The organism is bacterium (assembly GCA_041649255.1).
Taxonomy (GTDB): Bacteria; Hydrothermota; UBA3073; order JACQXS01; family JAQTXJ01; genus JAQTXJ01.
On record JBAZNK010000013.1, the window covers coordinates 1 to 57,671 of the forward strand.

Here is a 57,671-nt window from a genome sequence, read left to right on the forward strand (position 1 = left end):
ACCGCCGAAGCCACCACCGCCGCCGCCGCCATATCCGCCGCCGCCACCATATCCGCCGCCGCCGCCTGATGAATAACCACCACCGCCGCCGCCTTCTCTGCTTTTGAATTCGGGTTTCGGTCTTGCTTCGTTTACTACGATCTGTCTCCCGGAAAGTTCATAGCCATTAAACATTTCCGATGCCTTTGCGACTTCTTCGTCACTTGACATTTCAATAAAACAAAATCCCTTGCTTCTGCCGGAGAAGTTATCCATAATTATGTTTACAGATTCAACTTTTCCTGCCTTGGCAAATAACTCTTGTAACTGAGTATTTGTCACTTCGTAGGGAAGATTCCCTACATACAATTTCTTTCCCATCTCTCTCCTTTTTTACTGCTCTGGAAATGAAAGGCTATGAACAAAAACCATCCCACCCCAACTTCTTACTAAAACGTTATAATCAATACACCTTTATTCAATACCCTATTTTATTATCTTGTCAAGTATAAAAGTATAAAAACTCGTATATTTCCTATATTTTATCATTTGTCCGCAAAATGAATTAATTCCATATTGAAAACTTATTGCACCATTTTTGTGCGACGATTCTATAATAAAGCCTATTTATTTGCTCTCTCATGCATTCCCATTTTTCGTTTTGTATTAAGGTTTCTTACTTATAAGAATTAGTTGTATTTTTGTCTTGCTTAGTAAAATCTCTATCTATTTTTTAATTGCACAAAATATGTGCAATATTTTTAATTGTGTTCTCATCTTAAAATTAGACATAACTATTAAAACCTTATTATCAGCGAATTTCTCCTCCTATTTAAATATTTTGTCATGAATATTGCTAATTAAACTGCAGAGATGAAACCTTGACAAAACATTTTTTTTTAGTCATGTTCATACATAAGATTATATGAAACATTTTTCTATACTTTTTCTTTTAATTTGTTTTTCTCCTAAGGCATTTGGCTCTCATATAAACGGATTTGTAAAAGATTCTTCCAACGGAGAAAAACTCGCTTACGCAAATATCTACTTGGAAGGAACAATAATAGGAAGTTCCTCAAGTGAAAAAGGATATTACGTTATACAGAATGTCCCTTCCGGGAAATATACTATAGTTGCGTTATATATGGGCTACAAAACCATCAAAAAAGATATCGAAATAAAAGAAACGAATATTACTCTCAACTTTGAACTTGCCCCTGATGTCATAAAAATGAAAGAAGTTACCATTACTGCCAAACGAATGGGATTTGAAAAAAATGTAGAAGGCAGTAAAACCGAATTCACAATCCGCGATATCAAGACAATCCCGAAATTCTTTGAAGGCGACCTGATGAAGATAATCCAGACAATGCCAGGCGTTATTGCATTAAATGATTTGTCAAATAAGCTCTACATAAGAGGCGGAAGTCCCGACGAAAATCTCGTATTGCTTGATAAAATAACAATTTATAACGCTTCTACACACTTATTCGGTTTATTTTCTACATTCAATCCGGATGCCGTTGCAGATGTAAAACTTTTTTCCGGAAGTTTCCCTGCAAGGTACGGAGATAGGCTGTCCTCAATCATAGAAGTAGAAACAAAAGAGGGGAATAATAAAAAATATACGGGAAGCGCCAGCATAGGACTTATAAGCTCAAAATTTCTCGTTGAAGGGCCAATACCTAAAGGCTCTTTTCTTGTAAGCGGAAGAAGAAGCTATCTTGATCTTATAGTATGGGGATATTCAAAGCTTTTTAATAACGATATAAGTTTACCTTATTATTTCTGGGATGGAGTAACAAAAATAAATTTCAACCCTTCTCAGTCTGACAGATTCACCCTGACAGGTTTCGGTGGAGCAGATATAGTAGATGTCTCAATAACTCAGAAAAGTCAGGAAAATGGACAACCAAAGGACGAAGAAATTGGAAAAATTAATATGAACTGGGGAAACCAGGGATTATCCGGCAGATGGAGGAAAATATTTACCCCAAAACTATACGGCGAAATTGTCGGAGTTACAAGTAATTTTTTCACAGAGTTTGGCTTTCTTCTAAATGAGACAATGATAGATACCTTTGGTAATACTATAAATGATACTATGAAATTTTCTATGAAACAGGAAATCCTTGATTACAGTCTCAAAGGAGATTTAACCTACTACTTGAATCCTAAAAATACTATAAATATGGGATTCGATGTAATGCAGAACAAATTTACAGACAACCAGGAAATTAGTTTTGATACAACATATAATTCTTCTCCGACACCAACTTATTCTACTAAATCTGCAATTTACATAGAAGACAAGATAGAACTTTCGCCTCTTTTTACATTTCGTGCAGGTTTGAGAGGAATATATTATTCAACGGGAGATAAAACCGCATTAGACCCATCTATGGGAATTAATTATCTTTTAAGACAAAATACATCCCTGAAGTTTGAAATAGGGCGCTATCATCAGTTTATGTATACAACAAATTCTCAGGAATCTTTTTTCTCGCTTTACGATATGTGGAAACCTCTGGATGCAAAACATTCCCCGCCTGAAGCATGGCATTTTACACTTGGATTAGCACAGTGGATAGGCGAAGATGGCGAATTTTCAATAGACGGATATTATAAAAAATATACTTCTTTATTGACACCCCCTTCAAGCGCAGAAGAAATGGGATTTTTTTCTTACCCCCCTGAAAGTTTGAAAGTTACAAATGGGTATGCAACAGGTATTGGACTCCAATACAAAAAGTCTTTTTCTTTTGTCCACGGATGGCTGAATTATACACTTGGACTCACAAGACGAAGCACAGACAGCTCATCTTATTTCCCGAGTTATGATAAAAGACATAATTTTAATATAGTTCTAGGAACTTCTTATAAAAAATATAATTTCAATCTCAAGTGGTATATAAGCACAGGCTCACCTTTTGCAAATGATTTGGCAAGATACAAAAAATATTATGACGATGGTTCATCAAGTTGGGAACTTGTAAAAGGACAAAGAGATGCCTGCAGATTGCCTGCATCTCACAGACTGGATATAGAAGCAGAGCGAAGCATTACCCTCCCACTACTACACTGGAAAGGCTCTATGTATTTTGGAGTAGTAAATGTATATGTGCAGAAAAATGTGCTCTTTTATAACTGGATTACCGAAGAAGGCGAGGGCCCTGATAAAATAATTTATGATCCTCCAAAGAAACAAGAAATCTCTATACTGCCTATATTAATACCTAACTGTGGACTAACAATCAATTTTTAAGACAAATAAAATATGAAAAAATTATTATTAGTATTGATTCTGTTTACGGCAGGCTGTGAACATACGGCAGTTGAGAGTTATACGAATGTGCTTAATGTATTCTCTGTCCTAAAACAAGGAAAATCCATACAAAGTGTAATGGTAAATAGAACTTATAAATTAGACGAACAATCCCAAAAATGTATAGAAAATGCAATAGTAATCTTATCGGGTAAGAATTTTATAGATACTTTATCTTTATCAGATAGTCTATATATTTCCACTGATTCAATCGTATTAAACCCTATGGACACCATTAATATCTGCGTTAAAGCAGACGGATTTGACAGCGTGTGCGGGACAACGGTTATCCCGGACTCCATTATAATATTACACCCAACAAATAATGATACAGTTAACCAATTGGATTCTCTGGTAGTTAAAAATACTCCAAATACTTATTCTCATTTTACTGTCTATCGGGAAGACAGGGACAGCATTATTACAGAACGCGGTTCGACGGAATCAGACAGTTTGTTAATTGGACCATTCTACTGGTTTGACCTCAAAGAAGGTCTCTATAAGGTAGAAGTCAAGCTTTACGACAAGAACTACACACAGTATGAAGGCAATAGAATGGGAATGATGGGTAGTTCCGGCAATACGAAAAGAGTAGGATTAAATAGCGGGTTTGGAGTCTTCGGCTCAGTGGTTACTAAAGAAATATACCTGTATTTTAAAGAATAACTTGAAATAAAAATTACCTACCTCCAAATCAATTTTATTCCAAAGTAAATAAGCATTATCCCGCATAAATACGAAAAGAAGACAAGAACTTTATTCCCTTTCAAAAAAGAAGGAACTGCGCTTGCTATTATGCCAAGAGGTATTAAAGGACTTAAAAGCATTCCCGCGCTAAAACACCCGGCATAAAGAATCGCCTGTGACAAATTTTTCGCTTCAAATACTACATAATTAACAACCCCGAACAAAGGAATACACGGCGCTATTCCCACAGCAATCCCCAATAAAGCTACTCCCCATATATTAGTAATTTTATTCCTGGTATTGCATAAAAATCTTGAACAAAAATTATTACTCTCCTTTTTACCAAGTAACAAAACAATACCAAATATTATAGTAATGAACCCTGTGATATAATACAAAAACTTCCCGTACCCGATTTCATACCAGCTTCTTATTATTTTATGCCCGACTAAAAATGCAATAACTATTATCAAAATATATACAATAGTTCTGGTCAGACAAAATACCAGCACCTCTATAAACACTCTAAACCAATTTTTTTTAATTTCCACACCTGTTCCGACAAGATATGTCAAAACCAACGGAGTGCAGGAACAAAAACATGGTCCCCACGCAAGCGTAATGCCTATTAAAAATAAATCCGTTGTTGTTTTCATATTCTATAAGTTAATAAATTAGGGAATTTACCTGTTTTATTTAACCGGTAAAACTTTTGGAGTATACAACGAAACCTTCATCCTGTATTCCGGCAAATCTCTTTTTAATAATTTCTTTTTTTCTTTATATCCTTTATCTTCCCAAAAATTTGCAACAAATAACTGATTGCAATTAGCATTAAGCCATTTACTAAAAACACTTAACCCTTTTTTCTCATAAGCAAAAGAACCGCTTTCTATGTTTTCTACGAATATTATATTCGTATTCATAGCTTTCTTTATAACCAGATTCGGATGAGATGGTTTAAAAACAACGACTGGACTTGGAACTCTGGGATAATTACGGGAAACTGATTTGTAAAACGCCATTTTTAAAGAGTCAACGCCTGATGTTTTATTCGTGGAACGTCCTGCTTTTTTATAATACCACATAAAAGGTCCCGGTCTATAAACCACTATAGTGAATGGGACATTCCGCTCCGGCGGTGAAGACAAATTTAACGAATCATTTTTTATATATTCGGGATAAGAGTCAACAACATTATTCACAAAATACGCAACTTTGCGCCAGTCATCGGTAAAACTTTGATTTAAATATTCCCTGTCTTTATATAAATTAAAAATCGAGCAACCATTTAAATAAATGAGAATAATCGCACCTAGCGCAAGAGACCGTTTTTTTAAAACAGAAATACCCACGGCAATAAATATATAATAAGCTATGGATGACCCAATACAATATTCCGGCGCCCCACGATTTGAAAAAACAGGTAATAAACCAATAATAAATAAAGGGACAATAAATGATACTATCCTGTATTTTCCTTTTAATGTCCTGATTGCAAACATACTAATAACTGCAAATATAATTATCACCGGAATGACAAGCCTCCAATTCCAGGGATAAATAGTCTGTCCTATGGTAAAACTGTAAATTGCATATGCGAGTCTGCCTATAAATCCACCTTTTAGGGACAGTCGATCAAATGCTGCCCAGCCGGAATAAAGTTCCGAAAAAATTAAAGATAACCAATGAGTATAGACTAAGAAAATACAACTCTGAATAATAAGCCATACTCTTAAAGTCATTCTTGTAAATCGCCACTTCTGGAAAAACCATACCCACTCAAATAACAATATAACCAACCCGGTTGGGCTGGAATACAGCATAAAAATAGTTGAAAATGCATAAAAGATTGAATTTTTAATACTAAATTTATCTTCAAATATTTTTATAAAAAACAAAACGGACAATGAAATGAAAAGCAAAAATATTGAAAAATTCTCCGCAATCCTTGAATGTAAAATATAATAAGGCGAAACCGCTATGAATATACTAAAAATTTGAGCCGTTTTCTTATCCCGCAATCTATACACAAGAGCATATAAAGGAATAATCGTAAAAACATTCAATAAAACAGAAAGTAAGCGAGTTGCAATTTCCGAATCTGAAAAAATTCTAATCCACCAGTGTAATATAAAACAATACATAGGTGAACGAAAATCCGTTTTGAATATCTCTATTACTGGTTTTAAAGCAAAAAGTATTCTCTCTACTTCATCGGCACGGTAGGAATGAACATCTAATTTATAGAATCTGAGTATAAATGCAATAAGTAGTATAATACTAACTATAAAAAAATCTCCCTCCTTTTTTTTCATTGTATGAGGAAGATTAAAAAAGTTTGCCAACATTTAGTTACAATTGTTATAAAAAATTAAATTAACAAGAAAATGTATTAAAAATATTTTACCCTTGTTTTCTAATTTATCCTATAAACCTATTTGAAATATTTGAAATTTTTTCTACTCATCCCTGCATCAAACCACAATAATCTGTTAATATTTCCTGTCTTTAATCATTTCAATAACCTAATTCGGTTCGCTTTAGTGTCAAGAAAAAACTTAATTGTAGTTTTTAAAAAAAATCCTTTACAATCTTATAAATTTCATTATTGTGTCCTTTATTAATACTATAGTTAGTTGCAAGTTAGTTGCAAAAAATAGGATTTTAAAAATTGTTTTTCAAAAAAAGCTTGACAAAGTGACTAAGTTTTTCTATTTATGATAATATTATTTTTAAAACAAATTTTTGGGAGGTGACGGATGTATAAAAAGCTGTTATTAGTTTTCGTTTTACTATTAGGTTCGAGTTTAATAGTTGCTCAAGATGAGTATACCGGCGAAGAGGATTTAGGATATACAGAAGAAGGCGCTACCGATGAAACTCAAGCAGAAGAAGTCCAGTCTCAAGGTGGATACAGCCTTATCCCTTCAGAAGCCGTCTTTAAAGGCACTTTTTATGGAAGAAAAGTAAAAATCGATGGTATCCTTGAAGGCAAAGCCATTTTGGATGATGATATTCAGGTTTCCGAAATAGGTGAAATAAGAGGCAACGTAGAAACCGTAACAGGAATAGTTAAAGGCAGAGTGGATGGAAGCGTTTGGGCATCTGAAGAATTAGTTTTAAAACCGACTGCTGTTGTCACAGGAGAAGCTATGTGCAGGAATCTTGTAGTAGAAAAAGGTGCAATGATGAGCACAAAAACTTCTATGGGCGAAATTAAAACAGTAGAAGGAAAGAAAACGGTAGTTGCAAAGAAAACCAAAGCTGTAAAAAGAGCTAAAACTAGAACCAGACGTAGTTATTAAAGGAATTATTATTAAAATAATCTCTCTTGTCTTCTAAATGGGAGGAAGAAATGAGTAAAAAGCATTTAATTTTGATGGGTTTGTTGGTGTTAGTATTGGGATGTGCTTCTCGTAAACAAGAAGAATATGCTGAAGATACCGGAGACGGTCAGGCAACCGAACAGAATTTCGGTGCAAACTATCCAACCCTTCAGGAAGATTCAGACTTTGAAGGTATTATCGAAACACAGGGAAATCTTACTGTAAAAGGTAGAGTTAAGGGTGCGATATTGGCAAATGGAGTTGTTGTTGTTACAAGAACAGGATATGTAGAATGCGATAGCCTTATGGCTTATGATGTCATAGTCCAGGGTTATGTTAAAGGAAAAGTTCAGGCAATCGGAAAAATTCAGTTAGATACAAATGCTGTTCTAGTTGGTTCCGCTTATTGCAAAAACTTAATCGTAAATGGTGGCGCCATATTCCAGAGTGAAACTGAGATGGCCGGTTATAAGAGAGAAAAAGGACTCAAGTATAAAGGAGAACGTGCTGCAGGACGAAGAAGAGGAATTAAGCACTAGAACTGAATCCTTTTTAGCATTTTTATATTATTATTTTCTTCCCCCAGTTTGTGTTAAGTTTTATATATGCTCCTATTTATATTGCTTTTAACTACTGATACACTAAAATATGAGAATAGTCAAATTGATGCCTTTCATATCGTAGGGAATTACAACGATGATAAAATAGCAGTAAAGTTCTCACTTCCATATGCCCCATCTAGAACCATAGGAATTCTTATTTTTGCTGATCACCCGGGAGGTTTTAACTATGCAAGCTTATGCTACGAAAAAAATGAACTTCCCTATATCACTCAACCCTTAACTGAAACAGATACTGTTTATTCCTCTATGGGAGAATGGAAATTTACCCCCATCAAAACAAACATCAGTGATACTATACCAATATGGTTTGTATTAAATATGACAGAGTATCCCGGAATAGGAGGCGATACAACTTTCCCAACAGGAAACTCTTATTACTATTCAAACAGCCAGGGTTGGAAACAAACAACTAAATATAATTGGACAATACGACTTATTGTTCAGAATTACAATGGTTATTATGAAGACTTTCTATTGGATTCCGGTAACTATCAAGGAAACTGGACATTTGTAAATCCACAGTTCATACCTAATTCATTAAATAATTGCTTCGGGACGCAAATAGACAGCTTGTACCCGAACAACGCAAAGTTAACATTACTATCGTCCTGGCTAAAAATTAAAAATTACAATTTTTCCAATCCAACTCTGGTTATACGACATTTTTATAATACCGAATATCTATGTGATGGAGGAAATATAAAGATCTCTCGCGATTCCATAAATTGGCAATTGCTTTCTCCTCTCTCGGGATACGATACTTCAATAATTATGGATCCTCCCGGGGGAATTGTACAGGAACCTGTATTCACAGGAAATTCAGAACAATGGGAAAATACTTATTTTTACTTGCCTCCATGGGACTCGGTCTTAATAAAATATTATTTTATATCGGACGGCATAGGAAATAACACCGGGTGGTTCATTGATAATGTCGGAATTATAGAAAAACCCTATAGTGATATTTCTCCCATTTCAATAAAATTGCAAACAATTATCCCACCGGATACACAAATTACACCCGTTGCTAATATTAAAAATTATGGGATATATGAAGAAAACAATTTCCTGATTAAATGCATAGCTGAATCCGCAGGAACTATTATCTACCAGGATGAAAAAAATCTTAGCTTAATCAAACCGGACTCAATAATACAGATAAGTTTTAACCCTATGTTTATAGGAGAAAAAGGAAATAACTATAAACTTCGGGTTTATACCGAACTCCTATCCGATGGTAATAAAATAAATGACACCTTAAAACAAAATCTTATATCCTTTCCCATAATTACTTCATTGTCTTCAGGTATTTCTGCTTCTCCCCCAACAGTAGATGGAACAATAGACAGCGCGGAATGGAACAATGCAAATGTAATAGATGGCTCGGACATATCGGGTGTAGACACAAGAGATTCTATAAACACTTGCAAACTTTATTTTATGAATAATGCTGAAGCTTTGTTTATCGGTATAAAATCTTCCCTGATAAGCAAAGTCGGAATATACATTGACGACAACGGCAACAATAAGTGGGACCCCAACGAGGGACATTACCTGTTTACCCAGGGTGCAAATAAATTCTATGATTTTTACTCCAATGTTTACAATGTCCCGGATTCACTTGTAGCTATTGGAAATGAAGGGATGGAGCTCAAACTTCCCAAAGGGAATAAACCCTATGAACTCACAATGACAAGTGATTCCATAGGATGCTTCATTTATACACAAACAAATAATAATTATACCGGTTGGTGGCATCAATTAGTCCCTTATACCGATTATAACAACCCCATTCATTATGCAAAAATAAAAATCAGCGGATTAAGCATAGAAGAGAAAAATTCATCTGCAAATAATCTGAAAATATTTTCTAACTCTCCGGTATGCACAAAATTTATTAACTTGCACATATCCTGCGCTACAATCGGTGGTAGAGGAAAGTTAGAAATATATGACTTAACCGGTAGAATAATGCAATTATCTTCGTTTGACATAACAAGTTCTAATTTTATTTTAACCCGTGATATAAGCAACTTTAAGACAGGTGTTTATTTTATTGCCTGCACGATTCCTGAAAAAGCTAAAGTCGTAGAAAAAATAATTATACTTCACTAAAAAAATAATCTCTCCGGGAACAATATTTTCAATTTATAACATAAATAAAAAATATGCTTGACAACAGGTTATATTTAAAATAAATTATTACCTACAATGACAAATGATGTAAAGAAAAAATTATTATTATCCTGCTTGCTCGTTGTTCTTCTTGTATTTTTATTCGTTAATTTTTTATTTAAACCTAAGTCCACATCTATAACCAAACTCAATAAAAAACATTCGGAGGTGTCAAAGCTATTAGATACTTCAAAAGGCTATGTAAATAGATATAAAAGTGTTCGAATAGCTGTGGATTCTATGACAAACCAATGGAATTCACTCGCAAAATGCCTGCCAAGCGAAGAAGAAATGCCATACCTGCTTAGAGGAATCGCTGAAGCAGGAAGACTTAGCAATGTTCAGTTCTTGTTGTTTAAACCACTTCCAGGAGGACAACAAACAAATTTTTACAAAGAAAATCCGGTTCAAATTAAAATAAACTGCACTTATCACGAATTAGGTTATTTCTTGTCAAAAATAACAGCATTAGAAAGACTTGTAAATGTTAGTAAATTCAAATTAAGCACAAATAAAAAAGCAGACAGGTATACGGAAGTAGATTTCATAGCTACCGCATATACACTCCCATCAAATCCATCTTTCGTTGATTCATCAAAAATAACAAAGAAAAAATGATATTGGCCATGCAATGAAAAAATTATTTTTTACAATAAATCTCTCTATAATTATTGCAACTAATTTACAGGGAGCAACCGTAGATAAGGTAAAATTCCAGGATGACGCTTCAGAAGCAAGAATAACTATTTTTACGGATGCATATAATTATAAAACCATTTCTTTTCATAATCCGGAACGCATAGTAATAGACTTTGAAAACGCAACCTGTAAATTAAGAGCAAAAGAAGAATTTAACTTAGTTAACTTTCCTCTTGTTTCAATTAGAGCCAGTCAATACAAACCTCTACCTACCCCCGTTACAAGAGTGGTAATAGACCTTTCTCGGCCAATAGAATATTTAACAACTTATGAAGAAAACAGACTGGAAATTAAATTTGCAAAAAATCCTTCCGCCTCTACACCAACTGTTTCTACACCAAATACCCCTGGAGAAAAAGCCGTAAATATACCGTCTGAAGTTCCTATAAATACTGTGGAAAATGAATTAAAAGATTCTACTTCCGTTGTCAACGAAACAGACACAATAGTTATGCAAGACACTACCGCCCCCAAAAAAGAAACTTTTTGCTATAATTCCAGAGGCAAAAGAGACCCGTTCAGACCATGGCTTGGAGTAGAAGGTCACAGTGACAGTCTGCTTGATGTAAGTGTCGCTACAATTGTTGGTATAATGTGGAGTCCTAACAGTCGATACGCTTTAGCGCAAGACCCGAATGGGAAAGGCTATATCTTATCCGAAGGAGATAGAGTCTGGAACGGTAAAGTGGAAAAAATAGAAAAAGATAATGTAGCTTTTGCTTTGCACGGATTTGGAGGCATAAAAAGAATAACACTAAAATTACTACCTAAAGAAGAAAGAAGCGATAAGGAGGAAAAGTGAAAATAATAAAAATCTGTATACTGGGATTAACTTTGACATTACTTACTATAGCAGGAAATAAAATTTATGCAGCTGAACGACAAACTTTAGTTTCTTTATCTTTTGAAAATGCAGACATAAGAACGGTTTTAAGAACTTTTTCCAGGCTTGGAAACGTAAACATTGTGGCATCGGAAAAAGTAGCCGGGACAATAACAATACAACTTGCAGGTGTTCCATGGGATAGAGCCTTCCAGACTGTTTTAAGGGTACATGGTCTAACGGCAGTTGAAGACAAAGATATTATCGGCGTTATGACTATGGAAGAAAGTAAAAACCAAAGAGAAATTATGGGGCTTGAGACAAGAATTTTAAGAGTGAAATATGCAAAAGCTTCAAAAATAGAAAGTTCTATATCTTCAATGTTAACCGAGCGTGGTAAAGCGAAGACCGATGAACGCAGCAATTCCCTGATTATCACGGATGTCCCGGAAGCCATATACCGCGCGGAAAAACTTATAAATGAAGTAGATATTCCTACTCCACAAGTAATGATAGAGGCTAAAATAGTTGAAATAGACCATAAAGTCGTAGACCAAATGGGAATCGCATGGAAAACGGGAGGAATAATACCTACGGGTGATATAAATTCTTCCATAACGGGAGAAGTTAAAGCGCTGACTCCTTTGGCAGGACAGGTTACATTTGGAACTCTGCTAAAAGATTTAAGTATTGGAGCTTTAATTACGATGCTTGAAACACAAGATAAAGCGCATATTCTTTCTCAACCTAAAATAGCAGTAATGGACAATGAAGAAGCAATGATACTTTCAGGTAAAAAAATACCTATAATTACACTTGACCGTTCAGGAAATAAACTTATAGAATTTTATGATGTAGCATTAAAATTTACCGTAACCCCACATATAAACCCGGATAATCAGATAGTTTTGGAACTTCATCCTGAAGTATCGGATATATCTTCAGAAGCTACCTCCGACCAGGGAATTATTATTCTCGCCCAAGAAGCAAAAACAACTCTTATGGTAAACAATAATCAAACTGCAGTCATCGGTGGAATAATAAAAGAGAAAACAGGAAAAATAGTTTCAGGTATTCCTTTTTTATGCAGAATCCCATTATTAGGCAGATTGTTTAAATCCGTAGCTGTTTCCAAAAACACAACTGACCTCATAATCTTTGTTACGCCAACCATAATTCCCATAGATAAAAAATAGTCTGGCTAATAAGGGGTAGAGTATATCCAAAATCCTAATAAATCCCTGCTTGTTATAACTATTAGTAAAATCCATTTTAAATTTGAAATATCATAAATAAATCGGTTAATTGTTCTAAAATTACCCCGTCCTTTAGAGGAGACCAAGCCCAAAAAGTCTCCGGGGCTTTAGCCCATAATTTACTACATAACAATTCTGTTGGGCAGAAAATGAAGCAGGGCTGTTTGATAGAAAAACTTTTTTCTATATCCGTGAAAATCCACGGTCACTTAAAGTTTACAATCGACATCAGAGGTGAAACAAAAGAAGCGTTACTTTATTGTAAGCCAGTTTTTACAATTACTACACCTGAAATCAAATTTTGTGAACTGCATCCCACATTTACAACACTTAAAATCTTTATATTGAGGGGAGGAAAGCGAAAATAATTCGGTTCCTTTTTTAAACATATCTTCATATCTATTATTGTTATAATAGAACTTAAATAAAGTTTTCATAATAAGCAAATTTGAAGGACTAACTTCTCCTGCTCTTTCAAGTAAATCAATTGCTTCTTCGTCCTCACCCATTTTTTCATAAATTTCGGCAAGCCTTACCAATACATGAACGTTGTCCGGATGATGTTTCAAAAAAGAAGTATATGACGAGAGAAGATTAGAATAATTGTGTCCTACATAATACGCTTTTTCAAGCCTTTCAAAAGCAACAAAAGCGTAAGTAGGCAAATTTTCAACGACTTGCTGCCAGAGTTCAATTCCTTTTTCCTCTTCCCCACTTTCATAATAAAAATCTCCAAGCAATAACAAAGCAGGCAAACACAATTTATCTAAAACCAATGCTTCTTTAAAATGTTTTATGCCTCTTTCCGTATCTCCTGATTCTATCAAAGAATTACCCCATATTGCATATAAAATGGCGAGACTCTCATTATCCGTTTTACCTTTTAGGGCAAGAATCCTTTTTCTTAATTCTATCGCCTCATCCCAGTATGAAAACTCTTCATAGAATTTATATAAAAATTCAAGAATACTATAATCCTTTGAAACTATCTTTTGAAGTTCTTTTACAAAAGGTACGGCAAGTTTATCTTTTTTTGCTCTTATACAATCTTTTATCATACTAACATAAATCTCTTTTTTAAATTCTGCCACAGGCTCAACAAGCAAACTCTTATGTAATTTCAATGCATCGGTATAATCTCCTCTCTCTCTTAGCAGATTTCCCAATCTTATACAGGCAATAACATTTGTCGGGTCTACCTGTATAATTTCTTTTAATGTCTTTTCTTCCTCTTCAGAAGTTTGAGCAAATAAAATTTTTTCAATATTGGTTATTTTTCTCATCTTTTATTCCCTATTTACTATCGGATAAATCAGCATCATCTTCTCCAACAACACTTGTAATCTTCAATGTTCCAAGTTCTTTTTTTAAGTGTTCCATTTCTTTTTGCTGCTTGCCTATCTTTCCTCTTAATCTTATTTCATCTATAATTGCAAGTATAAAAGCAAGAACGGCACCGGCACAAAAAGATATAATTATAACAGATATAAGCGGTATACTATAACTAGCGCTAAATAATTTAACCGTTACTACTGATGTATTCTGGGCGCCAAAAATAATCCCGAATATCCCAATCATAAATATAACTATAATCGCAAAAAGATACATTTTTTCCCTCCTAAAATTCCACTACATTAATAGTATAATAAAATATAATAATTTTTATAAGTCAAGTTTTTATTTTTCTTATGTCTTTAAAAACAATTTTATTGCATATTTCTTATCTATTTGTAACTAATTTCAAGAAAAACTAATTATGTTTTTCTATTATCCATTTTAATCTTGACAATAAGATAAGATTTAATATCATACATAATTATAAAAAGAAATAAATAAAGCCTTATTTTAAGGGATTAGCGAGGTACTATGCGCAAGAAAGTTTTGATTATGGGTGCTGCGGGTAGGGATTTTCACAATTTTAACACTTATTTCCGCAATAACCCGTTTTATGAAGTAGTATGTTTCACTGCAACACAAATTCCTGATATTGAAGACAGACCTTATCCAAAAGAACTTTGTGGTGATTTATACCCATTAGGCATACCTATTTATAGTGAAAATAAATTGGTAGAACTTATAAAAAAATACGATGTAGATTCCGTAGTGTTTGCATATTCCGATGTTCCTCACGAATACGTTATGCACAAAGCTTCTATTGCATTAGCATGCGGTGCGGATTTCAGGTTACTCGGGCCTAAAGATACAATGATAAAATCTTCCAAGCCTCTTATAGCTACCGGAGCTGTTCGCACAGGATGCGGAAAATCACAGACCACACGTAGGATAGCAGATATTTTGCTTTCTTTAAATAAAAAAATCGTTGTAATACGGCATCCTATGCCTTATGCAGACCTTAAAAACCAAATAGTTCAGAGATTTGCAACTTATGACGACCTTAAAGTTTGCACTATTGAAGAAATGGAAGAATTTGAACCACTTATAGATAGAAACATAATTGTATATGCAGGAGTAGATTACGGTAAAATACTTGAACAGGCAGAAAAAGAAGCCGATGTAATAATATGGGATGGCGGAAATAACGATTTCCCATTTTATAAACCGGACCTTCTGATAACGATAGCAGACCCATTGCGAGCAGGGCACGAAGTTCTTTATCACCCAGGAGAAACCTGTTTACGTATGGCTGATATAAGTGTAATAAATAAAATTGACAGCGCGGATAGAGCATCTGTAGATAAGGTAAGAGCCAATATTAATGAAATGAATCCCGGGGCAGCAATAATTGAAGCAGAATCTCCTGTAACTATGGATAACCCCTCTTTAATAAAAAACAAATCTGTCCTTATAGTTGAAGACGGCCCAACACTTACACATGGAGGAATGGCATACGGGGCAGGATTTGTGGCAGCAAAGAGATTTGGGGCGAAAAAAATAGTAGACCCAAGACCTTATGCAATAGGTTCCATACTGGAAACTTATAAAAAATATACCACTACCGGAGCAGTGTTGCCTGCTATGGGATATAGCGCCAAACAAATAGATGAACTTAAGACTGTTATAAACAATACTCCTTGCGATATTGTTGTAATTGCTACTCCTATAGATTTGTTAAGGTTTATAGATATAAACAAACCCGGAATCAGGGTAAAATACGAGTTAAAAGAAACAACAAAACCTGATTTAGAAGAATTACTAAAAAAACATTTTAGGAATTCTTAAGGGGCATCAATCAAGGATTTGGTACAAAAAATTAAGATATGTTACAAAGTGTTTTAATACTTGGTAGTTTTGGAGCAGTATTTTCAACGATACTTGCTATTGCTTATGCAAAATTAAGCATACTTACCTCAGAAAAGGAGTCTCAAATACTGGACTGTCTGCCTAAAGTAAATTGTGGCACTTGTGGATTCGTAGATTGTAAAGGATACGGCAAAGCATTAGTAAAAAATGAAACAGAAATTGGAAAATGCCCTGTAGGAGGTGATGAGCTTACACAAAAGCTATCAGAAATATTATCTATAGAAGTATCTGAACATAAAGTTGCCGCATTACAATGTGTCGGCGGGAAAAAAGAGACCTTTCAAAGATTTGAATACCGGGGTATTATGAGATGCGATGCTGCTAATATAGTATCGTCCGGGCCTCTATCCTGCACCTATGGTTGTATCGGATTCGGAGATTGTGTCAAGGTTTGTAGTTTTAACGCACTTAGTATGGGAAAAAATGGATTACCTGTCTTAGATGAGAAAAAATGCACAGGATGCGGACTATGCGTAAAAGCTTGCCAAAGAAACATACTTATCCTTATACCCAAAGAACAGAAACTTTATATAGGGTGTAACTCTTCTGAATCCCATCTTACTAAAAAGTTAGTTTGTAAAGTAGGTTGTATTGTCTGTGGTTTATGTGTTCGTAATTGCCCTTATAAGGCAATAGATATTAAAAATGGACGTGCGGAAATAGAATTTGAGTTATGCAAGAACTGCGGAATATGTATATCCAAATGCTCGACTCATGCTATAGTTGATAAATTAAAAGCACGCCCCAAAGCTATAATCGGAAGTAATTGTACAGGATGTGAAAAATGTAAGGAGGTATGCCCAACAAAAGCTATTGATGGATTGCAAGACAACCAACATAAAGTAATACTTGAAAAATGTATAGGTTGTGGGTTATGTTATAAAGTTTGCAAACCAAAAGTAATCACAATGGCTTTCTCACTTGGGTATGTAGAGCCATGATAAACATTTTACTTTTTTTACTAAACTTTAATGGAGCTATAGGCTTCAGTGGTGGTTATTATAATGCTTCCCTGAAAGAACTGAATACATGGCTGGTAAAGAAGGGAGAATCTAGAATACACTCAAATTACATCATTGGAGTAGAAGCCCGCTCAAGTTTTCTGGAAAGATTTTTAGTCTCTGTGGATGGGACATGGTGCCCGGAAAAAAAATCGTATGACGGAAAACAAAGCCTGGAAATAAAATCCGTAGACGGTCTCTTTGGATATAGAATTTATCTTTTACCGGCATTACTTTATTTCTATATCAATGGAGGATATGAACTGGCTCTGGTGGATTATAATCGTCCTGCTTTTGATTCTCTCGGTATTGCGATACCAGCAACTGATAGTAATTGCACTATACCCATATCAGGAATGATGTCTGGACCTGTCGTTAAAGCAAGTCTTAAATTTATCCCAACTCCAAGATTAGCAGTAGAATTCTCTATGGGATATAAATATGTACAATCTGCAGATTTACCAGACTTACCGAAAGATTACGAAACTAAACAGGATAGTACACAAGCCCCCGAATGGTTTGATGTTCCTATGAACTTATCCGGGTTATTCTTTAAAGTTAGTTTTTTAAGAGAATTCGGGAATATATTATCTTATTAGTTAGACTTTGCGATCCGCCTCAGGCGGACTGGGCTAGTTGAAAGTCCTTTCCACTTCACGTGGATTAGGGATTTCAATCTGGAGTGAAACGACACCCCGCCTTGGCGGTGGTGGAGCGAAACGGAAGACTTGTTTTGGAAAAGGTTAGTGGTTAGATTTTTACTGCTGTAGCGTTATTTAGTTCCTTATGTTAATTGTCGAAAAATTATTATATTTTCTAATTCTTTTTTTCTCTGTTATAGTTCATGAAATAGCTCACGGATTTATAGCGCTGAAAAAAGGAGACTCTACTGCAAGAGATGCAGGCAGGCTTACTTTTAATCCTATCCCACATATAGACCTTCTCGGCACAATTATTTTACCGCTTTTTTTGCTTTTAACACACTCAGGTATAATGATCGGATGGGCAAAACCTGTCCCTATAAACCCTTATAACTTTAATAATCTACGGAAAGATATGTTATGGGTAAGTTCTGCAGGAGTACTAAGCAACTTCGGATTGGCAATTATATTATCTATTCTTATACGATTCTTTCACATTTCAAACCCTTTTATAAGCTACGGGATACTAATAAATTTATTACTTGCATTCTTTAATCTCATTCCGGTACCACCGTTAGATGGGTCCAAAATTCTCGCAGAAATATTACCTTATGAAGCAAAAGAAAAATACTTAAAAATAGAACCTTATGGTTTTTTTATACTGATATTCCTCTTAACAATAGGCATTATAAATCTTATACTTATGCCTATTATTACTTTTTGTTTCAGGCTTTTAACGGGAATGTAAAGTCCCTTTTAACAAGAACCCCCTAAACTAAAAATTCATTTCTTCCGCTCCCTGAAACTCTCTTCTTATTTGTTAGTTTCTCAACCAAAAATCGCTTTTCTGCTAATTAAAGTTTGTTCCGTCAGGAAGTTACTTTAACTTATCCGGTAGAAGCCCCTTAAAACTTTAGTTTTTAGGAAATTCTATCCGATTCCCTGGACTCTGTTAGGTTCTCTGTGTTTTCTGCTTTGAACTTTGGGGTTGATTTGGCATTTGTTTTTATCCTGTTCATCTGCGATTACAAGCTCTTGGATTACTTAGAGCTTGTTATCCAGAGGGAAAATCTGCGTCCTAGAATTTTGGACATTCCCCGGAATTCATATGAGAATAAGAAGAATAAAAGAAGAACTACTTTATTACGCCAAGCCAATTATGTAAAAGGAACTCAAACCGTCCGATTATCAAAGACATTCGTGCCATAACGGTATATCCAAATATTGCGCCGAAAGAAATCATTACATACCATATACCCGTTCTGGCCACTCCGCCAACAAAACCTTTGTGCTCTGCCGAAAAATAGAAGTATATAAGCGTTGCCACTACCCCGATAAAAGCTATAATACCGCTAATTGAATAACTGCTTAACATTGTTGATTGTATCTGTTTAAATATTCCCGCCTGTAAAGTAAGCGGTAATCCCATACCAATTCCTGCACCTAAAGCAAAAGCTATAGGCCATCTTGATAACCACGCATACTTCGGGAATAACCTACAAATATATAACGAACCAAGACAAACAGGTATAAACAAATGATATTGGTGTTGATGTTTCAATGGTATCCATATCTTTGGAATAATTATATTGTACCAATCAAGGGCAATAATAAAACCAAGCGATACTCCTATTAACAAATATTCGGCAAATTTATAAAATGGGTTATCCTTATAAAGAAAAGATAAAATACAAAGCGTAAGAATGGCGGCTAACCACACCCATATATCATGCGACATTTTTCTGTCTCCTTACTACAAAATATGCTATATTGCCAAGCATTATAAATATTATCATTACAATGTGAACAACAGACTGCGTATCCATACCAATGCAGGCGGCTTTTCTTGTCTTGAAAGTTAAACCATCTCCCGCTATTTTCTTTTCAACCAATGTTTCGTACTCAGCCGCCCCTTTCATACCACCAAGCATACCTATAAGTTGTTTCGTCTGTAGATAAGGATAACAATCGGGAGCCCCTACTGCAGTAATTCCTGTCGCTACATTACAACCATATTTCTGGTTTGCAAAAGATACCCATACTGCCCATGCGCTTGCTGCTGTAATAGACACAACAAGTGAAATCTGGTCAAAATTTCTTATATCCTTCATCATTGGCAACGAGTCTATCGTCATACCATAATAATCCGTATTAAACGCTTTATGAATATCCTCACCCATTTTCATAACAACTATTGCCGGGAATGGTAAATATGGCATAAGCACATAATCTACACCTGATTTTTTCTCGGGGAAATCTTTTTTTACATCCACAAGTGCCATCTGAATTATTCCTACCCCCTCCATATTCATACCCCACAATATGACTCTCTTGTTACTCACAAAACAATGCCTTATTAATGATACCGCCATTGGATAAAGTTCGGGAAGCGCTGCCGCATCAGCATCAAAAGATACAATGACTGCGGGTCCATCTTTGGGTGTAGATTCTATTTTATCATAAATACTTTGCGTTGGCGGTGTTATATTCGTAGGAAACCCTATAGGCAAAAGGAAGGGCACTATAACACATATAGACGTAACGACAAATATCCACCTTCTATCAAGATTTAACAACTTATTCCACATAATATTTCTAGTCCCCTGCTCCTCCAAGCCATCCTCTTTCTATTCCAAGTAGTATTTTCAATTGCATTGCCGCTGCTCCAAGTCCTATTCCAAGTCCAATACCTCTTTGGGCTGCCATATTAGGATACATCATTATCCATTCAACGACATCCGGAAAATGAGGCCACAAAAAATATCCAAGAGGAACTCTGCCCACCATTACTATTAACGCTATAATAAGCAAAACGGTTGCTTCTTTGGTTTTTGCTCTAAACGCCCTGAATGCAGCTGATGCCATAAAAAATCCAAGTAGAGAAAACATCGTTGCAGACATAGGAACCTGTATATTTCTATAAATTTTCATAAACAAAGAATCCGAACCTACCCCGAATACAATGCCAATAAAAGCCATAGACAATGTGGCAACCATAGTTACTACATTATACCCCCAACCTTTTCTCTTGCGAACAATTCTTGTGATATGAAGATGGAAGTTACTGTGTAACCCTATAACGATAGCAAATATACCCGATACCATTATCCAATCTAATGTATAGTTATAAACAGTTTGTGAATAATTATGCGGGATAAAGAATTGTACTATCATTACAACACCGGCAACCAAACAGATTCTGAGTGGTATAGCTTTTCGCATATTTTATTTAGTTATGAAATAAGTTTAATATAAAAGTATTACCCATTAACCCAAAAATACTGCCAAGTATTAAGAAAAATATTAAAATCAACTTATTATAATCCTGTCCTTTGATACTGCTTACAAGCATAGGTTCCTGTGAAAGGTAAGCAGATGCCGCATATAATTCTTCTCCCATAATCGTATAATCGCAAGATGTTATAAAAAAAGGTAACTGGGTGACTGCATCGGTTCCCGCAATCTGAACCGCACCGCTTATGTTTCCTGTCTCGGCCAAAATAAGCGCTTCTGCCGCAAAATACCCCATAAACAAATTGGTTGCGGGTTTTTCTCTCATCATAATTCCACCCACGCCTGCGGCATAAGGAAACTGACTGCCAACTAAATAAAATATATTATCCGGATTATAACCTTCCGGTCTTCCTTTTTCAAGATATGCTTCTTTTATAACTTCCTGCACAACGCTCATTACTATGGGGTCGCAATTAGGAACAAGGATCGGCGTATTGTACTCTGCCGTCTTTTTTGCAACCTGAGACAAAATGTTTATAGCCGCAATAGTCGCAATATCCCCGACACTACCCAATCCCGGGACATATAATACGGGTTTCCCCATTTCGGTAGCTCTGCCTACGGCTTCATCAAGCGCATCAAGACCGCTAATTTTACGAATGAATAACTTCTTCCCTTTTCTCGCCTGAAAAATAGCAAACAAAACTATAAATGAAAATACTAATAGCCCGACCATCACATTCGTTTTCTCCGTGTTATACCATTGTGAAGAAGAAGTTACTCCCCCGGATGGAGAGGTAAATTCAGAATATTCGTAATTTGAAGTCCTGCACCTTACTTCATAATAATATGTAACCCCTTCCTTGACATCCATTACATCCTGATAATATGAGTTCTTTCGGCCTATATATCCTACTTTGTAATATCCTGAATCTTTTGCCTCTGAACGCCATATTTCATACCCGCTAATTAAAGAATCGTTCGACGATAAAGTCCATTCAATATTTACCCTCTTCCCGTCATCATTAGGATTATCATATGCTTTAACTTCTGACGGAGGAATAATCGTTAATCCGGGAGTAGTGGCTAAAGAAACTGTACTTATTTGCGTTAAGATGTAAAAAAGCAACATTATTTTTCATTTAACATTTTTTTTGTGTTCTGTCAAGAGTTAAATTAAAAATTAACGGATTAAAATTAACCTTGGCAAAACTTTCTTTAAGACTACCCGTTTTCTGTTCCATCTTTTACTAACTAAACTAACGCCACTAACTAAACTAACTCTACTTTCTGTTCTCTGCTTGACGATTATTCTTGACAATATGGCATATTATGGGTATGTTCCTAAAAATTATGTTTATATTATTATGAATAACTTTAACGAAGAAGAAATGAAGACATACTGGCACTCTACTTCTCATATACTTGCCGCCGCAGTAAAAGAATTGTTTCCCGATACCAAACTGGGAATCGGGCCTGCCATAGATAACGGTTTTTACTATGATTTTGACCTGAAACATAAGTTTATCGAAGACGACCTTAAACAAATATCCGCCAAAATGCAGGAAATCATAAAAGCAAACTATAAATTCGAAAGAAAAGAAATAAATAAAGAGGAAGCATTAAAACTTTTCCAATCCCAAAATGAAATCTACAAAGTAGAACTGATTAAAGAGTTAGAAGGGACTATTTCCGTTTACACTCAAGGCAATTTTACGGATCTTTGCAAAGGGCCACACATAGAATCTACCGGTATGGTTAAAGCATTCAAATTACTAAGTGTCGCCGGCGCATACTGGAAAGGTGACGAAAAAAACCCAATGCTCCAGCGTATATACGGAATAAGTTACCCTGAAGTTGCGGATTTGGAAGATGCGCTAAAAAAACTTGAAGAAGCAAAACTCAGGGACCACAGAAAATTAGGCAAAGAACTGGAAATATTTGAAATCTTTGAAGAAGTCGGTCCCGGTCTTGTATGCTGGCTTCCAAATGGCAGAATTATAAGAAAATCAATAGAAACTTTCTGGGAAAAAGAACATACAAAAAGAGGATACCAAATCGTAACGTCTCCGCATATAGCAAAAGCAGGACTATGGGAAACATCCGGCCATTTGAAGTTTTACGAGCATATGACCAAACTGGAATTCGGTGGAGACGATTATGTCCTGAAACCAATGAATTGCGTATTCCATATACTGATTTATAAAAACAAAATTCACAGTTATAAAGAATTGCCCATACGATATGCCGAACTCGGAACCGTTTACAGATGCGAAAAATCCGGCGTCGTCCAGGGATTATTAAGAATGAGAGGTTTCACACAGGACGATGCGCATATTTTCTGCAGGGAAGACCAGGTAAAATCCGAAGTCTCGGATATACTTGAATTAACCGACTTTATGATGAAAACTTTCGGCTTTAACGAATATCATATAGATTTATCCGTCAGGGACCCGAAAAATTTAGACAAATACGCAGGCAGTAACGAATCATGGGAACTTGCGGAACAAAGCCTTGCAGAAGTCTTAAACAAAAGAGGATTAAAATATAAAAGGGCTGAAGGGGAAGCAGTGTTTTATGGTCCTAAAATAGACATTAAACTTGTAGATGCGCTCGGCAGACAATGGCAGGCAACTACAATACAATTTGATTTCAATCTACCATCAAGATTTGACGTAACCTATGTAGGCGAAGACAATAAACCGCACCCGATAATTATGATACACCGTACAATACTTGGTTCTATGGAAAGGTTTATCGGTTGTCTCATTGAACAGTATAACGGAGCGTTTCCCTTCTGGTTAGCCCCGACACAGGTTATGATAGCCACAGTCTCACAGGAATTGGAAGAATACGCCAAAATCATAAACGGAAAATTACTTGCAAATGACATAAGAGTAAAATTAGACCTTGGAGCAGAAAAGATAGGCGCAAAAATAAGAAACGCAAGTATGAAGAAAATACCATACATATTGATAATCGGGAATAAAGAAAAAGATACAAATACTGTATCCGTAAGAGAACACGGCAAAGGAGATACAGGTGTATTCGGCCTTGATAGTTTTATCGATTCAATTAAAGAAAAATCGCAACATACCTGTTTACCACAGGTAAATTTGCCATAACCAATAATGAAAAACGCTTAAAAAGCAAAGGAGGAAAGTGGGAAATTTTAACAAACCGAAGTATTTAAGAATAAATGAAAGGATTATGGTTTCGGAAGTCAGGCTTATAGACTTTGACGGGACCCAGGCAGGAGTTGTATCAAGGAGTGAAGCATTGAGAAGGGCTTATGAAAAAGGATTGGATTTAGTGGAAATTGCTCCTTACGATAAACCTCCCGTTTGTAAAATAATTGATTTCGGAAAATATAAATACGAGCAGCATAAAAGCGACAGGCAGAAACATAAAACCAGCACAACAAAAGAAGTAAACGTAAGTTTGAATATCCAGAGTGCGGATATAGAAGTAAAATTGAAACAGGCGGAAAAGTTTCTGGCTCGCGGAGATAAAGTATTGATAAAACTTATGCTTAAAGGTAGGGAAATAATTTACGCAAACAGGGCAAGAGAAATTCTTGCGACCTGTTCTGCGGCATTAGAAAATATTGCTTCAGTTGAGCAATCCCCTACACTTGACGGCAGAATAATGAATTTATTGCTTATACCAAAAAGGAGTAAATATGCCCAAAATAAAGACAAACCGGTCAGCCCGAAAACGCTTCCTAACAAGAGCGCATGATATAAAGAGGAAAAATGCGAATAAGTCTCACTTGCTGACAAGCAGAGCAAAAAAGAGAAAAAGACACTTAAAGAAGACGGGAAACGTGAGTGAAGCTGATTTACCAAGGGTGCAAAAGTTGATACCCTACAGGAAGATTAAATAAAAAATTCAATTTTCTTGACAAATATAAGAAATATTGTTACCTTAGAATCTATTATTTTTTAAAGGGAGAGTATTATGCCAAGAGCAAAAGGTGGTCCAAAAACAAGGCACAGAAGAAAAAAATGGTTAAAACTTGCTAAGGGATACAGAGGAAAGAGAAGTTCCTGCTATAGAATAGCCAGAATGCAGGTAATGAAGTCCTTAATGTATGCTTATCAGGATAGACGGAAGAAGAAAAGAACTCATCGCCAGCTATCCATACTACAGATAAACGCAGCAGTGAGGCAGCAAGGTATTCCCTATAGTAAATTTATTGCGGCACTCAAAGTTTTAAACTTCCAGGTCAACAGGAAAGAATTAGCATGGCTTGCGCAAGAAAGGCCTGAGGTATTTGCCCAGCTTGTGGACCAGGTAAAAAGTACGGTTAAAACCAACCAAGTAGCAGAAGTTTAACTTTACTCAAAACGGTGACAAGAAGCAATAATTTACTACGCTGTGGTTTTTACGTACTTACCCTTTTACTCCTGGAAGGCTGTAATACTAATGTTAAGTATAAACCTGTTAAATGGGAAACAGGACAATGGGTATGTTATAGTATAAACGGTGAGCCATTTAAAATATCTATCGTGAGCAAAGATTCGGAAATGTTCTGGGTAGAGACTGAAGAACCGGGAATAATAATGAAAATGCTTATAAAGGAAAATGAATTTAACACACCTCAAAAGATTATTGCCAGAAAATTAGGCGGAAAAGCAATAAGTTTTGAAACTGATAAAATTTCTATAAGATCCGGGTTACCTCTTATAAGTATAGACGATTCGTTAAAAGCCATCAGGAAAGTTATAACATTATCCGCAGGAAAATTTAAAACAGCATATTTAAAAAAGGAGGATAGCGAAGTCTGGTTATCTAATTTGGTGCCTATTTTAGGCATAGTTAAGTATACAAGTAAAGATAAAAATATAGAAATTCAGAGTTATGGATTAAAAGGTGCAAAAAGTCAAATTGATAGTACAAAAGAAGCATCAGAGCTCTTTGAGATGAATTAAAATGAACATCCCGCTTGGGGCGGGAATGTGAGGTATGGAAACCTTAACACTGGAAGATAAGTTAGAAATACTGGCAAATAAAGCTCTTAAGGAAATAACTTCCTTGAGGAATGAGAATGAACTTTTGCAAAAAGAAAAGAGTAAGTTCCAACAAAAAAAGGAACTTGCTTGCGGCAAGTTGAAAGTTTTACTTGATAACGTAAAACAGTTAAAAAATGACAACTAAACTCAAAATGCTTGGTAAAGAGTATACTATAGAAAGTGACACATCGGAAGAATATATGCAGAATGTAGCAAAGTATGTAACTTCCAAATGTGAAACACTTAAAGACGCTACTAACAACATGGTTGATACGGTTGTCCTTGCTGCGTTAGATATTGCAGATGAACTTTTTCAGGAACGGGAATTAAGAGCTACGGGAAAAAACAAGATAAAAGCAACAATCGCTCTTTTAGAACATAAATTAGGTTCCCTGTGATGTTCGTGATAAAGACATAATATCTTGAGCCAGTAACCTTCCAGCAGGGGGCTGCCTTTAGTTTCGGTGGTACCCACCTTATTTGAGGGTTTCAAGATACCTCTTTACACGGCATATATGGGGAACCTTTATTTTTGGATAAAATGGAACATCCCGCCACGGCGGAGAAGGGAGGATGATTTAAAATGCAAGCTATTCAGACAATCGCTTTAATTATAGTAGGTATAGCAATCGGGGGAGTCGCTGTTTTCTTACTCCAGATGCGCTTAAAAACTACCGCTACAAAAAAAGCCGAAGAAGAAAGCAAGAAGCTTATTGAAGATGCAAAAAAAGAAGCAGAACATCTTAAGCTAAGCGCTCAGTTCGATATTAAAAATTTAAAAGATAAACAAAAACTTGAATTCGACGACAGGGCAAGAGCAAAAGAATCAATTCTTGAGAAAAAAGAAAAATATCTGGACGACAGGGAGTCAAACCTTGAGCGAAGAGCAAACCTGCTTACGGCGAAACAAGCAGAATTGAGCTCTAAAGAAACAAAGTTACTGGACGAGGAAAAAAGCATCACCACGAAAACCGACCGTCTCAATTCATTGATTATGGAGGAAAACAGGAAACTTGAAAAAATCGCAGGTATGACAGAAGAAGAAGCAAAACAACAACTTTTCCATAATCTTGAAGAGAAAGTCAAAGACGAATCGAAATTCTTTATCAGGACCGAAATAGAAAAAGCAAAACTTGAAGCTGACAGGGAAGCAAGAAAAATAGTCTCCACAGCAATAGAAAGATGCGCAACCGAACATATCGTAGAATCAGCAGTAGCTCAGGTAGCGCTTCCTTCGGATGAAATGAAAGGCAGAATTATCGGCAGGGAAGGCCGTAACATTAAATGTTTTGAAACACTTACGGGCACCGACCTCCTTATTGACGATACACCGGGAGTAGCTTTTATCTCTTCTATGGACCCAATACGCAGAGAAATAGCTAAAATGTCCCTTGAAAGACTTCTCGTGGACGGAAGAATTCATCCCGCCAGAATAGAAGAACTCGTCAAAATGGTAGAAGAAGAATTTCCCGGGATTGTGCAGAAAATAGGTGAAGAGACTATAATGGAAATGAAAGTTTCTACGGTGCATCCCGAATTGGTTAAACTTTTAGGATATCTTAAATTCAGAACTTCATACGGACAAAACGTCCTTATACATTCAAAAGAAGTAGCCAATCTTGCATACCTTATGGCAACGGAGTTGGAATTGCCCGAAGCTAAAATAGCAAGAAGAGCCGGTTTACTCCACGACATAGGAAAAGCCCTGTCGCAGGAATACGAGGGCACTCACCAGAAAATAGGTGCAGACATAGCGAAGAGATACGGTGAAACCGATCTTGTCGTAAATGCGATAGAAGCCCACCACAGAGATATTCCCGCAACTTCAATAATAGCGGTTCTCGTGGAAGCTGCCGACTCAATATCGGGAGCAAGACCGGGCGCAAGAAGAGAAACTTTTGAAGCTTACGTAGAAAGACTGGAAAAACTGGAATCCATCGTAACGTCTTTTGACGGCGTTGGAAGAGCTTATGCCATACAGGCAGGACGTGAAGTAAGAGTTATGGTAGAACCTGAAAAGATTAGCGATGAATCGGCATTTGAACTTGCAAATTCGCTTGCCAGAAAGATTGAACAGGAAATGAAATACCCGGGCGAAATTAAAGTTACCGTTATCAGGGAAACAAGAGCAGTCACACGTGCTAAATGAGAATACTTTTTGTCGGTGATATTTTTGGGAAACCGGGAAGAAGAGTCGTATCAATACTTGTGCCTGAATTGAAAAAGTCGGATAATGTTGATTTTGTTATCGTAAACGGAGAGAACTCCGCAGGCGGATTCGGCATTACGCCCAGAATACTGAAAAAGTTCAGGAACTACGGCGTTGACTGCGTTACCTCGGGAAACCATATCTGGGATAAAAAGGAAATAATTCCCGAATTCACAAACGCATTAAATCTTTTAAGACCTGCGAATTATCCCGAATCTGCACCGGGCAAAGGCTCGCAAACTTTTATGGACGGAAAAATCGGCGTGATAAATTTGTCGGGAAAAACTCTTATGCCAAGTATTGACTGTCCATTCAAAACGGCAGACAGGGAAATAAACAAATTAAACACCCCGACTATTATTGTAGATTTTCACGCGGAAACCTGCGAAGAAAAAAGAGCTCTCGCGGAATATCTTGACGGGAGGGTAACCGCGATTATCGGAACACATACTCACGTGCAAACCGCGGATGCGCAAATACTGCCGAAAGGAACTGCTTTTATCACGGATGCAGGTATGACGGGAGCTTTTGATTCCGTAATAGGAGTTGTGGCGCAAAAATCCATAAACTACTTTACTCTCGGAGTCCCGCAAAGGTTTGATACGGGAAAAGGAAACGAACAACTTAACGGCGTAATGTTGGATATAGACGAAAATACGGGCAAAGCAAGGGAAATAAAAGCACTGAGAATAGATAAACCCTTACCGCCTGATAATAAACCAAACGAAGATTAAACTATGATTAGTTGGACTTTGCGACGTAGGAGCTTAGACCAACTTATCCAGTACGAAGCCCTTTTCGCCTCTGGCGGATTAGGGATTCGTATCCAGCCCTCTGGGCTCAGCTGGAAAAGGTTATCTTAATAAGTTAAAACATATGAAATCAGGATTCGTAACAATCGTAGGCAGGCCGAACGTCGGCAAGTCTACCATATTAAATAAAATCATAGGCAAACAAATCACTGCCATATCCCATAAACCGCAGACTACGAGGCACAAAATTCTGGGCATCCTTAACGGAACGGATTACCAGGTAATATTTATGGATACGCCGGGAATCTTTAAGCCTATGTATACTATGCAAAGACTGATGGTAAAATCCGCTCTCGCTACATTAAAAGAAACCGATGTAGTTTTGCTGGTCGTGGAGCCGTTTTATCTGGAACTTGATTTGCTCACCCAGATAGAGAAACCAACCGTCCTTGCAATCAATAAAATAGATTTATTAAGGGACAAAACCGAAGTCCTGCCGTTAGTTGATAAATACAAAGATTACCCTATGATAAAGGAAATCGTTCCTTTGTCTGCTTTTTACAATGACGGGCTGGCGAAACTAAGGGATTCGGTTATAAGTTATTTGCCTGAAGGCGAGCCGTATTACCCGGAAGATTTTATCTCGGACAGGCCCAACAGATTTTTTGTTACCGAAATAATAAAAGAACATATATTTTTACTTTACGGCGAAGAAATACCCTATGCGGCTACCGCCGTAGTCGAGGAATTCAAAGAAAGGGAAAAAGGCAAATTTTATATAAGCGTTACGATTTATGTCGAAAGAGACTCCGAAAAAATGATTATACTCGGCGCGGACGGGAGAGCCATAAAGAAACTCGGGACTGCATCAAGAAGGTCTATAGAGAAATTTCTTGACCACGAAGTGTATCTTGAGTTATGGGTTAAAGTAAAGAAACAATGGCGGAAAGACCCTATCGCGTTAAGAGAATTCGGATATGAATAAAGTAACGGTTGGTTTGGAAGTCCATGCCCAGCTTCTTACGCAGACGAAATTATTCTGCGGGTGCAAGATTGACTGGCAGGCTTCGCAGAACTCTTTAGTCTGTCCCGTATGTATGGGAATGCCGGGAACTCTTCCCGTACTAAACAAAAGAGCCGTCGAGTTCGCGATAAAATCCGCGCTTGCGCTCAATTGCTCCGTTAATACGACTTCAATATTTTCAAGGAAAAACTATTTCTACCCGGATTTACCAAAAGGATACCAGATTACTCAATACGACAAACCGATTGCCCAAAACGGGTTTATAATGGTAAATAACAGGAAGATAAGAATAAGAAGAGTTCATCTGGAAGAAGACGCGGGCAAATCAATACACACGGACAAAGAAACGCTTGTTGATTTTAACAGGTGTGGAGTTCCGTTAATAGAAATCGTTACCGAACCCGACATTGAATCTTCTGCCGAAGCCGTTGAATACCTGATGAAGTTGAGACAGATTTTAAGGTACATCGGCGTATGTACGGGAGATATGGAAAAAGGGAATATGCGGTGCGAACCGAACATCTCCGTGAATAGAGGTAACAGAACGGAAATTAAAAACCTTAACTCTTTTAAAGCAGTTTCAAAGGGTATAGATTATGAGTTCCAGAGACAGACAAAAGCGCTTGAAAACAATGAGCAGGTAACTCACGTTACGCTGTTATGGGATGAAAAAGAGGAAGTAACGAAACCGATGCGGACAAAAGAAACTTCGGAAGACTATCGGTATTTTCCCGAGCCGGATTTACCGCCGCTTGTGTTAAAGGAAAGCTGGATAGAGGAGATAAAGGCGACTCTTCCCGAACTTCCGGAAACTAAAATAAGCAGGTTTGTAAATCAGTATGGGGTACCGGAACAGGACGCAAAAATACTCTGTGAAGAGCAGGTAATGGCGGATTATTATGAGAGCGCGGTAAAGGTGTGTAATTTGCCGAAACAAACTGCAAATTTCATTATTTCGGATTTACTCGCGGTAATGAATACGCTTCAAACGTCTTTGGAGAAGTTGACGTTTTCTCCGGCGTATACGGCTGAACTGCTTTCGCTGATAGAGAATGGGATTATAACGAGGAAAACAGCAAAAGACATATTGCCGGAACTTATAGAGAAGCAGGAATCCCCGGCGAAGTTTGTGGAGGCGAAAGGGTTAAAGCAAATAAGCGGAGGGGACGAAATTGAGAACGCGGTGAAAAAGGTTTTGTCTCAATACCCTGAGGAAGTGGAAAGGTACAAGCAGGGAAAAGTGCAGTTATTTGCATTCTTCACGGGAAAGGTAATGCAGGAAACGAAAGGCAAAGCCAACCCTCAAGCCATAAAAGATCTTCTGTTAAAAAACCTCTCTTAATCCCTGTTGGGCTTTTTTCTCCTTAACGATTATACTATTATACTAATATCCTATTAACTAATACCCGATTAACGATTTCCCTTTCCTGATATGCTTCCTACTACCTACTTCCTACTCACCTAACTCAACCACTTAACTAATCTATTTCTCTCCCCTGGGGAAAAGAGATATTACCCTATTTATTACCCCATTAGGGAAATTCATTACCCTATTCGTTTACAAACTCTTGGACGATAGTCCTTAGAGTTTGTTATCCAGCTCTGCTGGGTTCTCTGCTTTCTGTCATTCTGAACGTAGTGAAGAATCTCTCCGTTACTTCCCTAATAACTAATATCCTATTAACGATTTTCTGTAACCTGATACTCTGCTCTTCTGATATGCCCTTTATTTTTCTCCTCTTTGCGTGCGGAGTTTATCCCGCTTTGGCGGGACGCTTCTTTTTGGTTATCTCTTTTTTGTAGTTAACTCTAAAACTTTCTTTGTTGCTTTTTTCTCTGCGACCTCAGCGATTACTTAGAGTTTTCGCCTCAGGTGAATTATAGCAGACTCTTGTCCCGATTTATCGGGACTTAGAGGTCGCTATCCCGCTAGCGGGGCTCTAAGTTATCCTGCTCGGCTGGACTTTTTGTTCTGTGAATCTAGTGTTTTTATTTGTTTGTATTTTTGAATTTTGGATTTGATTTGGAAGTATTTGAGCTTTGTAATTTGGACTTTGGGAGAACTTACTCAACTACTCACCTAACTCAACCACTTAACTAATCTATTCCTCTCTTCTGAGAAAAAGAGATATTACCCTATTTATTACCCCATTAGGGAAATTCATTGCCCTATTCGTTTCCACTTAAAAAATTTCTTATTGCAAAATAATGGCATTTTTTGCAACAAAGATTCTTCACGGGAAAGGTAATGCAGGAAACGAAAGGCAAAGCCAACCCTCAAGCCATAAAAGATCTTCTTCTTAAAAACCTCGGGTAAACTTTTGTAAATCCTCTGAGAGGTTATTTTCTAAGCAGAAAAAGGGTTGATTGTTGTAATAGAACCATTAGGCAGTTCAAAATAAATTTTGCCGTTTTTGGTATAGACAATTGGCAACCCCTTACGATGATTTTCCTGTTGCGCTTTCTTTACTGCCCGGACAGCAATCCTTTCTATCTTACATAAAAGCTCTTTTTTCATTTAAAGTAACGGCTCTATATTTTATTTATACACTTCTTTCCTGTGTTCTATTTTTTCAATATACACAATTAACAGATGTTTTTCAATCTCAAAAATAATTCTATAATTTCTTACTCGATAAGAGTAGTAGCCTTTTAGATTGCCTGTCAATGCTTTTGCACAATACGGATTTTCTTCTATTTTATCAAGAGCATCAATAAACTGATTAAATAATTGTGAATTAGTTTTCTGAAAATCTGCCAAAATTTTTTCTACTTTTTTTGATAAAACTAATTTATACATTTCATATTTTATACTTCTTTTTAAAGTTTTCGTAAGAAATACAATCTTTTTTGTTCATCTTTTTACGTTCTTCTTTAAGTTCTCGAATTAAATTTGGATTTTCAGCAAGAAGCCCTATGGTTTCTTTTAACCCTTCATATTCCTCTAAAGGAATAATTGCCATCGGTTTTTCGCTTTTTATAGTAATAGTATGCATTTTTCTCCTTTTTTTATGCTATTTTGAGTATATTAGCATAACCAATTTCACTGTCAAGGAAAATAACTCTTCTACTAACCATCAAATTAGGCATAACAAACATTTATTTTAATAGGGATCGTACAAAGCAAAGCTTAAAGCCTCTGGCGGAATATGCCCTTTATTTTTCTCTTCTTTGCGTGCGGAGTTTATCCCGCTTTGGCGGGACGCTTCTTTTTGGTTATCTCTTTTTTGTAGTTAACTCTAAATCTTTATTTGTTTCTTTTTTCTCTGCGTGCTCTGCGGTTACTTAGAGTTTGCGATGTATGAGCATTATTCTAAGTTATCCCGCTCAGCTGGGCTCTGCGGTGAAAATTTCTTTGTTTCATTTGGATTTGGAAAGAACCTACTCAACTTCAGGTTATTCAGCTCCGCTGGACTACAAGTTGCCTATTTTATTTACTTCTTTCTCGAAAGTTGGTAAATACTCGCCTGTAAAACCTGCCAGCATATTTTTGCCGTATGTTCATTCGGGTTAAATCCCGAAGACATTTGCAGGTGAGGATGAATATAATTCCTGAAATCCCGCAAAACATAACTGAATTTTTTTACGTCTTCATCGATTAAATCCAGGGAGTGTGCAACATCTATAAGGTTACTTAAACTCCATTCATAAACCGGTCTTGGTTTGCCTGTCGGGTTTTTAGGACTTGAAAGCGATTCGGTAAACTCTTCCCTGTTCTTTATAGCAATGGAGAGTAATATTCCTTCGAGCGTACTTCCGCATAGGAATATTGTTGCCAGATGGGAGTTTGTGCGAAGGCAGTTTACTATTTCCTGTATTCTTTGTTTCAGGATATCGGTGATTGCGTTGTCTAATCCCAATTTCTCTAAAGAGACATCTTTGAATTTTCTGTTTATAAATTCACTTTCGGCAATGCTGTCGACAGGGATAATGACTTCTTCTTCGGTGCTTATTATTTTAACTGTTTTCCCGTCAAGGACGATTTTATACCCATCAACTGCCAGATACTGGTTAAAGTCAACAATATGTTTGTTTAAGTCCTTATTTTTAACGATAACCGGGACAGGAGAAAACAATTGTTTTATGCATTCTTCCATTTTCGGGGTTTTGTTGATTTGATTTAACTTGCGTTCGGTATAAGCATCCCGGGTCGGGAAGCGGTATCCGTAATGGTCGTCAAACCCAAGTGAATTAAAGAATTCGACTAAATCCTTACCGGAACGATTTTCGGTCCCATCATTTATCAAATATCGTAATTGTTTAATAGTTTTGTCTTGTAAATTCATATATGCCCCTCCACTATTGGTTATTCGGTAATATGAAGTTAACTATAATTTCAAGTTATTTATTTGCTTTTTGCTACCTGTTATTAATTTTCTTTTGATAAATCTCTTTCTTTATCCAGTGGTTGTCCTTTATTGTTTTTCCAATGTATCCAGCCATTTACTCTACAACCTAACACAACAGCACCGGCTGTACTAGGACTTCCAAAAATATAATCTTTCGTAAAGATATAAGAAAACTCGTTTTCTTTCCGTAAAACATCGCTAGTAAGTAGTCTTTCTCTTAATTCATGAAGCCATTTTCCGGCAGAGTTAGCTTCTTTAGTTATTGCTTGAGACCCCTTATAGATGACAAATCCTTCATCTAATAGCGTACCTTTTGCTTCAATCCCTTTTTTCTTACAAAAGTAAATATTTTTGTCGTCGATTTGTTTTGCAGAAATATCTTTGAAAATTTGATACCCTAAAGCAGAAGTAAGTAATTGTAAATTTTCTCCAAATTCTAACATTTCAGCAATATCTGCTTCGGGTAATGTCGGTTTAGACGTATCGCTTGAATTGTCTAATTTTACCCTGTTTACTTTTTTTAACAAATCAATACAATAATTTTCAAGAAATTTCACATGGGCTTTAGTCAGATTTTGATCTTTAGATGTAAAAGCTAAAGCTGTATTCCAGAAATCTTTTTTGTTGTCATGATTGCTAAGTCTATTATATAGATTTTCAGCTTCTCCTACATATACTATTGGTTCTCCGGTTTCTTCAGATTCCCCAAATAAAAAATAAACTGCCGGTTGAGAGATATCTGTTCTGTTTTTAATATTTTTTAGTCTATTTCTAGGTATTACTGTTCCTTTTCCTGTCCAGTTTGATAATTCGGCAATTCTAATTCCTGTAGGTTCTCCCTCTACTAAAAATATCTTAATTGTTTTTGGATTTTTCATAATATATTATTTCGTGATAACTTATTCAATGATGTTATTTTGTTAAAATAAACTGTCAAGACTTTTTGTTTGTTAAAAGAATTTTGGAATTGGGCTCAAAATTCACAAAACCTTGCCAGTTTCGGATAACGCCGGGCGTACCAAGTTTCCACTTCACGAATATCGTCGGCGTTTAAGCCATACATTTCATAAACCAATTTATCAATCTCTTTCTGCTCATTACTCATATAATCATAACGAGGGTTTTGTTTTTGTTTTTCATATATTTTTAGCAATAAAGGTTGAATAGATAAATTTATTGCTATATTAATAGGGATTTCCTTAACATCATCTATACCAAAATTAATACTGTGATTAATGAATACTCTTGAAAATATTTTTGTAATTTTCGAACATATCAATCCTAATATTTGATTAATATCCGCTATATTAATAAAAATATCTGAAGATCCATGATCAAATAGTATCGAACTTTTTCTAAAAGTAGGACAATAAACACCGGCCCAAGAAAAAGTAATACCATACTTAAAATAATATTCTTTATTCTGAAATCGTGCGCTCCCTGATTGCCTCATTTTTTTTACTGCAGTTTGACTCCAGTCAATAAAATAATTTGTCGGCACATAATAATTCGGCAACCATCCGGTTTCGGTATCGCTTTCTCCACCCTTGTCATAAGGCACAATAAATCTACCGTCAAACCATAAATCTTCATCAAAATTTTTATCATTTCGTGATTTATGAAATCCCTTTTCTATAACCTTTGCCCTTAATTTTTCATCACTGATAATTTTTTCAAGATCTTTTTCAATAAGTAAAAAATCTTTAAAGTTATTAATATTTTTATATGAACCGCGCGCTTCCGGATTTTGGAAAAGATAAAACTTATTATCTCCTGTTTGTAACCCAACTCTTACATCAGCAACATCCCCAAAACGAACCAGCTCAAAATTTTTATTATTAAATTTTAATTGTCTAACTTTTATCTTTTTCCCACCAATTTCTTTTTCAATTGTTTGGCAAGTCGTATCATCCATTAGCGCAAACAGTTTAGGGCTGCCGACAAAAATTGGCAGGTTAGAATTAGTTTTAATTAAATCCTGATTATACTCATATACCGCAAATTTAGATGTAGATTGACCGATAAAATCTTCCAGATGATAAAGTTTTAAGCGCATATCTTCTACTTCTTTTCTTGTCGAAATATTAGTTAAGTCAGCGACGATTAGTTTGCTATTGTTATCGGGGCTGTTCGTTACGCTCATTATGCAAGCATTGACCGTGGCATCAAAACAATCCTGATGGACTCGGATAATTTTATGTAATTGTTTCCCCAAAACCTGCTGACGCAGTTCTTTGTGGGTTTTAATCGTAAGCCAAGTATCGGAAACAATAAAAGATAAAACACCATCCGGTTTTAAAAATCTTCTTAACGCCGTGGAAACAAAAACACCATAGCTGTCTTTGCTCCCAAGCTTATGCCAATCTTTAATATCCTCTTCTACTTTTACCCCATATGGTGGATTGCCGATAACAATATCAAACCCGCCAATTTTTTGACCGTTTTCATTTTTACGGTCAAATACCTCAGAAAAGTGAAAATCGGGTTTAAAAAGCTTATAAGTACCGTCTTTAATTTTTTGCTTTAATTTATTAATTTTTTTTAGTATGGGATTAATGTTTTTTGCGAATCTATCAGAATGCTGGTTTTTTAATTGAGATTCAAGCTCCGCTTCATATTTTTTGACAACTGAGCTAATTAATTTGTGTTCACGGTCATCAAACTCTTTTTTGAGCGTTCTTTTTTCTTTTTCATATTCGGAAATATAAAACTTATCTTTACGGTCAAGCATTTCCGATTTAATCTTGTCAAATTCCGATTCCTGGGACAATAGTGATTGCTGACTAATGACAGTTTGATTAAAAATATCTATATCATCAATTTTTTCTTGTAAAGAATTTCCGACACGAAATTGAAAATCAAGATTTGGAAGTGGTTCGGCTTCAACTTCAGCTTTTTCATAATCCACAACCAACGCCAACCATAATCGAAGCTTGGCGATTTCTATTGCACCCGGATCAATATCTACACCATAAAGATTTTCTTTTATGAATTGTTTTTTAAGCAACACTTCATTGATATTTTTACCGACATTCACATTCAATCGTTTTCGCAAATCAACCCAAATATGCATCATTTCTACAGGGAAAGCAGCAGAACCGACTGCAGGATCAAGTACTTTGATATATTTTAATTTATCATCCAGTAATCGTATTTCATCTTTCTTAAGGTCGAGATTCTCTATTTCTTCTTTGCGATAAATCAATTTATAGAGTTTTTTCTTATCTATATTCGTTTCATTCTGTAGAAATTGCCATAAAGAATCTTTCACCATAAAGTGGACAACTTCTCTCGGAGTATAGAAAGTACCTTTTTTACCTCGTTCTTCTTCAGCTAAAGTGTTTTCAAAAACTTTTCCCAGCATTTCCGGGTCAATGGAAACTTCCTGGTCGTCCAGTGAATTCTCGTCAACAGTAAAATTATAACTTTCAAAAAAATTTAAAATTATGTCTTTAATAAACTCGTCATCAAATAAAATAAATTTATTTTCGCTTTGTAGATTATTTTCCAGTTCACTTTTTTCAAATAGCCCGCCATTTAAATAGGGAGTGTCTTTATATTGTTTTTTTATTTCCTCCGGGCGTTCGTTTTTCTTTTTAGCAAAAACATCAAAAAACAATGGCTGGAAAAATTCCAAATAGATATTTGTATTGTTATTTTCAACTGTTTTTCTTATATAATTTTTTTGATTTTCAATCCAGCCTTTACGCTGTATAAAATAAATAAAAACAATTCTACCCAACAAAGTATAAACAAATCTGTTAATCTGTTCTTTGTATTCTTCAGGGGAATATCTATCTTTCAGCCATAGGCAAACCGTGTTCTTGTTTTGTTGTTCGAATTGTTGCTTTGTACGTTCAAAAATTAACCTAAAGTCATCAAAGAATTTGGTAGTGACTTTTTCAACGCTAAAAGCATCTTTAATCTTTTCTAAGCTGGAAAAGTCTCCCTCGTCGATTCTTTGTAGAAAAGTCTTATTTGTTAATTCATCACTGACAAAATAGGTAAAACGGCGAAAAGCGCTCCAATCTATTTTTTTACCAAGATAATTGGCATATATCAGAGAAAAGCGAAAACTGCCCGCTTGATTGTAATAAATAAAAATACCGGCATCAGTTTGCGTCTCCTTGAGAATTTTCTTTCCCAGTTCGTATTGTAGTTTCTTGCCGGAGCGCTCAGACAATTCTTGTTTGGCTTTAAAAGCGCAGACGAGTAGTGCGCCGTCATCCAAATATAACTCGCCAAGTTTCAAACCATTAGAAAAGTTATCCGTATTATAATCAAAGTTTTGTTCGCTTGGACGAAACTTGCTGTTTTTTTCAGAAAAAAAGCGCTTCAATCTTTGAAGATCAAAATCAGTTATGATGTTTTGTAAAATATCCCTGCTCATAGTTTTTGATTCTCAATTGCGATAATAATTTCTTTGGACAAATCCCTCTGACGGTCTTTCTCTTTTTGTAAGTAATCCACTCCCCCTAATTCTTTTTTAATCGCATCAATTTCTTTGACAGTTCCTTTAATACCTTTATCGTCAGTAAACTCTAAATTGGAAATACGACGCAAGGTATAGTCCGAAAGTGTACCGTAGTCAATAATATCTTCGAGTAAAGTCCGCAAAAAGTCCTTATGAGGCATTATTTCTTCGTGCTTAACAGTATATATTAATGATTTAAGGTTAATAATCGATTTTTGCTCCAAACTCTGAGCACTAATTGGATTTGTGCGGTATTCTTTGAATTTTTTTACATTTTCGTATGCATCCCAAGCACGGTCGGAAAATTCCAATGGTTTTTCTTCTTTATCACAAAGGATGTTAGCAAAAACATCTTCAAAAATAGTTGGAGAAACTTTGTCTTTTCCATCCTCACTGTATTTAACGCTATAGACATATAGACGACCCTTTTTCAGGAAAACCAAAAGTTCGTTTTCACTATACTTTTTTGCAACTTTAATCCGTGGGGGATATTTTTTTAGCGCCTCAATAAGTTCAGGATTCTCTTTTTTAATCTTTTCATAAATAGTCAACGCCTTAGTATAAAAACTTTCTTCTCCCAGTTTGTCCGGATTTTGCCGAATCTTCTCATAAAGTCGGGAAGGCGTTGGTTCTTCAGAAGGGTCAAAAATCTTAGAGTCTTCGCCTAAAGTATTGTGAATGAGGAACATTTTATTTGAAGCAATTTCTCTTGATTTGACTAACTCCGCACCTTTTTCAGTGGGGAAGAAATTTACAATATAAAGCTCGTCAAAAACTTTTTTGCTGATACGATTAATACGACCGACACGTTGAATTACTCGTACCGGATTCCACGGAATATCATAATTTACAACCATACCGGCACGATTCAAGTTAAATCCTTCGGAAATTCTATCTGTAGATAGGATGGCATCAAATTCGTCTTCCTGACTTTCGTAAGATGCATCAAAGTTTTTATTGATAGAGAACACCTTTTGTGTAGATAAATCACCGGATATAACAAGCAACCTGTCGCCAAAATGCTTTTTTAGAATTGGCTCTAGATATTTGACAGTGTCAAAATATTCAGAAAAAATAATTATTTTTCTTTTGGGTTCACCTTTGTTTGGATTTTCTTTTAAAACCGCCTTTATATTATTAAGCAAACAATCTGTTTTAGGGTCATTTTTGACAAGGTCTAATGCTTCTAAATCTTGCAGGATTTTATTAAAAAGTTCTAAATCTTCTTTAATATGAGCAATAAAATCATCTTTATAGTCAAAATTATTTATTATATAAACTTTGTGATTTTTGGGATATTCGCCATTTTTAACCTTATCTGAATATTCATTGAGATATTCTTCAATTTCTTCAGGTTCTTTGGTGTAAATATCTTTCATCAAATCTCTATCCAGAATATATTTACCCGTTTTATCTATAAACTCCTGCGCAGTTTCAGTAATTTTTATAAAGTTTTTAATGCTTTGCCTAAATGAGCCAAACGAGCTTTCAAATCGCTTAACCATTAAGCGACGCATAAAATCATACAAGTTACGTTGTTGAAGTAATTGAAAGTTTTCTTTTTCTGTCAGCTTATCTCTTTTGGTTTTTCCTTTTTCATATTCAAAGGGATGATAAATTGCACCCTTAAATTGGCCTCCTTCCTCCGGATCGCCAAAATATACACTGATGATTTTGTCGTAAAAGTCAGATTGCGCTTTGGTCAATTCATAAAACCATTCTTTTGGGTCGGCAACTTTTGATAGATTTTTTACTTCATCTTTATAATAAGGATTATTCTGTAAGTCTAAGCGGTTGCGTCGTATTGTTACTGGTTCAATAACATCTCTTATTTGTTTAGCCAGATATTTTGATCTCTGCTTTACTTTATCAAGATTTATGTTTTTCTCTTCAAATAGTCCTTCATAGTACGCTAAAGCTTTTTCCCTTTTATCGTCTTTTTTAGAATTCCAATACTTTTTTATATAGCCCAGTTTATCAAATATACCTTTAAATGCCTGAAACTTTATAACTAAATTGTTTTCCAGAGTAATTGAGGATTTTTTCGGCGTAATAAAGAGCGAGAGCAAAGAAAGAATGTCCCTCGGTCTATTATTGAAAGGGGTAGCTGTCAGTAATATTACAATTTTATCGCGACAGAGATTCCTTAGATATTCATAATCTTTCGTATCTTGATTTCTAAATCTGTGCGCTTCATCAATAATAATAACTTCAATATCTTTTGTCTTTTGAACAAACGCAGCAGTATCTTCCAAATCTCCCAAAGAACGAATTTCCCAATCTGTCATACCAAACTGTTCTGCATATTTTTTCCAACCGGAATTTTTGTTCTTATCGCCAATCAATCCCGGCGGACAAATTACGACACCTCGTTTTTTTAGTTCTTTGGCAACTGCGCAGGCAATAATTGTTTTCCCTAATCCCACAACATCGGCAATAATCACGCCATTGTTCTTTTCTATAATCGAAAGAGCTTGTCCAACAGCATCTAATTGATAAAGATAAGGCGTGTATCCATTATCCTTGAATGTTTTAATAAGGGATTCTCCGATATCTTTTTGCTCAAAAGAACCAAGGTATGCCTGAAGTACCAATATAAATGCATCAAAAGGAAGTATCTCTTTTACGAGAGTTTCATTTTCAACAACTTCTAATAACCTCTTTTTTGTAACATCGTTTTCTGTAATTTTAATTGCATCTCCCCATAGTGAATCAAAATATTTTTCAGTATCTTCAAACCCATAATCACTAATCTCTACATTGAATTCTTCTTGTGTGGAAAGTCCGGAATTAGTTAAGTTGCTACTGCCGGTGATAAATAAATTTTTTCTACCAACTTGGTCCTCTTGAAGCTTGAAAATATAAACCTTAGCATGGTTTGGATTAAGTGTTTTTCTGATGATTAGTTTGTTTTCACGGATAAGTTTAAGAAAATACTTCACCTGTTCATAAAAATCTTTTTTATCAAAATTTTCAGTATTTAGAGATTTTTTTATGGATTCAAAAAATTTATAACAACGCTCCTCGTCGGAAAGTTGTTTTTCCGGATCGCCATACTCCAAGAGACCATAATTTGATTTGTCCACATTGAGTCCGACAAGAACGTTAATTTTTACGTTTGGATTGTCTTTTAACCCTTGATATAGCTCTCTAATCCCGGAGAAATAGAAGAAACCAACCAAAAATTTTAATTCGTCACTTTTGTTTATAAGCTCTATCAGACGATTTTTTAAATTATCCGCACCACTGTTTGTAATGAAATTACTCATAGTTTTTTCTTAGCTGACAAGTTGTATTATTAAAACGGGAATGGGAAAAGTCAAGTTTTTTGGGAAATAGAAAATCGTATATTAGTGTAATAGTATATTAGTTAATAGGAAACGAACAGAAAATCAGGGACAGAAAATCGTATATTAGGGTATTAGTTAGAAGGAAATTAACAGAGAGATCCTTCGCTATACTCAGGATGACAGACGCAGGGGATTTGTTATTAGGAGCATATCAGAAGACCAGGATATCAGTTGGCAGGAGACCAGAATATCAGAGTATCAGATTACCAGAAAATAGTTAATAGTATATTAGGGGATTAGTTATTAGTGTATTTGGAAATCGTTATTCGCTTAAAAGATTAGTAATAATTTTAGTTAAAATGTCTTTTTCTTTCGGGATACTTTCCGCAATAAGCAAAGCCAGAGCAGTTAATGCATTATCATTGATTTTCTTCTCCCCGTTTTTTTTAAGCAGGTAATTATTTTTGTCTAAAAAATAAATAAACAGAAAAGAACCAATACGTTTGTTGCCATCTATAAAAGGATGGTCTTTGATAATAAAATACAAAAGGTGTGCCGCTTTTTCTTCTAACGATGGATATAATTCTTTTCCATCAAAAGTTTGATAGACAGCGCCTAAAACCGCCATTAACTTTTCTTCTGATTCCCGCCCAAATAAATCGCTTGCTTCTTTTTTAAGCAGCAACCTGGTTTTTATTCCCTGAATCATTTGTTTGGCATCTTTATAAGTCAAAATAAATTTTCCCTTTGCTTTTTTAACAAGCGGGACTTCTTTTTTATCATATCGCCCAAGCAGAGTAAGGGTTTTAGAATAATCAGCAAGTAAGTTAAGAATTTCCTGTTCTTGTCCGGATAGGATTTTATGTTTGGTTTTTTCCTGCAGGAAATCAATTGTTTTTTGTAATTCTTTTAATTTATCTTGCGTTTGTATTAATCTTTTCTCATTAATAGTATATCCCTGAATTAAATGTTCTTTTAGGGTTTTAGTTGCCCAGATACGGAATTGGGTGCCACGAATTGATTTAACTCTATATCCAACAGAGATAATAGTATCTAAATTATAAAACTCTACGGCTCTTTCTACTTGCCTACAGCCCTCGGTTTGAACTATTCGGAAATTCCGAATAGTTGAATTTTTATCCAACTCCTTTTCTTTATAGATATTTTTTATATGTTCGTTAATAGTAGGAATTTCCTTGTCGAAAAGCAAAGCCATTTGTTTTTGCGTCAACCAAACAGTTTCTTTTTCAAATCGTACCCTTAACTCAACCTCTTTTTTGGGTGTTTGATAAATTGCTATTTCGCCTTTTGAGGGATTATTTTTTTTCATAATTTTCTCCTGTTAGTTAACGTTAAGTTCTATTATTAAAACGGGAACGGGAAAAGTCAAGGAGAAAAAATAGTGGACAGTGGTTCCGCCTGAGGCGGACAGGCAGTTGGCAGGATATCAGGTTACCAGGGAATCAGATTACAGAAAATCGTTATTAGGATATTAGGGTATTCGTTAATAGGAGACAGATTTATTTCTTTTTTAATTTCTTAGCTTGTGGTCTCAAATAGTTTTCTTTTGAAACAATAGACCTTTTTAACCTTTTTTCTAATTTTTTTCTGGCATCTCCGGCAATTTTTCCTCCTGCTTTGGCATCGGATTTTAATTTTGGTACACCTTGAGAATCTTCAGTCCGATGAATTTCTGTAGTTGCTCTTTCTCCTAACATCGTAAAAATCAATTCAAAATCATCCATATGGTCACGCAGGTTTTCTCTTTTTAATCCTTTGATTTTTTTATACCGACTGGGCGTTATACCAAAAGTTGCTTTTGAAATCTCTGCCGTCAAAATCTCATAATCCTTTTTTTCTTCTGCACCACGTTTTTCCCATTCATCGGTTAATTCTTCTCTGATTGCTATTCCCCGCATTCTTTTTTCTATCCAATCATCAGGGTACCCTTTGAGTTTATAAAGGAGTCTTGTTCTTTTGGTTGCAAGTTCCGGATTTTCTATTTCCTGTACCCGTTCATATCCTACCTTAGCCAACCAGCGTTTAAATGGTTCGGCTTTGGGAGATGGTATGGATTGGACAATACGGAAAATGCCTTCAGTATTGGCACAATCAGTTTCATACTTTTTCCCGTCGGAAGCTTCCAATTTCAGTCGGTGACAAAATGTCACCAACTCACTCCCTTCTTCTCTTAATCTTTGAGCAAGTTTATTCCAATACTTTCTTGCCATATAATCATCAGGCTGGTCGGTTAATACTTGCACTACATCCACAACTGAAAACCACCACTCGTTATTATAAATAGTTTTCCTAATTTGTTTGCCTTTGAATAATGCAATTTTAGTTGTTTCCATGATTTTCTCCTATTAGCTAATAGTATGTTTCTATTATTAAAACGGGAATGGGAAAAGTCAAGTTTTTTGGGAAATAGAAAATCGTATATTAGTGTAATAGTATATTAGTTAATAGGAAACGAACAGAAAATCAGGGACAGAAAATCGTATATTAGGGGAATAGGATATTAGTTATTGGGGTATTAGTTATTAGGGTATTAGCGTAATAGTTAATCGGAAGACATCAATGGCGGTGAATATCTTTCTTTTTGTTTCAGAATCAAGCATTATGTAATCTCCCAGTGTCCGCCTTTATCAGGACCGACTCGTTTTATTTTCCCGAATTTTACTAATCGTGTCAAATGATATTTTACTCCGTCTTCGGTAATGTTTCCTATTTTTTCAGCAAGTTCCTTTCTCGTAATCTGTGAGTTTTCATTTATTAAGTCAAGGATTTTCTGGGCAGTTTTCTGGGTAGTTTTCTGGGCAGTTTTCTGGGACTTTTCTGGGAACTTTTCAGATAAGTTTCTGCTAATTATAACGCTGAACCAATCTGAATCTATATCAAATTGAATTTTATCTTTCATCAATTTTTGAACGCTGTTAATACCGGAGCCAATTCTTTCTACAACTCTCAGCCTGTGGACTAAATCTACAAATAATGGATTCCTTGCAAGACTGCGTTTCCCTAATTCGCTTCTTTTAAATAATAATCCTCCCGGATTTGAAATTTCAAAACGGTCGGAATAGATTTCAATTATTACTCTTCCTTCGGAAAAATAATCTCTGTGTGTCATAGCATAGTTATTAGGAAACGAACAGAGAGATTCTTCTCCGCCTGAGGCGGATCAGAATGTCCAGCGGAGATGGATAACCCTGTACAATAAATATACAGGGTAAGTTGGACTAAATTTCCGCCTTCGTCACAAATAAACTCCAACTAAAAGATTTTTCTTGCCAAGTTTTTGGAACGGACTTATTGTCGTGACAGATGGTTGAGTTAGTATAGATAGCGTAGATGGGAACAGAAAGTGCACAGAGGACAACGTCAGGAAAACTGATAAGTTAGGCTAATCCCGCTAGAGCGGAAAAGTCCAACTAGATCAGGAACACTGATAAGAAACTCTAAAGGCTAACGCCTAAGAGTTTCTAAGGGGAGAAAATGAAAAAATATAATAAAACATTACAAAAGATTACATACATCGCAGTTCTTTTATCCTGCATCACTATCGCATCCTACGCCCGCGATACCGATATCACAAAATTCATAACTAACGGAGATAATACCTATAGACCTGATGTATGGGCGGATAACGTATTCAAAGAAATTACTACTATCGTCGATAAAAGTAAAATCCCCCGAAAAGTCGTTGCTGTATCTGATTATAAAGGAACTAATAACCAATACTATACCTTCGTCGCTTATGTTAAAGATAATAAAATCCAAAATATAGTCCCCCTTGACGGAACCGAGTTTTTCTCGGGCGTCGGTGAAAATAATAATGATTATGTCTTTAAAGATATTGATATTGACGGAGACAGCATAAACGAAATATTGGCTATAACTTACACAGTAGGCGGACAGGGAACTAATTTTGCATACATAAATATACTTAAAGATGCTTCAAAAATTTTTGACCTTTGCCTCAGCGAGATTCGTTACCAAATACTCAAAAACTCCTCCGGAGAATCCATCTCCGTCCCGATGAGTGAAGCCGATTTGTTTACTATCCGCTATCACCAGGGAACTAAAGAACTCGAAATAAAAACAGATATCTGGACAAAAATATTCGTCTGGGATGGGAAGAAAATTGTCTTCAAAAAATTGGAACAGAAGTGAAGATGGTGGTCGGTGGTGAGTGGTCAGTGGTGAGTAACGGAAAGAAGAGACAAAGAAGTAAAAATGCCCAGCCACAGCAGAGCTGGATAACAGTCTCTAATCCCGCCATGGCGGGAAAGAGACTGTAACCAAAATCCCCCAAAAAACAAACAAAAAATATTGCCACGGATACGAAATACAAAAGAGAAGAGAATTCTGGACGCACCTGCCTGCCGGCAGGCAGGGATTACTGCAGATAACCCTCCTACGGCGGGCAGGCAGGATAAAAAATTAGAAGACTAAAAAACAAACAGATACTGCAAAAACTTTGGAAAAAAGGATTCTCGTGTAGATCTACGCAGATTTGAAAGAGAGCATACTAGTATATCAGAGAATCAGAGGACAGAATTAACAGAGAGATTCTTCGTTGCACTCAGAATGACAAAGACATAGGGGATTAATAATTACCGGGTTATTTCGCCGGAATTACTTTCAAAAACTGCCGTTTGCCTACCTTTAAAACTACCGGGGATTTTACTTCTAACTCGAACTTGATATCCGTCACTACCTGCCCGTCCACCTCTATCGCCTTCTGCTCTATCAACCTTCTCGCCTCATTCTTCGTCGGCACCGCCCCCGAATCCAACAACAACTGCGGTAACCATATCTTCGGTTCTTTTACCTCGTAAACCCTCATATCCTCCGGAACTTCCTTTTTGCTGAACATCTTCACAAACCCCTGCTCAGCTTCCTTCGCTTCCGTTTCGGAATAATATACTTTTACTATCTCATAACCTAACCTTGACTTTATGTCCCTCGGGTTTGAAGTCTTTAATAACTGCTCTATTTCCTTGACCTCAACTTCGCTCAAGTTCGTCGCCAGCTGAAAATAATTCATAATACAGGAATCCGGTATGGACATAACTTTTCCGAACATATTCACCGGTGTTTCCGTAATGCCTATATAATTGCCATAACTCTTGCTCATCTTCTTTACGCCGTCAGTTCCCACAAGTATCGGCATCGTCATCGTTACTTGCGGAGCCTGAAAATATTCTCTTTGTAATTCCCTGCCCACAAGCAAATTAAACTTCTGTTCCGTTGCCCCGAGCTCAATATCGGTCATCGTCGCAACCGAGTCATACCCCTGGAAAATCGCATAAAACAATTCGTGCAAGGAAATCGGTTCGTTGTTCTTGTACCTGTTGGAGATTTCTTCCCTTTCCAATAACTGCGCTAAAGTAAACTTTGACGCAAGTTTGATTATCTCTTCTGAACTTAGTTTGCCAAGCCACTCCGAATTATACCTGAATTCAGTCTTTTCGGGGATAAGAATTTTGAATATCTGTTCTTTGTACGTAGCCATATTTTTCTCTATTTCTTCGTTTGTGATTTGGGGCCTTGTTTTTGACCTTCCTGAAGGGTCGCCGATTTTTGCCGTAAAATCCCCGACAATCAAAAGAGCAATATGCCCGAGTTCCTGGAATTCACGTAACTTCCGCAACACTACTGCATTCCCGAGATGCATATCGGGAGCTGTCGGGTCTATTCCCAACTTTACACGTAACGGTTTTTGGAATTTTTCGCTGAAGTTCAGTTTGTCTAAAAGTTCGTTCTCAGGTATGATTTCTACGGTATTTCTTTTGATGAACTCAAGTTGTTGGGATGTATTCATTACTTCAATTCGACAAGGAATCAGGCGACTGGTCTACGTTTTCGTCTTTAATAATAGTCTCTTCTATGTATTCGTTTACGCCGGACTTTACATAACTCGCCGCAGTATGAACCGCGCTTTTTATTGCTTCTGCGCTTGACCTGCCGTGAGAAATTATAGTCACGCCTTTTACTCCAAGTAAAAATGCCCCGCCATATTGTTCGTAATTGAATTTTCCGAATTCTCTTCGCAAGGCGCCTGCAATCAAAGCTCCGCCCATTTTTGCCCAGACTGAACTGTCTATTGTTTTCTTTATTACATCCTTAAAAGTAGAGAGAACACTTTCCGCCAACTTCAATAATATGTTTCCTACCATCCCGTCACATACGACGACGTCGCTTATTCCTTCAATAATCTGATGTCCCTCTATGTTGCCGATAAAATTCAATTTCGATTTTTTCAGAATGTCAAAAGCTTCTTTCGTGAGAGGACTTCCCTTAACTGACTCCTCCCCTACTGACAGTATAGCTACTTTCGGGTTGTTATTGCCGGTAAGTTTTTCTATGCATTTTGCTCCCATAATTCCAAATTGATAAAGGTCATAAGGTTTAACAAAAGTCACCGCGCCGACATCAAGGATAAAAGTAAAATTTCCCGATTTCGTCGGGAAAAATATACCAAGCGCAGGTCTGCGAACGCCTTTCAACCTGCCAAGAGTCAAAAGACTGAACATCACACACGCGCCTGTGCTACCGGCGCTTACGAATGCGTCTATCTTGCCCTCTTTTTGAAGCATCGTCCCTATGGCGATGGACGAATCTTTTTTCTTTCTGAAAGCCTCTTCAGGAAGTTCACTGCAACTTATTACGGATGGCGCATGGACAATCTTGTCTTCGGGTAAATAACCGGCAAGTTTCTCCCTGTCCCCTATGAAAAGGATATCAATATCTTTTTCAAGGAGCAAGCTTTTTGCGGCTTCTATGACCATCTGCGGAGCATTATCCCCGCCCATCGCATCAAGCCCGATAATTATCTTCTTCATAATAAGTATGTTAGCAATATACTATATTTTCGTGGAAGTCAAGTGGAAAATTAGTTAAATGTACCAAAGAATTTTTCACCGCAGAGACGCAAAGTTCGCAGAGAAGAAAAAAATGGGAAGAGTTTAACCTCGGATTACCGAGCTCTACTAAGCTGAATCTTCTTTATCTGTGTTTATCCCTGCCTGCCGGCAGGCAGGTGCGTCCAAAAATTCTAAACCACTAAACCTACTTACCTTACTTAACCACTCACCTAACTCAACTTCAGATTACCATGCTAAGCTGGGCTTTCTAGAACTTTATCCAGAGCGGAACAATGGCAAGAATTAAAAATGCCAGAGTAAGCAGAACGGAAATCGTTGTCCCCGTGATGAAAAACAACGGCCCGATTTTCTTGATTCCCGTATCTTTAAGATTTTTCCTCACTAATATCTCTATTACCCATCCCCCCGAATAAAGAACATTCGCGGAAACACCATAGAAAATTATAAACATCATCGCGGAATACATATTTTTATGACTTAAATCCGTCTTAGTTGCAAGAAGAAGAATTATAACGCACAACATCCCCGTAACAAACATAATCAAGTTGTAATGCCATCTTTTCGTTTCCCACCACCTGATTATTTGTTTGGAGTTCTCGGGCTCCGCATCCTGTTGTAGAACCCTTTTTATCCAGTTCATAGTTCTCCTTTTTTCTTTAACATCTTTTCCAAAATTTCACTCGCATCTTTAATAAACTTATCACAATTTGAAAATGCGTTCTTTTCGTTTGCCTCTTCCAAACCCCTTTTCGTAGTAACATCATATCCAAGTAGTTTCCTGCAACTGATTGATTTATGAAGCTTTTTGAATTCTTTTGCGAAATTTCTTGCAAGTTTATAAGTTAATTCTTTTGCGTCTTTATCTTCAAGCGTATATCTTCCGTATTTCAAACCTATAACCATAAAAGCGGCAGTAACCGCGCCACAGGTTTTCTGCATTCTTCCCATCCCCCCGCCAAATGCGCAGGAAATTTTTAAAGACGTTTTTTTATCCAGCCCGAACTCATCGCTGAATGCCAATAATACGGACTGCGCACAGTTGAATCCTTTTTGAAAAGATAAAACCGCTTTGTCGGAGTTTTTCATTTATTTAATTAATCTTATGCGCTTCCCAGTTTTTATCAACCCATAACCCTATGATTTCAACTTCAAACCCCCATAATTTCATCACTTTTATCGCCTCAAGTATCTGGGCTTTTTGAATTTCTTCTTCCACGGGATTCCCCGCGCAATCATAATGTCCCGTTATAACAATAAGTTTGGAATGATGTTTGTGGACCGAGATTCCAACTCTCTTTTTTATGGACTCAATCATATGGGTGTCTGTGTTTTCAGCCAATATCTTGTTGGGGCCCGGCTCCGTTATCATATCCACAAAATCTATCGGGAACTCGCTCTTTATCCACTTGACCACGGGAACCTGCATTCTCCCGTCCATACAGTTAATCGCAGTAGCAAAAGTTTTGTTTTCCATAAGCTCCTTTTACAAAAATATATTACCTGAACAATCAACCAAACATAGTTTTAAAAAATTTTAAGTCAATGTTTTTTTGTAACCACTCCAAGAAAACGGGCAAACTGCCCCCGCCTAAGCAGGATCATCGACGTTCGCCCCTACGAAGAAACTCGGGTAGACACATAGGTCTACCCCTACAAATGATAACGCGCCGTTCGCCCCTACGATAGATAAAGGAAAACAAATATTAGTTATTCGTGAAACGAAGAAACTTTCCGGTTGATATTGACAAAACCAAATACTCTGGTAGAAATAAACTTATGAGTATTTCATTATCGGACATAATTAAAATAAGGCAAAGCGTTCGGGCTTATCTTGATAAACCCATAAAAGATAACCTTATTGAAGAGATAATCGAAGCGGCAAGACTCTGTCCTTCTGCCTGCAATTCACAACCCTGGCGGTTTATCGTAGTTACGGATAAAAACATAAAAGACCAAATTACAAGCAAAGTGCTTAACGGTGTCTTTCTCCCGAATAGCTGGGCAAAAACTGCTCCCGTAATAATTGCAGTTTGCGCAGAATTGAGCTTCGTTCCGCATACCGCAGCTTCCACACTAAAACGAACAAAATTACACCTTTTGGATATGGGCATTGCCATCGAACAACTGGTTTTGAAAGCAACGGAACTCGGTTTAGGAACATGTATAATAGGTTGGTTTAACGGAAAAACGCTGCACAAAATACTAAACATACCACACCATATACAAACGGTCGCGTTAATAACATTGGGATATCCCGAAGAGCCTCTCGCTGTAAACCAAGTAGAAAAAATCCCGTTAGAGAAAATACTTTTTTGGAATAAATATAAATAGATATACTAAGTCGGTTACGAAAACACAAAAGAAGAAGAGTTTCACAGAACAAAAAGTCGCCCCGCCCAAGCGGGGTAAACTCCGAACGCAGAGAGGTCTTAGTGTTAAAAAATTACAAACAGAGAATAGAAATTAGACAGGATTAACAAGATAACAGAAAAACAAATTAAGGTCCCAGAGAAAAAGAATAGAGTGCACAGAGAAAAGAAAACAAAAGTATAGCCACGCCTGCCTGCCGGTAGGCAGGGATTTGCACGGATAAGAAATTGCACTGAAGAATAAAAAAAGGGCGGGTAAAACCCGCCCTTTTTTTAATATTTTATATTATTCTATTATAATGGCTTTCTTAGTGTTCGTGCAGGATGAGCACCCTTCAAAGTTCATCCTATAGAAATAAGTTCCCGCGGAAACCTGTTTACCGTTAATATCCCTGCCATCCCACTTAATATTATGTTTGCCCGCTTTAAGTTCTTTATCTGCAAGAGTGTAAACAAACCCGCCGGATTTATCGTAGATGTTTATTGTTATTTTTGCAGTCTTTGGCAAACTAAAACTAACGGATACCCTAGATTGAGATGGGTTAGGCGCAATGACAAGAGTTTGTATGTCCTTTGACATATTGCCTTCTTCCGCTCCTACCATAGGCCCATAAAAACATCCCTTTACTTTGTAGACGGTCGTAGGAGTTTCACTATTTACAAAGTATTCATCGGTATAAGGATTAAGTTCTATTGCCCTGCCGTTTTGTGGGGGAACGGTAATCCGATGATTCATAACTATCCCGCCTGTTTTTGTCAATTCCCATACCACGACTGAGTCAGGCGCAACTCCCGTCTGCGCAAAGTAAGTCATAAGCAAAAGCAAGTTCCCACCGCCGGCAGCGCGAGGCTCGTAAGCCAGACAACGAGCCGCATATTGGTTCAAAGTCGGTGGGGTTAAAGGAATGGCAAAATTAGACAACACCGTCCCGGTTGTGCTTACCTTATATATCCTATATCCCGACATATCGACTGCCCATAAATAGGTGCCGTCAAAAGCTAAACCCGTAGGATATGTTGCGGGAGAAGCAAAAGAAGTAATAATTGCTCCGTTTGAAGGATTCACTTTGTAAATCTTTTTGCCGCTCTTACTGTGAACCCATAAAGTGTTATCCGTTTTGGACCAACATATATCCGTACAGGTATCACCGTTCGGCGTGTTTATATAACTAATCTGCGCGCCGGTCGTAGGATTAAGTTTGGCTATACGATTTGTATATACAAGGGATGCCCATAAATTGGTCCCATCAAATGCAAGCCCGTAAACGGTTCCCGATGGCGGAGAAAATGATGTTACCTGAGTCCCGGTTTTACAACCCAACGGCACTACAAAAGAAGTATCTTTAACGTACCCGCCACTTGCAGTAATATGCAAACTAAAAGATATATCCTGCGGAGTTGAAGCCCCGGCGCTTGCCGTTGCTCTGTAAGGAGAAGATGTATTACTCGCAGACCCACCATTAGCTATTGAACCAAAACTTGCAGAATTCGTATTTATAGAGATGTTACCATTTGCAGTAGCTATAGTCGCCACAACACCCGTAGCGCTAACGCCTAAATTTCCAAGATTTAAAACTACGCTAACCTGTTCTCCCGGGTCCCATATATTATCAGTAGCCTCCGTTGCCGTTTTATTGCTTAAGTATACATTAGGAGCAGTATTGTTTGCCATAATAAGATAGGTAGGATATCCTGGTCCCACGCTTTCTTCCGAGCCATAAGAAATCCAACCATATCCGGCACTTCCCCAACCTGTTCCCCAAGAATTTTTTATAAGCCATGCGCCTTGAGAATCATCGTATCCACACAACGTTACCCCGTGATTATAAAGCGTCGTTTTTTCTCCACTATCCGTAAGGACAGGGCTGTAAACTCCACCCAGATAATAGAAGAAGTCTTTACTTGCAGTTACCGCGCAAGCCATAGGACCTTCTGCTAATTTCTGTTTGTATACGGAAGTATAATTTCCCGTCATATCTATCAAATCCCAATCATAAGCTTTAACTACTCGTGACGTCCAATTTGAACACCTCTGGCTGCATGGAGCTTCAGTCGAACTGCTGGATTGCTGGTACGTGAAACAAGCTTCATCCGGAAGCCCGGTTACTCTTACAAAATTCGCAGCATAATCCGTTCTGCCGCCGCTGCATCCGTTATTATTGTTGTCGCAAGAAACCAGCGTTTGTTCGGATAAATCTATGGTAGTATCAGGTTTATTATAAGAGATTTTCCAGCGTGCTTCACAACCCGCAACAGTGCAAAAAGCCCAGCAAGAACCACAATTCCCCTGGTTTTTTACGGGAGTCATCCAGTTCTTCCCGTTATAACTACGCCAGTCTATAGAGGCTTTTAGATTCCCCTTTACAACCCCTTTATATATATGTTCCGTGGGAACCTCAGAACGAATAACCGGAATATTACTACATAGTTTTGCTTTTTCTTCATCCGTAAAGTCAGACACAGAAGTATGCCCGGCAGTCCATTTTGCACCTTTAGCCTTAATCGCCTGCTGCACTTCCGATAAAGTAACACTTTTAGCATTTAAAATAGACCCCATCGGCACTAAACACAACAATAATATATACAAGAACTTTTTCATATTCAATCACCCTCCTTCAGATGATAAACCTATATTTTACAACACAAATCCACATATCCTTTACTTTTTATATTATATATATGATATTTTATTGCTTTTTTGTCAAGGGGTATTTTATTTTATGACAAAAAGATCAATAGCCCCAATACTACTCCCAAATTCGACTGATTTAGCACAACCAAAGCAACATTCCCGCAAGAATAACGAGACAAGAAAATACTTGACAAATAAATACTAAGTTATAAGAGTGTGACATAATAATTATTTCGCTTGAAGCGAAAAGGCCTATTAAAACTATGTTTTCGGGAAACATTGTCCGAAAACAAACGTAAGTAAGAGGGGGGGGAAAATGAAAAAGGCAGACCTTGTGGAAAAAATCGCCGGTGGGTGCGAAATCACAAAAAGAAAGGCGGAAATGGCAGTTACTACCTTTACAAATGAAATCGTTAATGCACTCATAAGGGGAGAAAAAGTTACACTCGTAGGATTCGGAACATTCTCAATTAAAAAGAGAGCCGCCAGAAAAGCCAGAAATCCAAGAACAGGCGCTACAATTAGTGTCCCTGCAAAAAAAGTTCCAAGATTCCAACCCGGTACAAAATTAAGAAGCAGAGTAAAATAAACTTGAAAATCTAAGGGAGGGTTCTTTAAAAAGAGTCCTCCCTTATCTTTTTATACTAGCATCGTTACCAAAAAGTTAAGTAAGTTAGAGACTCCACGAATCACGAACTCTAACTAATAAATAATAAAGTTAAACAATCTTAGTATTAATTTTTTTCGAAACGTATGGGTTTTTTACACAATTTACTGAATTTCATTTTTCCTCCTCATTGCAGTATATGTAAAAAGTATCTTGAACCGGATGAGAAAGTAGTATGCAACGAATGTTTTAATGGTATTCCCGTTATTGTCCCTCCTTTTTGCGCGAGGTGTGGAAAACCGACAAAGAGCGAGAACGTATGTAATGACTGTATAAAAAATCCGCACCAGTTCACAAGATTAATCGCATTGAGTGAATACAGCGATATTACAAGAGATTTCGTATTGTTATTCAAAAACAGGCAAAAATTTTCTCTCGGGAAAAGACTTGCATCTCTTATGGCAGTTCTTATCAAACAGGATGAGTTTATTTTTTCTGCGGATGTTATTATCCCCGTTCCTATACATATGGTAGTAAGACGACACAGGGGATTCAATCAAAGTGAAATTTTGGCAACCGAAATCTCAAAAATAACGGATATTCCAATGATAAGTGATGTTTTGATTCAGGTGAAACGAACCCAACCGCAAAAATATTACTCCATTAAAGATATGGATAAAGAGGCAAGAGAAGAAAAAAGAATATTAAATGTTAAAGGAGCTTTTAAAGTAATAAATTCGGATACGGTAAAAAATAAAAGAATATTAATTGTTGATGATGTGTGTACAACGGGAGCGACTCTGGATGAATGTTCTCGCGAGTTATATAAAGCAGGCGCAGAAGATGTATATGCCGTAGTAATAGCAAAAGCTTAGATTCTTTTGGTTTTCTTTATCCATCCGCTTCCTATGACGGTATCTTCTTTATAAAACACTGCGAGTTGTCCGGGAGTAACTGCTCGTTGAGGAGAATCAAATTTTACAATAACATCCGTTTCTTTTTCTGACGCTAATAATTCTGCCTCTACGGGTATTTGATTGTATCTTATTTTAACGCTCACGGACATCGGTAAAACCGGATTTTCAACGCTTATCCAATTTAAGTTATCTATAAGCATATCTTTTATGTATAAATCGTCATTTTCGCCGACAATAATTCTATTTTTATCTGCATTGATTTCTATAACATATAATGGGTTTTTCGCCGACAGTTTTATCCCTTTTCGTTGACCTATAGTGTATTTAGAAATGCCGGGATGGAGTCCAAGAACTTTTCCTGTTTTATCAGTTATTTCGCCGGGGATAATTTGTTTATATTTACCAATAAAGCTTATATGGTCATTGTCGGGGATAAAACATATTTCCTGTGATTCTTTTTTGTTCTCCAGATTTAAGTTGAGTTCAATTGCTTTTTGTTTTACTTCCATTTTTTTTAACCCGGCGAGCGGAAAAATTACTTTAGCCAACGAATCCTGTGACAATTGTGCAAGGAAATACGACTGGTCTTTCAATAGAGCTTTGCTTTTTTTAAGGATATATCTATTATTTGTATGGCAAACCTGCGCATAGTGTCCGGTAGCGATAAAGTCTATACCTGACTGTCCGTCAGGAAGGGCCGAATTGCATATTCTTTCCATAAATTTCCCAAGCTTGATTTTTTGATTGCAAATTACACAAGGATTGGGAGTTCTGCCTTTTGTGTATTCCGAAACAAAATAATCTATTACGTTTTCTTTGAATTCTTTTTCCATATTTATAAGATAGTGAGGAATATTCAAACGGTCTGCGATTCTTCTTGCATCATAAATATCTTTTGTATCGCAGCATTTTGAACCATCATTCCAAAGTTTTAATGTAAATCCGATTACATCAAATCCCTGTTCTTTCAGTATTGCGCAGGCTACGGATGAATCCACTCCACCACTCATAAGACAGGCAACTTTTTTCATTTTATAAGAAAAAATCTTTTTTAGGACGCAGATCTTCGCAGATTATCAAGATTTTAAAAATCTTACCTGCCGGCAGGCAGGTCTGCAGTAAAAGTTAACGAGTACTAGTTTTTTTACTGCTGACTAATATAATAATTATAATGCTTACCAAAAACATACCTATAGACACAACTTGTCCGTGAGTAAATCCGGCAAATACATACGCATTCGATTCATAATATCTTATATAATCTATGAAAAATCTCCAGATAGAATATAAAATCAATAATATCCAGAATAGATATCCTTTGCTTTTCTTTGTTATTGAGGGAACTATTTTTTCAAGTAATAAAAGGAACCCAAAGATACAAAACCCGATTAAGCTTTCGTATATTTGAGCCGGATGAATGTGTGTCCCTGATTCGAATGCGCAACCGGCCGGCGAATCCGAAGGGAAAACGACTCCCCATGGCAGGTTTGTAGGTCTACCGAAACAACAGCCGTTAAAGAAACAACCTAACCTGCCGATTCCAATTCCCATAGCGACTATCGGGGCGAATATATCCATTATATTTAAAACGTTTACGTGCTTGCGTTTAAGGAAAATAACCCCGCACAGAATGGCAACTAAAACACCGCCGTAAAGAATCATTCCACCTTCCCATATTTTGAATATTTCTATAGGATCTTTGGCATAGTATTTGAAATTTTCGATTATATATGCGCCCCTTGCCCCGACAACACTGGCAATTATTATCAGGAAACAAAGGTCTGCAATTACAGGACGGGAGATATTGTATTTCTGTGCCCTTTTATCTACAAGCCAGATACCTATAAAAAAAGCAAGGGCAAGTGAAAGTCCCCAGGAAGTTATTGAAATAGGTCCCAGATTAAGGATTACGCGATGCATATAAAGTTTAACTTACATACTTAATACTAAAGCGTCAAGAAATATAAATTTCTGCTTTTTCGGACAGATTATATTAATTTAATATTCTCTTATTAGCGGAGAGAACCAATCTTGTAATGGAACCTGTCTGCTTTTCAATTCCTGCTGCCATTTTTCATCCGTATAACGGCCATCCATAGGAGCTTTAAAT

General features: G+C 36.4%; 55 protein-coding genes and 1 other RNA gene (1 of these 56 running past the window's edge). 28 read left to right on the plus strand and 28 right to left on the minus strand.

Annotated features, from left to right (window positions below; translation table 11 throughout):
* On the minus strand, window positions 1-360 hold a 360-nt coding region (locus WC614_09370), incomplete at its 3' end, for an RNA-binding protein (protein ID MFA5033218.1).
* Window positions 361-904: 544 nt separating this feature from the next.
* Here WC614_09370 and WC614_09375 point away from each other — a divergent pair.
* Both WC614_09375 and WC614_09380 read left to right on the plus strand, forming a co-directional pair.
* On the plus strand, window positions 905-3,244 hold the full coding sequence (locus WC614_09375; protein ID MFA5033219.1) for a TonB-dependent receptor: 2,340 nt from the start codon (window positions 905-907) through the stop codon (window positions 3,242-3,244).
* 12 nt (window positions 3,245-3,256) lie between these two features.
* Window positions 3,257-3,970: a hypothetical protein gene (locus WC614_09380; protein MFA5033220.1), complete on the plus strand. Its 714-nt coding sequence runs from the start codon at window positions 3,257-3,259 to the stop codon at window positions 3,968-3,970.
* 17 nt (window positions 3,971-3,987) lie between these two features.
* Here the strand turns inward: WC614_09380 and WC614_09385 are convergent, their stop codons facing one another.
* Together WC614_09385 and WC614_09390 are read right to left on the minus strand one after the other, a co-directional pair.
* Window positions 3,988-4,647 carry a sulfite exporter TauE/SafE family protein gene (locus WC614_09385; GenBank protein ID MFA5033221.1) on the minus strand — a complete coding sequence of 220 codons (660 nt, stop codon included), beginning with the start codon at window positions 4,645-4,647 and terminating at the stop codon, window positions 3,988-3,990.
* A 36-nt stretch (window positions 4,648-4,683) separates the two neighbouring features.
* Window positions 4,684-6,309: a glycosyltransferase family 39 protein gene (locus tag WC614_09390; protein MFA5033222.1), complete on the minus strand. Its 1,626-nt coding sequence runs from the start codon at window positions 6,307-6,309 to the stop codon at window positions 4,684-4,686.
* 444 nt (window positions 6,310-6,753) lie between these two features.
* On the opposite strand from WC614_09390, the gene WC614_09395 reads away from it, so the two are divergent.
* The 6 genes from WC614_09395 (at window position 6,754) to WC614_09420 (ending at window position 12,836) form a co-directional block, all read left to right on the plus strand.
* On the plus strand, window positions 6,754-7,299 hold the full coding sequence (locus WC614_09395) for a polymer-forming cytoskeletal protein (protein ID MFA5033223.1): 546 nt from the start codon (window positions 6,754-6,756) through the stop codon (window positions 7,297-7,299).
* 50 nt (window positions 7,300-7,349) lie between these two features.
* Entirely contained in the window at window positions 7,350-7,859 is a 510-nt protein-coding gene (locus WC614_09400) for a polymer-forming cytoskeletal protein (protein ID MFA5033224.1), read from the plus strand.
* Between the two features lie 66 nt (window positions 7,860-7,925).
* A complete protein-coding gene (locus WC614_09405) occupies window positions 7,926-10,058 on the plus strand; it encodes a T9SS type A sorting domain-containing protein (GenBank protein ID MFA5033225.1) in 2,133 nt (710 codons plus the stop codon).
* Between the two features lie 96 nt (window positions 10,059-10,154).
* The gene (pilO, locus tag WC614_09410; GenBank protein MFA5033226.1) at window positions 10,155-10,736 is read left to right on the plus strand and encodes a type 4a pilus biogenesis protein PilO; all 582 of its coding nucleotides are present in this window, start codon (window positions 10,155-10,157) and stop codon (window positions 10,734-10,736) included.
* Between the two features lie 13 nt (window positions 10,737-10,749).
* Window positions 10,750-11,619 (plus strand): AMIN domain-containing protein, encoded by an 870-nt coding sequence (locus tag WC614_09415; protein ID MFA5033227.1) that lies wholly within the window; start codon window positions 10,750-10,752, stop codon window positions 11,617-11,619.
* The gene (locus tag WC614_09420) at window positions 11,616-12,836 is read left to right on the plus strand and encodes a secretin N-terminal domain-containing protein (GenBank protein ID MFA5033228.1); all 1,221 of its coding nucleotides are present in this window, start codon (window positions 11,616-11,618) and stop codon (window positions 12,834-12,836) included. Before WC614_09415 ends, WC614_09420 begins: the two co-directional genes overlap by 4 nt.
* A gap of 311 nt (window positions 12,837-13,147) precedes the next feature.
* On the opposite strand, the gene WC614_09425 is transcribed toward WC614_09420, so the two are convergent.
* Window positions 13,148-14,179: a tetratricopeptide repeat protein gene (locus tag WC614_09425; protein MFA5033229.1), complete on the minus strand. Its 1,032-nt coding sequence runs from the start codon at window positions 14,177-14,179 to the stop codon at window positions 13,148-13,150.
* A gap of 10 nt (window positions 14,180-14,189) precedes the next feature.
* Window positions 14,190-14,504 (minus strand): LapA family protein, encoded by a 315-nt coding sequence (locus WC614_09430; GenBank protein MFA5033230.1) that lies wholly within the window; start codon window positions 14,502-14,504, stop codon window positions 14,190-14,192.
* Between the two features lie 258 nt (window positions 14,505-14,762).
* Between WC614_09430 and WC614_09435 the strand changes: the two genes are divergently transcribed.
* The 4 genes from WC614_09435 (at window position 14,763) to WC614_09450 (ending at window position 18,547) form a co-directional block, all read left to right on the plus strand.
* Entirely contained in the window at window positions 14,763-16,076 is a 1,314-nt protein-coding gene (locus WC614_09435; GenBank protein MFA5033231.1) for a cyclic 2,3-diphosphoglycerate synthase, read from the plus strand.
* Between the two features lie 38 nt (window positions 16,077-16,114).
* The gene (locus WC614_09440; GenBank protein ID MFA5033232.1) at window positions 16,115-17,098 is read left to right on the plus strand and encodes a 4Fe-4S binding protein; all 984 of its coding nucleotides are present in this window, start codon (window positions 16,115-16,117) and stop codon (window positions 17,096-17,098) included.
* On the plus strand, window positions 17,095-17,757 hold the full coding sequence (locus WC614_09445; GenBank protein MFA5033233.1) for a hypothetical protein: 663 nt from the start codon (window positions 17,095-17,097) through the stop codon (window positions 17,755-17,757). The genes WC614_09440 and WC614_09445 overlap by 4 nt, the downstream gene beginning before the upstream one ends.
* Window positions 17,758-17,944: 187 nt before the next feature.
* The gene (locus WC614_09450; protein ID MFA5033234.1) at window positions 17,945-18,547 is read left to right on the plus strand and encodes a site-2 protease family protein; all 603 of its coding nucleotides are present in this window, start codon (window positions 17,945-17,947) and stop codon (window positions 18,545-18,547) included.
* 387 nt (window positions 18,548-18,934) lie between these two features.
* Here the strand turns inward: WC614_09450 and WC614_09455 are convergent, their stop codons facing one another.
* The 4 genes from WC614_09455 to WC614_09470 are packed head-to-tail and all read right to left on the minus strand — an operon-like array spanning window position 18,935 to window position 22,165.
* Complete coding sequence (locus tag WC614_09455; GenBank protein ID MFA5033235.1) at window positions 18,935-19,537, minus strand: hypothetical protein; 603 nt, start codon at window positions 19,535-19,537, stop codon at window positions 18,935-18,937.
* Window positions 19,527-20,387 (minus strand): hypothetical protein, encoded by an 861-nt coding sequence (locus tag WC614_09460; GenBank protein MFA5033236.1) that lies wholly within the window; start codon window positions 20,385-20,387, stop codon window positions 19,527-19,529. Before WC614_09460 ends, WC614_09455 begins: the two co-directional genes overlap by 11 nt.
* 7 nt (window positions 20,388-20,394) lie before the next feature.
* Window positions 20,395-21,021, minus strand: coding sequence for a hypothetical protein (locus WC614_09465; protein ID MFA5033237.1), 627 nt, complete (start codon window positions 21,019-21,021; stop codon window positions 20,395-20,397).
* A gap of 7 nt (window positions 21,022-21,028) precedes the next feature.
* Window positions 21,029-22,165, minus strand: coding sequence for a fibronectin type III domain-containing protein (locus WC614_09470; GenBank protein ID MFA5033238.1), 1,137 nt, complete (start codon window positions 22,163-22,165; stop codon window positions 21,029-21,031).
* A gap of 235 nt (window positions 22,166-22,400) precedes the next feature.
* On the opposite strand from WC614_09470, the gene thrS reads away from it, so the two are divergent.
* The 12 genes from thrS (at window position 22,401) to gatB (ending at window position 31,375) form a co-directional block, all read left to right on the plus strand.
* Window positions 22,401-24,158: a threonine--tRNA ligase gene (gene thrS / locus WC614_09475; GenBank protein ID MFA5033239.1), complete on the plus strand. Its 1,758-nt coding sequence runs from the start codon at window positions 22,401-22,403 to the stop codon at window positions 24,156-24,158.
* 37 nt (window positions 24,159-24,195) lie between these two features.
* Complete coding sequence (gene infC, locus WC614_09480) at window positions 24,196-24,774, plus strand: translation initiation factor IF-3 (protein MFA5033240.1); 579 nt, start codon at window positions 24,196-24,198, stop codon at window positions 24,772-24,774.
* Complete coding sequence (gene rpmI / locus WC614_09485) at window positions 24,716-24,919, plus strand: 50S ribosomal protein L35 (protein MFA5033241.1); 204 nt, start codon at window positions 24,716-24,718, stop codon at window positions 24,917-24,919. Before infC ends, rpmI begins: the two co-directional genes overlap by 59 nt.
* Before the next feature lie 74 nt (window positions 24,920-24,993).
* A complete protein-coding gene (gene rplT / locus WC614_09490; GenBank protein MFA5033242.1) occupies window positions 24,994-25,371 on the plus strand; it encodes a 50S ribosomal protein L20 in 378 nt (125 codons plus the stop codon).
* A gap of 14 nt (window positions 25,372-25,385) precedes the next feature.
* Window positions 25,386-25,967 (plus strand): hypothetical protein, encoded by a 582-nt coding sequence (locus WC614_09495; GenBank protein MFA5033243.1) that lies wholly within the window; start codon window positions 25,386-25,388, stop codon window positions 25,965-25,967.
* Between the two features lie 34 nt (window positions 25,968-26,001).
* On the plus strand, window positions 26,002-26,193 hold the full coding sequence (locus WC614_09500) for a hypothetical protein (protein MFA5033244.1): 192 nt from the start codon (window positions 26,002-26,004) through the stop codon (window positions 26,191-26,193).
* On the plus strand, window positions 26,183-26,446 hold the full coding sequence (locus WC614_09505) for a cell division protein ZapA (protein ID MFA5033245.1): 264 nt from the start codon (window positions 26,183-26,185) through the stop codon (window positions 26,444-26,446). The genes WC614_09500 and WC614_09505 overlap by 11 nt, the downstream gene beginning before the upstream one ends.
* Window positions 26,435-26,574, plus strand: a non-coding RNA gene (ssrS, locus tag WC614_09510) — 6S RNA. Before WC614_09505 ends, ssrS begins: the two co-directional genes overlap by 12 nt.
* Window positions 26,575-26,631: 57 nt before the next feature.
* Complete coding sequence (rny, locus tag WC614_09515) at window positions 26,632-28,197, plus strand: ribonuclease Y (protein ID MFA5033246.1); 1,566 nt, start codon at window positions 26,632-26,634, stop codon at window positions 28,195-28,197.
* Window positions 28,194-28,991 carry a TIGR00282 family metallophosphoesterase gene (locus tag WC614_09520; GenBank protein MFA5033247.1) on the plus strand — a complete coding sequence of 266 codons (798 nt, stop codon included), beginning with the start codon at window positions 28,194-28,196 and terminating at the stop codon, window positions 28,989-28,991. Before rny ends, WC614_09520 begins: the two co-directional genes overlap by 4 nt.
* A gap of 142 nt (window positions 28,992-29,133) precedes the next feature.
* A complete protein-coding gene (gene era / locus WC614_09525) occupies window positions 29,134-29,994 on the plus strand; it encodes a GTPase Era (GenBank protein MFA5033248.1) in 861 nt (286 codons plus the stop codon).
* Entirely contained in the window at window positions 29,987-31,375 is a 1,389-nt protein-coding gene (gene gatB, locus WC614_09530; GenBank protein MFA5033249.1) for an Asp-tRNA(Asn)/Glu-tRNA(Gln) amidotransferase subunit GatB, read from the plus strand. Before era ends, gatB begins: the two co-directional genes overlap by 8 nt.
* A gap of 1,005 nt (window positions 31,376-32,380) precedes the next feature.
* Here the strand turns inward: gatB and WC614_09535 are convergent.
* The 10 genes from WC614_09535 to WC614_09580 all read right to left on the minus strand — a co-directional run bounded on the left by WC614_09535 (window position 32,381) and on the right by WC614_09580 (window position 45,276).
* Entirely contained in the window at window positions 32,381-32,551 is a 171-nt protein-coding gene (locus tag WC614_09535; GenBank protein ID MFA5033250.1) for a hypothetical protein, read from the minus strand.
* A 21-nt stretch (window positions 32,552-32,572) separates the two neighbouring features.
* Window positions 32,573-32,833, minus strand: a complete 261-nt coding sequence (locus WC614_09540; protein MFA5033251.1) for a type II toxin-antitoxin system RelE/ParE family toxin — start codon at window positions 32,831-32,833, stop codon at window positions 32,573-32,575.
* A 1-nt stretch (window position 32,834) separates the two neighbouring features.
* Complete coding sequence (locus WC614_09545; protein ID MFA5033252.1) at window positions 32,835-33,029, minus strand: hypothetical protein; 195 nt, start codon at window positions 33,027-33,029, stop codon at window positions 32,835-32,837.
* Window positions 33,030-33,467: 438 nt separating this feature from the next.
* Window positions 33,468-34,319: a hypothetical protein gene (locus WC614_09550; GenBank protein MFA5033253.1), complete on the minus strand. Its 852-nt coding sequence runs from the start codon at window positions 34,317-34,319 to the stop codon at window positions 33,468-33,470.
* 83 nt (window positions 34,320-34,402) lie between these two features.
* Window positions 34,403-35,260 carry a GIY-YIG nuclease family protein gene (locus tag WC614_09555; GenBank protein ID MFA5033254.1) on the minus strand — a complete coding sequence of 286 codons (858 nt, stop codon included), beginning with the start codon at window positions 35,258-35,260 and terminating at the stop codon, window positions 34,403-34,405.
* 95 nt (window positions 35,261-35,355) lie between these two features.
* Window positions 35,356-38,772: an Eco57I restriction-modification methylase domain-containing protein gene (locus WC614_09560; protein ID MFA5033255.1), complete on the minus strand. Its 3,417-nt coding sequence runs from the start codon at window positions 38,770-38,772 to the stop codon at window positions 35,356-35,358.
* Entirely contained in the window at window positions 38,769-42,125 is a 3,357-nt protein-coding gene (locus WC614_09565) for a helicase-related protein (GenBank protein MFA5033256.1), read from the minus strand. Before WC614_09565 ends, WC614_09560 begins: the two co-directional genes overlap by 4 nt.
* 343 nt (window positions 42,126-42,468) lie before the next feature.
* Entirely contained in the window at window positions 42,469-43,476 is a 1,008-nt protein-coding gene (locus WC614_09570; GenBank protein ID MFA5033257.1) for a virulence protein RhuM/Fic/DOC family protein, read from the minus strand.
* 190 nt (window positions 43,477-43,666) lie between these two features.
* Complete coding sequence (locus WC614_09575; protein MFA5033258.1) at window positions 43,667-44,500, minus strand: Bro-N domain-containing protein; 834 nt, start codon at window positions 44,498-44,500, stop codon at window positions 43,667-43,669.
* Between the two features lie 266 nt (window positions 44,501-44,766).
* Window positions 44,767-45,276, minus strand: coding sequence for an ATP-binding protein (locus tag WC614_09580; protein MFA5033259.1), 510 nt, complete (start codon window positions 45,274-45,276; stop codon window positions 44,767-44,769).
* A gap of 365 nt (window positions 45,277-45,641) precedes the next feature.
* Between WC614_09580 and WC614_09585 the strand changes: the two genes are divergently transcribed.
* Complete coding sequence (locus WC614_09585; GenBank protein ID MFA5033260.1) at window positions 45,642-46,319, plus strand: hypothetical protein; 678 nt, start codon at window positions 45,642-45,644, stop codon at window positions 46,317-46,319.
* Window positions 46,320-46,770: 451 nt separating this feature from the next.
* Here WC614_09585 and tyrS read toward each other — a convergent pair whose 3' ends face one another.
* The 5 genes from tyrS to WC614_09610 form a co-directional block, all read right to left on the minus strand.
* Entirely contained in the window at window positions 46,771-47,973 is a 1,203-nt protein-coding gene (gene tyrS, locus WC614_09590) for a tyrosine--tRNA ligase (protein MFA5033261.1), read from the minus strand.
* A 4-nt stretch (window positions 47,974-47,977) separates the two neighbouring features.
* The gene (gene plsX, locus WC614_09595) at window positions 47,978-48,994 is read right to left on the minus strand and encodes a phosphate acyltransferase PlsX (GenBank protein ID MFA5033262.1); all 1,017 of its coding nucleotides are present in this window, start codon (window positions 48,992-48,994) and stop codon (window positions 47,978-47,980) included.
* A 289-nt stretch (window positions 48,995-49,283) separates the two neighbouring features.
* On the minus strand, window positions 49,284-49,676 hold the full coding sequence (locus WC614_09600; GenBank protein MFA5033263.1) for a hypothetical protein: 393 nt from the start codon (window positions 49,674-49,676) through the stop codon (window positions 49,284-49,286).
* Window positions 49,673-50,122, minus strand: a complete 450-nt coding sequence (locus tag WC614_09605) for a C-GCAxxG-C-C family protein (protein ID MFA5033264.1) — start codon at window positions 50,120-50,122, stop codon at window positions 49,673-49,675. Before WC614_09605 ends, WC614_09600 begins: the two co-directional genes overlap by 4 nt.
* A 4-nt stretch (window positions 50,123-50,126) precedes the next feature.
* Complete coding sequence (locus WC614_09610; GenBank protein MFA5033265.1) at window positions 50,127-50,510, minus strand: carbonic anhydrase; 384 nt, start codon at window positions 50,508-50,510, stop codon at window positions 50,127-50,129.
* A 302-nt stretch (window positions 50,511-50,812) separates the two neighbouring features.
* Between WC614_09610 and WC614_09615 the strand changes: the two genes are divergently transcribed.
* Window positions 50,813-51,367: a nitroreductase family protein gene (locus WC614_09615; protein ID MFA5033266.1), complete on the plus strand. Its 555-nt coding sequence runs from the start codon at window positions 50,813-50,815 to the stop codon at window positions 51,365-51,367.
* A 324-nt stretch (window positions 51,368-51,691) separates the two neighbouring features.
* Here WC614_09615 and WC614_09620 read toward each other — a convergent pair whose 3' ends face one another.
* Window positions 51,692-54,004: a C1 family peptidase gene (locus WC614_09620; GenBank protein ID MFA5033267.1), complete on the minus strand. Its 2,313-nt coding sequence runs from the start codon at window positions 54,002-54,004 to the stop codon at window positions 51,692-51,694.
* 349 nt (window positions 54,005-54,353) lie between these two features.
* On the opposite strand from WC614_09620, the gene WC614_09625 reads away from it, so the two are divergent.
* Entirely contained in the window at window positions 54,354-54,626 is a 273-nt protein-coding gene (locus tag WC614_09625) for an HU family DNA-binding protein (protein ID MFA5033268.1), read from the plus strand.
* Window positions 54,627-54,790: 164 nt separating this feature from the next.
* Window positions 54,791-55,519, plus strand: a complete 729-nt coding sequence (locus WC614_09630; GenBank protein ID MFA5033269.1) for a ComF family protein — start codon at window positions 54,791-54,793, stop codon at window positions 55,517-55,519.
* Here WC614_09630 and mnmA read toward each other — a convergent pair.
* From mnmA to WC614_09645, 3 genes are all read right to left on the minus strand, one after another.
* Entirely contained in the window at window positions 55,516-56,592 is a 1,077-nt protein-coding gene (gene mnmA, locus WC614_09635) for a tRNA 2-thiouridine(34) synthase MnmA (protein MFA5033270.1), read from the minus strand. The two genes, WC614_09630 and mnmA, sit on opposite strands and share 4 nt — an antisense overlap.
* A gap of 94 nt (window positions 56,593-56,686) precedes the next feature.
* A complete protein-coding gene (gene lgt, locus WC614_09640) occupies window positions 56,687-57,481 on the minus strand; it encodes a prolipoprotein diacylglyceryl transferase (GenBank protein MFA5033271.1) in 795 nt (264 codons plus the stop codon).
* Window positions 57,482-57,559: 78 nt separating this feature from the next.
* Window positions 57,560-57,671: the final stretch of a DUF3160 domain-containing protein gene (locus WC614_09645; GenBank protein ID MFA5033272.1), read on the minus strand. Its footprint extends 1,883 nt past the window's final position; 112 of the gene's 1,995 nt are visible here — the last part of the coding sequence; the start codon falls outside the window, past its right edge; its stop codon occupies window positions 57,560-57,562.

Excerpts from the sequence above, each read along its gene's own strand:
- WC614_09385 (MFA5033221.1), bottom strand. The coding sequence starts at position 4,647 with ATGAAAACAACAACGGATTTATTTTTAATAGGCATTACGCTTGCGTGG.
- rplT (MFA5033242.1), top strand. The coding sequence starts at position 24,994 with ATGCCAAGAGCAAAAGGTGGTCCAAAAACAAGGCACAGAAGAAAAAAA.
- WC614_09565 (MFA5033256.1), bottom strand. The coding sequence starts at position 42,125 with ATGAGTAATTTCATTACAAACAGTGGTGCGGATAATTTAAAAAATCGT.
- WC614_09380 (MFA5033220.1), top strand. The coding sequence starts at position 3,257 with ATGAAAAAATTATTATTAGTATTGATTCTGTTTACGGCAGGCTGTGAA.
- mnmA (MFA5033270.1), bottom strand. The coding sequence starts at position 56,592 with ATGAAAAAAGTTGCCTGTCTTATGAGTGGTGGAGTGGATTCATCCGTA.
- WC614_09500 (MFA5033244.1), top strand. The coding sequence starts at position 26,002 with ATGGAAACCTTAACACTGGAAGATAAGTTAGAAATACTGGCAAATAAA.
- WC614_09395 (MFA5033223.1), top strand. The coding sequence starts at position 6,754 with ATGTATAAAAAGCTGTTATTAGTTTTCGTTTTACTATTAGGTTCGAGT.
- WC614_09555 (MFA5033254.1), bottom strand. The coding sequence starts at position 35,260 with ATGAAAAATCCAAAAACAATTAAGATATTTTTAGTAGAGGGAGAACCT.
- WC614_09620 (MFA5033267.1), bottom strand. The coding sequence starts at position 54,004 with ATGAAAAAGTTCTTGTATATATTATTGTTGTGTTTAGTGCCGATGGGG.
- WC614_09455 (MFA5033235.1), bottom strand. The coding sequence starts at position 19,537 with ATGTCGCATGATATATGGGTGTGGTTAGCCGCCATTCTTACGCTTTGT.
- WC614_09505 (MFA5033245.1), top strand. The coding sequence starts at position 26,183 with ATGACAACTAAACTCAAAATGCTTGGTAAAGAGTATACTATAGAAAGT.
- WC614_09570 (MFA5033257.1), bottom strand. The coding sequence starts at position 43,476 with ATGAAAAAAAATAATCCCTCAAAAGGCGAAATAGCAATTTATCAAACA.
- tyrS (MFA5033261.1), bottom strand. The coding sequence starts at position 47,973 with ATGAATACATCCCAACAACTTGAGTTCATCAAAAGAAATACCGTAGAA.
- WC614_09375 (MFA5033219.1), top strand. The coding sequence starts at position 905 with ATGAAACATTTTTCTATACTTTTTCTTTTAATTTGTTTTTCTCCTAAG.
- WC614_09625 (MFA5033268.1), top strand. The coding sequence starts at position 54,354 with ATGAAAAAGGCAGACCTTGTGGAAAAAATCGCCGGTGGGTGCGAAATC.
- lgt (MFA5033271.1), bottom strand. The coding sequence starts at position 57,481 with ATGCATCGCGTAATCCTTAATCTGGGACCTATTTCAATAACTTCCTGG.
- WC614_09580 (MFA5033259.1), bottom strand. The coding sequence starts at position 45,276 with ATGACACACAGAGATTATTTTTCCGAAGGAAGAGTAATAATTGAAATC.
- WC614_09520 (MFA5033247.1), top strand. The coding sequence starts at position 28,194 with ATGAGAATACTTTTTGTCGGTGATATTTTTGGGAAACCGGGAAGAAGA.
- WC614_09615 (MFA5033266.1), top strand. The coding sequence starts at position 50,813 with ATGAGTATTTCATTATCGGACATAATTAAAATAAGGCAAAGCGTTCGG.
- WC614_09440 (MFA5033232.1), top strand. The coding sequence starts at position 16,115 with ATGTTACAAAGTGTTTTAATACTTGGTAGTTTTGGAGCAGTATTTTCA.
- rny (MFA5033246.1), top strand. The coding sequence starts at position 26,632 with ATGCAAGCTATTCAGACAATCGCTTTAATTATAGTAGGTATAGCAATC.
- WC614_09400 (MFA5033224.1), top strand. The coding sequence starts at position 7,350 with ATGAGTAAAAAGCATTTAATTTTGATGGGTTTGTTGGTGTTAGTATTG.
- WC614_09550 (MFA5033253.1), bottom strand. The coding sequence starts at position 34,319 with ATGAATTTACAAGACAAAACTATTAAACAATTACGATATTTGATAAAT.
- WC614_09600 (MFA5033263.1), bottom strand. The coding sequence starts at position 49,676 with ATGAACTGGATAAAAAGGGTTCTACAACAGGATGCGGAGCCCGAGAAC.
- WC614_09435 (MFA5033231.1), top strand. The coding sequence starts at position 14,763 with ATGCGCAAGAAAGTTTTGATTATGGGTGCTGCGGGTAGGGATTTTCAC.
- plsX (MFA5033262.1), bottom strand. The coding sequence starts at position 48,994 with ATGAAGAAGATAATTATCGGGCTTGATGCGATGGGCGGGGATAATGCT.
- pilO (MFA5033226.1), top strand. The coding sequence starts at position 10,155 with ATGACAAATGATGTAAAGAAAAAATTATTATTATCCTGCTTGCTCGTT.
- WC614_09425 (MFA5033229.1), bottom strand. The coding sequence starts at position 14,179 with ATGAGAAAAATAACCAATATTGAAAAAATTTTATTTGCTCAAACTTCT.
- WC614_09415 (MFA5033227.1), top strand. The coding sequence starts at position 10,750 with ATGAAAAAATTATTTTTTACAATAAATCTCTCTATAATTATTGCAACT.
- WC614_09540 (MFA5033251.1), bottom strand. The coding sequence starts at position 32,833 with ATGTATAAATTAGTTTTATCAAAAAAAGTAGAAAAAATTTTGGCAGAT.
- WC614_09460 (MFA5033236.1), bottom strand. The coding sequence starts at position 20,387 with ATGTGGAATAAGTTGTTAAATCTTGATAGAAGGTGGATATTTGTCGTT.
- WC614_09465 (MFA5033237.1), bottom strand. The coding sequence starts at position 21,021 with ATGCGAAAAGCTATACCACTCAGAATCTGTTTGGTTGCCGGTGTTGTA.
- WC614_09545 (MFA5033252.1), bottom strand. The coding sequence starts at position 33,029 with ATGCATACTATTACTATAAAAAGCGAAAAACCGATGGCAATTATTCCT.
- WC614_09560 (MFA5033255.1), bottom strand. The coding sequence starts at position 38,772 with ATGAGCAGGGATATTTTACAAAACATCATAACTGATTTTGATCTTCAA.
- WC614_09405 (MFA5033225.1), top strand. The coding sequence starts at position 7,926 with ATGCTCCTATTTATATTGCTTTTAACTACTGATACACTAAAATATGAG.
- WC614_09605 (MFA5033264.1), bottom strand. The coding sequence starts at position 50,122 with ATGAAAAACTCCGACAAAGCGGTTTTATCTTTTCAAAAAGGATTCAAC.
- WC614_09575 (MFA5033258.1), bottom strand. The coding sequence starts at position 44,500 with ATGGAAACAACTAAAATTGCATTATTCAAAGGCAAACAAATTAGGAAA.
- thrS (MFA5033239.1), top strand. The coding sequence starts at position 22,401 with ATGAATAACTTTAACGAAGAAGAAATGAAGACATACTGGCACTCTACT.
- WC614_09585 (MFA5033260.1), top strand. The coding sequence starts at position 45,642 with ATGAAAAAATATAATAAAACATTACAAAAGATTACATACATCGCAGTT.
- WC614_09535 (MFA5033250.1), bottom strand. The coding sequence starts at position 32,551 with ATGAAAAAAGAGCTTTTATGTAAGATAGAAAGGATTGCTGTCCGGGCA.
- WC614_09450 (MFA5033234.1), top strand. The coding sequence starts at position 17,945 with ATGTTAATTGTCGAAAAATTATTATATTTTCTAATTCTTTTTTTCTCT.
- WC614_09470 (MFA5033238.1), bottom strand. The coding sequence starts at position 22,165 with ATGTTGCTTTTTTACATCTTAACGCAAATAAGTACAGTTTCTTTAGCC.
- rpmI (MFA5033241.1), top strand. The coding sequence starts at position 24,716 with ATGCCCAAAATAAAGACAAACCGGTCAGCCCGAAAACGCTTCCTAACA.
- WC614_09390 (MFA5033222.1), bottom strand. The coding sequence starts at position 6,309 with ATGAAAAAAAAGGAGGGAGATTTTTTTATAGTTAGTATTATACTACTT.
- WC614_09430 (MFA5033230.1), bottom strand. The coding sequence starts at position 14,504 with ATGTATCTTTTTGCGATTATAGTTATATTTATGATTGGGATATTCGGG.
- WC614_09445 (MFA5033233.1), top strand. The coding sequence starts at position 17,095 with ATGATAAACATTTTACTTTTTTTACTAAACTTTAATGGAGCTATAGGC.
- gatB (MFA5033249.1), top strand. The coding sequence starts at position 29,987 with ATGAATAAAGTAACGGTTGGTTTGGAAGTCCATGCCCAGCTTCTTACG.
- WC614_09630 (MFA5033269.1), top strand. The coding sequence starts at position 54,791 with ATGGGTTTTTTACACAATTTACTGAATTTCATTTTTCCTCCTCATTGC.
- era (MFA5033248.1), top strand. The coding sequence starts at position 29,134 with ATGAAATCAGGATTCGTAACAATCGTAGGCAGGCCGAACGTCGGCAAG.
- WC614_09610 (MFA5033265.1), bottom strand. The coding sequence starts at position 50,510 with ATGGAAAACAAAACTTTTGCTACTGCGATTAACTGTATGGACGGGAGA.